The following is a 47,672-nucleotide window of genomic DNA, read 5'->3' as shown; positions in this document are numbered from 1 at the left end:
GAGCAGAAGCCGCTGCCGTTGCTCGGAATCCGCTACCGGCCGACGGTCGACAGCCACAACGTGGCCGAGCGCAAGCCGGTCACCGTGCTGCCGCTCGTGGTCGAGGCGCAGCCCGGGCAGTCGCTGCCGAAGATCCGGAAGCTGACGGTCCAGGTCTCCGGTGACGACGGCAAGACCTGGCACGACGCCGCGGTCGCGCCGACCGGGCACGGCGGCTACAAGGCGATCTTCGTGACTCCGAAGGGCGCCAAGGGGATCTCACTGAAGTCCCACCTGGTCGACGGCGCCGGGAACATTACGGAACTGACCGTTATCGGCGCTTATCCGTTGGGCTGAGCACGCAACCCCGGAGATCGGTTGTCACGTTTAGAGAGTCGCGCAGACAACCGATTTCTGGGGAGGCCCTGTGAAGTTCACGCACGGAGGAACGCCCGCGATCGCCGTACTGGCGGTCGCGGGCCTGGTCGCCGGACTGGGAGGAACTGCTCACGCGGTTCAGTCCGGTCCGGCGGCCACCGCCCGTTCCACGGCGGGTAAGGACGTCAGCGTCACGCTGATCACCGGCGACCGCGTCGTCCTGCCCGGCGGCGACCTGACCAAGGCGACGATCGAACCGGGCGCCGGCCGGCAGCACGTCGGCTTCACGACGTACCGGGTGCGGGATCACTCGTACGTGATCCCGGCCGACGTCACCAAGGCGGTCGGCGACGGGAAGATCGACCGCCGGCTCTTCGACGTCGCCGAGCTGGTCAAGGACAAGTACGACGACGCGTCGACGAGCACGATCCCGGTGCTGACGACGTACGCCGGTACTGCGAAGCGCGCCGTGCCGGCCGGGACGAGGGTCACCCGCCAGTTGCCGTCGATCGGCGGCGCGGCGATGAAGGTCAACAAGTCGGACGCGAAGACGTTCATGAGCTCCGGCGGATTCAGCAAGCTGTGGCTGGACGGCAAGCGGAAGGTGCTGCTGGACCAGTCGGTGCCGCAGATCGGCGGACCGGTCGCGTGGCAGGCCGGGTATACCGGCAAGGGCGTTTCGGTCGCGGTGCTCGACACCGGCATCGACGCGACCCATCCCGACCTCGCGACCCAGGTCGTGGGGGAGAAGAACTTCACCACCGAGTCCGCCGACGACCTCGTCGGTCACGGCACGCATGTCGCGTCGACGATCGCCGGCACCGGCGCTGCGTCGGACGGCCGCTACAAGGGCGTCGCTCCGGACGCACGCCTCTACGACGGAAAGATCTGTGAGGTCTACGGCTGCGACGAGTCCGCGATCCTGGCCGGGATGGAGTGGGCCGCGACCGACGTCAAGGCGAAGATCGTCAACCTGAGCATCGGCGGCCAGGACACCCCGGAGCTCGATCCGGTCGAGGAGGCCGTGAACCGGCTGACCGCGGAGACCGGCACACTGTTTGTGGTTGCTGCAGGCAACAGTGGCCCGGGTGACGGGACGATCGAGTCGCCCGGCAGTGCGGACGCGGCGCTGACCGTCGGCAACGTGACCAAGCAGGACCAGCTCAACCCGACGTCGAGCCGCGGCCCGCGGACCGGCGACAGCGCACTCAAGCCGGACGTCACCGCGCCCGGCACGGACATCGTGGCGGCCAAGTCGAAGGACTCGACGATCGGCGAGCCGGTCGGCGACAAGTACCTGCGGCTCTCCGGTACGTCGATGGCCACGCCGCACACCGCCGGCGCGGCCGCGATCCTGCTGCAGGAGCACCCGTCCTGGACGCCGGCCGAGTTGAAGGCCGCGCTGATGGGTTCGGCGAAGGTCGCGGCGGACCAGACCTCGTTCCAGCAGGGAGCGGGTCGGATCGACCTGACGACGGCGATCATGCAGAGCGTGGTTTCCGAGCCCGGCAGCGTGTCCTTCGGCAAGGCCTCCTTCCCGCACACCGACGACCAGCCGGTCACGCGCGAGGTCACCTATCGGAACCTCGGCGATGCGGCCGTCACGCTGTCGCTGACCTCGGTGCTGAACGGCCCCGACGGTACGGCGGCTCCGGCCGGTGCGCTGAAGCTGAGCGCCGACTCGGTGACCGTTCCGGCAGGTGGTACGGCGTCCGTCCAGGTGACGTCGGACACCAGCCTCGGCGGCGCGGACGGTCTGTACAGCGGCCGCATCACCGCCACCGGCGGCGGCCAGACGGTCGTCGTACCGCTGGGTGTGGACAAGGAAGTCCCGACGTACACGCTGACCGTCAAGCTGATCAAGCCGAACGGTGCACCGGACCCGGACTACCCGGTGTCGGTCACGGGCGTCGACAACGACGAGAACGACATGATCTCCCCGGACGAGAACGGCACGGTGACGCTCAGGCTGAGGCAGGGCGAGTACGTGCTGAACCAGTTCCAGGAGTTCGAGCGCGGGACCGAGGACTGGATCTTCTTCACGCTGCTCGCACCGAGCGTCAAGCTCACCGGCGACCAGACGGTCGTCCTCGACGCGCGGAAGGCCAAGCCGGTGACCACCTCGGTGCCGAACGCCGGCGCGGTGCAGGCCAACTCCGACATCGGGTTCGACCGGACGATCAAGGGCGGCGTGTACACCTACTCCGCGGGCGGGTTCTTGTCCGGGACCATGTTCACCTACAACGCCGGGCCGAAGCTGCCCGCATCCGAGCTGACCGGGCACGTCATGTCGCAATGGGGTGTGCCGGGCGCGGACGGATTGTTCACGAACACGCCGTACCTGTACGGGATCGCGAACTTCCAGCCGGGCGACTTCCCGACCGGGTTCGATCGCAAGGTGAAGCAGTCCGACCTCGCGACCGTGGACGCCACGGTCAACGCGACTGCCGAGGCGCGGGTCTTCAAGACGCTGTCCGCGGTCGGGCCGACCGGTGACGGCGGATGGGCGAGGGTCATCCGGCTCGACGTACCTCGGACCATCCGCTACTACGTGGACCAGACGCCGTACGGCTGGTCCGGCACCACCGACGAGGACACCGACGGCTCGGAGTTTCCGTTCGGGAAGTGGCACCTGGACGGCAAGCCGGTGATCTACAAGGCCGGGCGGCACTACCAGGAGCGTTGGAATGCTGCGGCGTTCGGTCCGTCGGTGTTCGGCTACACCGCCCGGTCCGCGGACCGGATGGACATCTACCTGAACACCCTCACCGACGCGGACGGCCACAGCGGCTACATCGACACAAAGTCCGCGAGTACGACGCTCTACCGCGACGGGACCGAGATCGGGTCCACGGACGGGTTCGGCATCAGCGCCACCGGCCTGCCGGTGGGCAACGCGTCGTACAAGCTGGTCGCGACCGCGACGCAGGACGTCTGGCCGGTGTCGACGCGGATGGATCTGGAGGCGACGTTCACGTCGTCGGCTGACCAGTCGAACATCGCCATCCACACGGTCGGCTTCCAGCCGGATGTGGACGGCAACAACACGATGGTCCGCAAGCCGGTCACGGTCCTGCCGTTCACCGCCGACGGAGTGAAGACGGTGAAGGTCCAGTACTCCGACAACGGCGGGGCCACCTGGAAGCAGGCACCTGTCGCCGGTAACAAGGCGATCTTCCCGACGCCGGCCGGCAACACCATCTCGCTGCGCTCGATCGCAAAGGATGCGGCCGGGAACAGCACCACGCAAACGGTGATCGCCGCCTACACGATGCGGTGAGAACAGCAGAACGCCCCCGCCGGCCGGCGGGGGCGTTCTGTTTGTTGGATCAGCCGATCAGGCCGAGTGCCTTCACCGCGTCGCGCTCCTCGCCGAGCTCGGCGACCGAGGCGTCGATCTTGCCGCGGGAGAAGTCGTTGATCTCCAGGCCCTGGACGATCTCCCAGTTGCCGTCCTTGACGGTCACCGGGAACGACGAGATCAGGCCCTCGGCAACGCCGTACGAGCCGTCCGAGACGACCGCCATCGACAGCCAGTCGCCGTCGGCCGAGCCGGCCAGCCAGTCGCGGGTGTGGTCGATGGTGGCGGCCGCGGCGGAGGCGGCCGAGGACGCACCGCGCGCCTCGATGATCGCGGCGCCGCGCTTCTGCACGGTCGGGAGGAAGTCGTTCTCCAGCCAGGCCTGGTCGTTCACGACCTCGGCCGCGTTCTTGCCGGCCACCTCGGCGTGGAAGATGTCCGGGTACTGCGTCGCGGAGTGGTTGCCCCAGATCGTCAGCTTCTTCAGATCGGTGACGTGTACGCCGGTCTTCTTGGCCAGCTGCGCCAGCGCCCGGTTGTGGTCGAGCCTGGTCAGCGCGGAGAACCGCTCGGCCGGGATGTCCGGCGCGTTGCTCTTCGCGATCAGCGCGTTCGTGTTCGCCGGGTTGCCGGTGACGGTGATCCGGACGTCGTCGGCGGCGTGGTCGTTCAGCGCCTTGCCCTGGACGGTGAAGATCGCGCCGTTGGCCTCGAGCAGGTCACCGCGCTCCATCCCCTTGGTCCGCGGCCGCGCACCCACCAGCAGCGCGACGTTGACACCGTCGAAGACGACGTTCGGGTCGTCGCCGATCTCGATCCCGGCCAGCGCCGGGAAGGCGGAGTCCTCGAGCTCCATCACGACGCCCTCGAGTGCCTTCAGCGCCGGGGTGATCTCCAGCAGCCGCAGCTCCACCGGGGTGTCCGGCCCGAGCAGGGCCCCGCTCGCGATCCGGAACAGCAGGCTGTAACCGATATTCCCCGCGGCCCCGGTAACGGCCACCTTCACCGGTGTAGTGCTCACGACACGCTCCTAGCTCATCTGATTGTGTGCTTCGGACGCTAGCAAGCCGGGTGTCGCAGCCCAACGCTGGGGGACCACCGATTAGCTCACATCCCGATGGATCGTTCACCGATCGGTCATGCGGCGTACGTCGCGGGGCCGACGGTGTGTCCGAGGGTGACCTCAGTCCCCTGACTTGTTAGGAGAAGTCCATGAAGCTGCCCAGCCGGCTGCTGCCGGTTGCTGCCTCGGCCCTCGCGGTCGCCGCGGCCGTCGCCGTCCCGCAGGCCGTCCCGTCCTTGTCGTCCGCGCCGTCCACGTCGGCGGCCGGCCCGGTCGCCGTCCAGGCCGCCAAGTACCGCGACGACTTCGTCATCGTCGGCCACCGGGGCGCCTCCGGCTACCGGCCCGAGCACACGCTGGCGTCGTACGAGCTGGCCGCCCGGATGGGCGCCGACTACATCGAGCCCGACCTGGTCACCACCAAGGATCACGTGCTGGTCACCCGGCACGAGCCCGAGATCGGCGGTACGACGGACGTCGCGAGCCACCCGGAGTTCGCCGGCCGCAAGACCACGAAGATGCTCGACGGCGTCGCCACCACCGGCTGGTTCACCGAGGACTTCACACTGGCCGAGCTGAAGACGCTGCGCGCCAAGGAGCGGATCCCGGCGACCCGCCAGCACAACACGGTCTTCGACGGGCACTACCAGATCCCGACCTTCCAGGAAGTGATCGACCTCAGCAAGCGCCTGTCCAAGGAGCTCGGCCGCCCGATCGGCGTCTACCCCGAGACCAAGCACCCGACGTACTTCCGGGCGCAGGGCCTGCCGCTCGAGCCCGAGCTGGTCAAGACCCTGAACCGCAACGGCCTGAACCGGCCGGACGCCAAGGTCTTCGTGCAGTCGTTCGAGGTCGGCAACCTGAAGGCGCTGGACAAGCAGCTTCGGGTCCCGCTGGTCCAGCTGACCAGCTCGGTCGGCGCGCCGTACGACTTCGTGGCTTCCGGCGACAAGCGCACGTACGCCGACATCGTCAGCGCGAAGGGGCTCCGCGAGGTCGCGACGTACGCCGACGGTGTCGGGCCGAGCAAGGACCAGATCATCCCGCTCGACGCGGCCGGCAAGCTGGGCAAGCCGACCAGCCTCGTCGCCGACGCACACAAGGCCGGGCTGGTCGTGCACCCGTACACGTTCCGGGTCGAGAACACCTTCCTGCCGGCCGATTTCGACAGCTCGACGAACCCGAACGACTCGGGCAACCTGTTCGGCGAGATCGCGGCGTACCGGAAGGTCGGGATCGACGGGTTGTTCACCGACAACACCGACATCGCGGTGGCCGAGGAGAAGGAAGCTCGCTGACTGGAATGATGGCGGGGTGGAACGGCGGACGGCCTCCGGGCTGGCGAGTGTAGAGGCACAGCCCGACGGGACGTTCGTGCTGCGGATCGACGGGTCGCCGCAGTCGCAGGTCGATCTGGCCGATCCCACCCACCTGCCGTTCGAGTACATGCGCCGGATCGGCGACGTCGTGGACGCGATCGCGCCACGACGTCAGCCGGTCGCGATCCTGCATGTCGGCGGGGCCGCGCTGAGCATCCCGCGGTACGTCGCGGTCACGCGGCCGCGGTCCCGGCAGATCGTGCTCGAACCGGATGAGGATCTGACCGAGTTCGTCCGCGAGGCGCTGCCGCTGCCGAAGCGGACCGGGATCAAGGTGCGGCCGGTCACGGGTCGGGCCGGGATCGGCGAGGTGTACGACGACTCGATGGACGTGGTGATCCTCGATGCGTTCGAGCATGAGGCGGTGCCGGCGAATCTGGTGACGGCGGAGTTCTTCGCCGAGTGTGCCCGGGTACTGCGGCCTACGGGGGTGCTGGTGGCGAACCTGATCGACGGGAAGGCGGGCCTGCCGTTCATCCGGCGTACGGCGGCGACGGTGCGCGCGGGGATCGGCGGCGGGGTGGTGCTCGCGGAGCGGAAGATCCTGCGTGGCAAGGGATTCGGCAACGTCATCATGGTCGCGTCCCCGCAGCCGGTACCTGACCTGACGGATGCCGGACGCCGAGCCCAACCGCCGTACGACATGATGCCCCTCGACGAACTCGCAGGAAAAGCCGCACCCCTCACCGACGCCGAAGGCTACGTCACCCCGCAGGCACCACCCTCAGTCTTCCGCAGCTGAGCCGGCGACCTGCTCCTCGGCGCCGGGCTCTCAACCGGTGGCGAGCCGCTCCACCGCGGTCCGCTCGACGGCCTGCCGCTCCCGGGTGGCGCTCAGCCGCTCTGCGGCGCGTGCTGCGGCCGCTCGCTCTGCGGGTGTCGCGCCGACCGAGAGGACCAGGTGGTCGAGTCGGTCTCGCCCGGCCAGCCGGGCTCCCCGGAGCCACGCTTGGATCGTCGCCCGTGGGATGCCTGTCTGTTGCTCCAGTGCCCGCAGCGAGCGTGGTCGCGCGAGTGCTGCGACAGCAGCACCCAACTCTTCCAGCGTTGTCGCGTTGTCCAGCAGGCTGACGATGTCGCGGGGGTCGCGGCTTGCTTGTTCCCAGCGGCGGCGCCAGATCGGCATGAGGTCGGCGGGGACGCCGCAACCGGCCAGGAACGCCTCGGCGACTTCCCACGTCGGCAGATGTTTGCCGTTCGTCGCGCGGACGAGGTGTGGGTGCGAGTAGTGCGCGCGCTCCGCCAGTTGCCGGTAGCTCAGCCCGGCATGTCGCCGTACCCGCTGCAACGCTTCCGCGAAATCCTCCACGTGTTCAAACATAACTCAACACGTTTCAACAGATCAAGTGGCAGTTACGCTTGACCCTGTGTCTGTCGCGAAGGTTTCCGCCCTGGCCTACTACCCGGTGAAAGGTCTCGCCGGGATCCCCGTCGACTCGGCTGAGGTCGGCCCGACCGGCCTGCTCAACGATCGCCTGTTCATGCTCGTCGAGCCGGACGGCACGTTCCTCAGCCAGCGCAAGCTCCCCGCGATGGCCACGCTGCATGCCGAACTGGACGGCGACCGCCTCCATCTGTCCGCCGCAAACGCTCCCGATCTCGAGCTCGCGATCCAGTACGACGGCAAGCGGCGCGACGTCAGCCTGTTCGGGAAATGGTTCGGCCAAGGCATCGTTCAGGACCCGGCCGCGGACGAATGGTTCACGGCCCGCCTAGGTACGCCGGCCGCGCTGGTCCGCGTCACGCCCGAGCACGAACGGCCCGGCTGGGGCGCGCATCGCGGCCTCACCGGGTACGGCGACGCGCACGCGCTGATGATCACGTCGCTGTCGTCACTCGACGGCCTCAACGCGCGCATCGTCGAGCGCGGCGGCGAGGCGATCCCGATGAATCGGTTCCGGCCGAACATCGTCGTGTCCGGCTGGTCGGAGCCGCACACCGAGGACAAGGTCCTACGGATGACGGCCGGCACGGTCGAGATCGGTTACTCGGCGCGCGGTATCCGGTGTGCGGTTCCGACGGTGGAGCAGTCGACCGGGGCGAAGTCCGGTCCCGAGCCGACCAGGACGCTGGCGACGTACCGGCGCGAACCGGCGTACGGCGGCGGCGTCAGCTTCGGTATCAAGGCCGCAGTACTTGCCGGAGGCACCATTCACGTCGGCGACGAGATCGCCGTCCAGGAATGGATCCCGGACGGCACCGATCCCGCCCAGGACTAACAGCCCACCCGCGACCGCCCGGTGACGGCCTTGTAGGTGCAGGTGTCGAAGGTCTTGCCGGCCGGGGTCTGGAAGCGGGCCGTGTCGCCGGTGTTGTTCCAGACGTACCAGCTCTGGTTCCAGTAGAGCGTCAACGCCCGGTTGCGGTTCTTGCCGGTGCGGACGATGACCGTCGACCGGCCCGGCAGCACGTACCCGCGCGGGAACACGAACACGTGGTTGGCCACGTCCGCGACCCGGAAGCCGGACAGGTTGATCGGCCGGCTGCTGATGTTGCGGACGGTGAAGAACTCGTTGTTGATCTGGGCGTTGGTGCGGGTGTCGGTGCCCGGCGGGTCGTACTGGATCCCGCTGAGTACGGCGGTGATCGCCGCGTCGGCCGTCAGTGGTGCGAAGGCCGCCGTACCGGCCAGCACCACCGCGGCCGTCGCGGCGGAAAAGAGCGTGCGGAAGCGTCGTGCGAACACAGAATTCCCCTTCGGCAGTGGGCCGATCTCCCCCCGGCCCGATGAACTTCGGCTGCCGGTTCCCCCCGGCGGTCGCACACGCTAGTCGTTACGCTCCGTGCTCGTCAAGGGCTCAATCAACGGTTGTCGCTACACCGTGTTCAAGGACCTTCACCCGCTTGTCGAGCCCTGCTTCCCCGAACGCCGCGACGAGCTGGTCCGGACCCTCGGTGAAGTGCGCCCAGCCCTCGGTGTGCACCGGGACGATCGTCGCCGAGCCGAGCAGACGCGCTGCCTCGACCGCGTCCGCGGACGTCAGCGTGAGGTTGGCGCCATCGAGAAGCCCGGTACGCGCGGCGCCGGCGAACAGGACCGCGACATCGATCGGTGCGAACCGGTCGGCGATCTCCTTCACCAGACCGAGTGACGCGTTGTCGCCGGTGACGTACACAGTCGGCAGACCTTCGCCCTGCAGGACGAACCCGGTCACCACGCCGAGCACCTTCTCCGCACCTTCCGGTCCGTGCAGCGCTGGTACGCCGGTCACCGTGATCACGCCACCGTCCGGCCGCGGCAGGTCGATCGACTCCCAGTTCTCCAGGCCGCGGACGCCGTCGATGCGAGTGGCCGCGCCCGGGGTCGACAGCACGGTCGGGATGGTCGCCAGCAGCGCGCGGCCGGCATCGTCGAGGTTGTCCTTGTGCTCGTCGTGCGAGACGAGTACGACGTCGATCGGACCGAGCTTGTCGGCCGGGATCGCCGGACCGATCAGCTTCGTCATCACCCGGCCGGGCAGCTGGTAGTCGCGCGGCTCGTCGAAGGCCGGGTCGATCAGGAACGTCAGGCCACCAAGGTTCAGTACGGCGGTCGGGCCGCCGATGTGCGTGATCTCCATGTCCACGATCCTCCGCCGAGCCGGGCGGTCCGGCCATTGGCCCGGGAGCCATAGTTACCGAAGATCGGGCCATACTGTTCTCATGCGTACTGTCGCGGTCCTCGCGTACGACGGGATGAGCCCGTTCCACCTGTCGGTGCCCTGCCTGGTGCTGGGTGAGCGGCGCGGCCGGGCGACGGCGTACGACGTGCTGGTCTGCGCGGAGCAGCCGGGGTCGATGCGGACGAACGCCGGATTCGGGATCAGCGTGGATCACGGGCTCGAGGTGATGGAGCGGGCGGATGTCGTCGTACTGCCGAGCTGGGAGCCGGGTTTGCAGGCGTCCGACGTACTGCTGGACGCGATCCAGCGGGCGCATGCACGAGGCGCGACGGTGGTGGGGTTGTGCATCGGGGCGTTCCTGGTGGCGGAGAGCGGGATCGCGGCGGGGCGTGAGGTGGTGACGCACTGGCGGTGGGCGGACGAGTTGCGCGCTCAGCATCCGGAGCTGGACGTGCGCGCGGACGTGCTGTGGTCGGACCTGGGCGACGTGATCACCTCGGCCGGTACGGCGGCGTCGCTCGACTGCTGCTTGCACCTGGTTCGGACGCATCACGGGGTGGAGATGGCGGAGAAGGTTGCCCGCGACATCGTGGTCGCGCCGCATCGGAGCGGGTCGCAGGCGCAGTACATCCCGGTGCCGGTGCCGCCGGATCCGAGCGACGACGTGATCGAGAAGGCGATGGTGTGGGCACGGGCCCGGCTCGACCAGCCCGTGTCGCTGGACGAGTGGGCCGGGGCGGTGGCGCTGTCGCGGCGTACGTTCACGCGGCAGTTCCGGGCGCGGACCGGGAGTTCGGGGCAGGCGTGGTTGCTGCGGCAGCGGCTGGACCGGGCGCGGCTGTTGCTGGAGACAACCGATCTGCCGGTCGAGCGGGTGGCGGCGTCGAGCGGGTTCGGGAGCAGTGATGCGTTGCGGCACCACTTCCACTCGCTGCTGGGGACGACGCCGCAGCGGCATCGGCAGGAGTTCTACAGCAGCACGAGCAGGATGTAGATCACCGGCGCGGCGAACGTGACGAGCAGGATCCAGGCCATCATCCGGTGCCCGGTCTTACCGCGGTCGAGCGACGAGGCGAAGTACAGCACGGCACCTTCCTCCGTGTGCCGGCTCAGCCCCATCCGCTTGGCCTCCTCCGGCCGCGGATCAGGCCGCTCCTCGGCGAACGCATCCGGATGAATCCCGTAGTGCGCCGGCCCGGCCGAATCCACGTCGTCACGCTCGGAGAACATCCAGCCTCCCGCAGGTTGGTGGACCAGGTCGTCAAACCATGATCACACCAACCACCAGGAATCGTGCCGCACTTCCTACGAGAAGTCCGCCACCCAGGCGTACCGCGTCGGCTTCGAGCCGATGCAGAGACCGAGCAGGTCGATCGCCGTGCAGTGCGCGTAGCTCCTGCGGCCGACGCCCAGGGTGGTCAGGCCGCAGTTCAGGATCGTGCTCCGGCTCTGCGCCATCATCTGGTCGTACGCCTGCTGCGCGCTCCAGTTGTCACCGCCGGCGGTGGACTTCGAGGAGCCGCTGCTGTTCGTCGCACCCGACTTGGCGCGGCTGCCGGCGTCCGAGCGGGCGCTGCCGGTCAGGTCCGGATCCTGCTCCAGCGGCTGGCAGCCGGCGTTCTTCCGCGCGCTGTCGATCATGTCGAACAGCTGCGACTCGTCGGCGTCCATGCCGCCGTCCCGCGCCGGAGGTGGCGGGGGCGGCGGGGTCGTCGTCGGGGTCTGGGTCGGGCGGCCGGTGGACGTCGTACGGCCCGGTGTTGTCGGCGCGCTCGTTGCCTTCTCCGAAGTGGGGGAGTCGGTCGGTTCGAGGGTGCTCGGGGTGTTCGACGGGACCGTCGTCGGGGACGCGGAGTCCGTCGGGGTGCCGGTCGGGGTCCCTGTCGGCGTCGTCGTCGGGGTGACCGTCGGCGTACCAGTCGGCGTCGCCGTCGGCGCCACCGTGGGGCGCCTCGTCGGGGTTGCTACGGCGGCCTTTGTGGTTGGGGTGATGTAGGTGTCGTCGGTTCGCGTGACGATCGGCACCGAGGCGTCGGCGTCGTCGTTCTGCGGCTGGTGCAGGAGGATCCAGGAGATCGGCGTGATCACCAGCACGACAGAAGCCATAGCAATAATCGACCGCCGCCCCCGAGACCCCCTCTCTCCGGCCGCAGCCCGCCGCCCACCCCGCCCAGGCCCAGAACCCCCAGGCCCACTACCAGGCCCAGAACTCCCACGCCCACCAGCCCGCGCGGCCCCAAGCTCTCGCTCACCACCCGCGCCAAGCCCAGCAGCCCCCGCACGCCCAGCAGCTCCACCAGCGCCAGCACCCAGGCCAGCCCCAGCACCATCAGCCAGCCCAGCACCACCAACCCGCTCGGCGCCACGAACACTTGCGCCAGCCGCCTCCGCGGTGCCGAAGGCACCTGCAGCCGCACCTGCGCTGTCTGCACTGGCCGACCTGAAGTCACCAGCGGAGCCGAAGCTCGTGGTGCCTGCGGCGGCTGAGCCGAAGTCGGTGGATCTGCTGGGGCTTGTCGTGTCGGTGGTTGGTGTTGGGGTGGTGCGTGGTGTTCCGGTGGTGCGGCCGGTGGCGGCTAGGAGGTCGGCGGCTGAGGCGGCGGGGGTGGGGCGCGGAGGGGTGTCCGGCGTGCTCGTGCCCAGGGATGCCCAGTCGTCGGTTGCTCGGCGGATGGACCAGGTGCCGGCGGTTTCGCCCAGGCCCGGGCGTTCGGTCGGTTCCGGGGTTTCCGGGCGACGGGCCGCACGGCGAGCGCGGGTAGGCGACTCAGGTTCGGCGCCGGCGATCGACTGCTCGACCCACGACGGCGTACCAGCAGGACGCCGCCCAGCAGCCGCGCCATACGAGTCCGCAGACTCGGCAGGCGTGCGCGTAGGCAGTCCGGACGTGGCGTCCTCGGGGGCCGTGTAGCTGGGCAGGGCTCCACGCGGCGCGTACTGCGGGGTTGCCGGGCGCGACTGGTTGCCGTTGGCCCAGAACGGGTTTTCGTTGGACGCACCAGCGGATTGCGCCGTGGCCCAGAAGGGCGACTCGTCGCTGGAGCGCGGTGCGTACCGCGGTGGTTCTGGTGGTGCGGGCGGGGTGTTCTCCGCGGGCGGGGTGGACCGGTTGCCGGAGCGCGACGAGCGTGATGCAGCTCGGGTCGCCTTCCTGCGTGGCTTGTACCGGCCGTTTCCGGACTCGGACATTATTCCGTTGTTCCTCTCAAAGTCGCGCCCCCAAGACGTGCCTCATCAGCCGTCTCACCGGAGCCCCCCAGGAACGTCCGGCGACATGACAAGGTCGGATCTACCCGCGGCGACCGGCCGTGAACCGGCCGGACATTGTGGGCCTGAGACAACGTCTCGCCCGCACTCGGTGACCTCCACACAATGACAACCACAACGGCCCTCAGCTCCGGCCGAAGTCCTGGACCCAACTGCCCGGTCCGTAGTTGGACTTGACCTGCCCCGGGTCGTATCCGATGCCGATCGTGGTGAACCGGCAGTTGAGGATGTTCTTGCGGTGGCCGTCGCTCTGCATCCACGCTGCGACCACCTTCTGGGCGGTGTCGTAGCCGGCCGCGATGTTCTCGCCCCAGCTCGACCCGCGATACCCTGCAGCCGCCATCCGGTCGCCGGGGTCCTGACCGTCGGGGTTGGTGTGGTCCATGTAGTGCCGCCGGACCATGTCCGACGCGTGCTTCCCGGCCGCCTCGACCAGTGCGCTGTCCAGCCGGAGCGGACCGCAGCCCTGCTGCTGACGGATCTGGTTCGTGTAGTCGAGCACCTGCCGCTCCTGCGTGCTCGTACCGCCACCGCTGGGCGGCGGCGGAGGAGTGTCGGTCGGCTCGGTGGTCCGCGTCTTCGTAGGCGTAGTACTCGCGGTCTTCGTCGGATAGCTCGGCTTCGGCCGACCACCACCGCTGGTCGTCCGCGTACTACCCGGCGAGCTCGGCGGCACAGTCACGGTCGTCACGCCGACCGTCGGAGCAGTAGGAGTCGTGAGTACGTCGGTTGGCGTATCGCTCGGCGTACCAGGACTCGTCGGTGTCGCCGAGGTGGACGATGACGTCGCGCCCGGACCGAGCGCCGGCGTACCGACGACGGAGGTGGTCGTACGACCGTTCGGCAAGGTCTTGGTGACGGTGATGAGCGGCGTACCGGCCTTCGTACTGTCGCCCGATCCGCCGTCGACGCGGGTGTCCTCGGAGACGTTCAGAACCTTGGCGGCATCGTCGGTCCGCGAGTTGTCGTGGGACATCAGCCAGACGACCGGGCCGATCGCGAGCAGTACCGACAACGCGCTGACGACAGGGCCGACCAGGCCACGGCTCCGCCGGGGAGCTCGTCTACTGCCGCGGTGCCGCCGGGGGGTAGGCGAATCCGTCATGGGATGGGCGAATCCTCTTCGTTTTTCGTCGTACCGAGTGTCGCGTCGTTCCCCGTTGGTCCAGCCAGGTCCCCCCTGGTTACCGAACAGGAACCTTAACGGACACGCGAGGTCATCGTTACAGGTCTGCGACGCCTCTTAACGATTCCCGAAGGTTCTCGGGCAACGATTAACGAACAGGGCCTGAACCGCCGGTCATCCGCCGAAGTCCTGCACCCAACTTCCGTTGCCCCAGTCCGGCTTCACCTGGCCGCTGTCGTACCCGATGCCGATCATCGTGTAGCTGCAGTTGAGGATGTTCGCGCGGTGGCCGGCGCTGTTCATCCAGCCGGTCACGACCGCGGACGGGCTCGAGTAGCCGACGGCAATGTTCTCGGCCATCGCACCGCCGGTGAACCCGGCCGCCTTCATCCGGTCGAACGGGCTGCGGCCGTCCAGGCTGTCGTGCGCGAAGTAGTGCTTGTCGACCATGTCGGAGGCATGCGCCTGGGCGGCTCTGGTGAGTGCGCTGTTCGTGCGCAGCGGTCCGCAGCCGGCCTTGGCCCGCTCCTGGTTGGTCAGGGCAAGCACTTGTGCCGCGGATCCGCCGCTGGGCTTGGTAGTTGCCGTCGGCTTCGGTGTCGCGGTGTGGCTCGGCTTCGGCGTCGGCTTGGACGTCGTCCGGGTGGGCTTCGGTGTCGCCGTACGGGTGCTGTCGCGGCTCGGTGCCGTGGTCGACCGGGTCGGCTTCGGCGTCGGGGTCTTCGTGGTGGAGCGCGTGGGCGTAGGTGTCGGCGTCGTACGGCGGGGTGTGTACGACGGACTCGTCGGACGGCTCGGCGTCGCCTTGGGAGCGTCGTCGCTGGCAGGCGCGACGGACGTGATCGGGTTCTCCTGGCTCGTGGGCTTGCTGCCGGTCTGACGTACGACGAACCACCCGACGCCGACCAGCAGGACCAGAGCAGACAGCGACGCGATGAGAGGACCGGCCACGCCACTACCGAGTGACCGTTTGTGGTTCGTCATGGTGAGCACCCTTGCCCAGGCCGGCACGCGCCGACCCAATCAAGGACCGCCCTTGACAAACCTTTGACTATCGCAGTCGTTTCAAACGGTTGAGCGGGCGATGACGATGTCGGCGATGACCTTCCAGCCCAGGCTTCGGTACAGGCGCAGGCCGTCGATGGACGCGATCAGGATGCCGCGTTTGGCGCCCCTCGCCGCGGCCGCTTCGACCAGCGATGCCATCACCGCACTGCCGAGTCCGCGTCGTCGATGGGCCGGGTCGGTCTCGATCCGGTCCGCGACCGCGTCCTCACCGACGACCGCCATCCGCCCGCTCGACACCACGCCGCCGTGCAGGGTGGCGCGGGTGATGATCAGGTCGTCCTCGAGTTCGGTGTGCAGCGCATATCGCTCGTGCAGCTTCAACGCCGGCTGCTCCGAGAGCTGGATCGTCATCAGCCAGTCCTGGTCCTGCTGGACCTCGAGGCCGAGGTCCTCCAGCTGCTCGATCCGGGCTTCCTTGTCATCGGTGGCCAGGGTGATCCAGCCCGCGCCGCGCCCGCCGCCGTCGGCCGAGGCCAGCTGGGCGGCACGCTCCACACGTTCCGGTTTGTCGTCGGCATCCAGTACGACGTACTCCGTCGGCCTGCTCTCCTCACCCGCACGGACGATCAAGATGCCGTCGTTGTCGTCCTCCACTGTGGTCCAGCCCCGCGAGACGGACCACCCGGCCTGCCAGCGGCGGACGAGCTCCTCACGATCTCTCACCAGTCGATTCAAGCAGCCCGCAACCGTCACGGCGAGGGGAACTGGTGTCGCTTGACACCAACTGGCCGTAAATTTCCGCCTGCAGGCTGTCACCACTACCGCTCAGCCGCCCGCCGCGCAACCCCTCACAGCCTGTCAACGAGTGGCGTACTCGTCCGCGAGCAGGTCGAAGATCAGGTCGTCGTCGTAGTTGCCGTCCCGGCGCGGAATCGCCGCGCGCTCGGTGCCGACGTGGGTGAATCCGTTGGCCTCGGCAACGTGCGCCGACGCGCTGTTGCCGAGGGCAGCCTTCACCATCAGCCGGCGGCGACCTAGACCCCCTTCCGCGACAGGCTTGAACGCGTGCGGGATCAGCAGCTCGACCGCGGACGTCATCACCTTGCGGCCGCGCGCGTCCGGGTGCATCCAGTACCCGATCTCGCCGACGGTCGCGTCCATCCGGTTGTTCAGATTGAAGACGCTGACGTTCCCGAGCAGCTCGTCGGTCGCCGGGTCGGCGATCGCCCAGGCGACACCTTCGCCGCCGGCCATCATGTGCAGCCGGGTCTTGATGAACCCCTCGGCGTCCTCCAGCCGGTACGGCGACGGCATGCCGGACAGCCAGTGCTGTGTCCGCTCGTCGCTGCACGCCTCCTGGACCCGTTGCGCGTCCGACTCCCGCAGCCCGCGCAAACGAATGCTGCCGCCCTCGAGCACCGGCACCGTCCACCAGTTGCCCTGCGGCTCGAGGTCGTCGTCGCGCCCCACCGATGCGACCCACTCGTCCTTACGTACGCCGCGTGCACGTCCGCCGCCAGGGATCATCACCAACCCCCGGAACCCCGCCTTCCACGCGACCCGTCGGCTCGCATAGTTCCCGACGAACGCGCGCCAGATCACCCGGTCCCAGCCGAGCCCGTCGAACGCGTATCGTACGGCGAGCTTCAGCGCCCGCGTCATCACCCCGTTGCCGCGGACCTCCGGCGACACCGCGAACCCGACCTCCCCGACGCCGCCCTCGCCGTCACCGAGGTCGATCGTGCCGGCGTACCGGCCGTCGTACTCGATCGCCCAGCCCCACATCGTGTTCGTGCGCCAGCCGTTCGGGATCATCTCGGTGAGGAAGTTGACCGCGTGCTCGTGCAGGTAGGGGACCGGGATCGTGGTCCACTGCTGCATCACCGGGTCCTGGCACATCCGGTAGGCGGGCTCGACATCGTCGACGGTGTGGGCACGCAGGGTCACTACACCGTCGGTCAGAACCGGGACGTCCTCGGGGAATCGCATACCTCAGGGTGACGCGCTGCCACCGGCCGGGCAACGCATTTGCCTGACACGGAGAGCAATCGAGATTAGGCTGTGAGCCGTGAACGCAGCCGGAGCAGAGCCGCCACGCGGCCGGGGTGGGCAGCTGGCCGCTCAGCGACAGGCCACGATCGTTGCCGAAGTCAACAGTCGCGGCGCGATCACGGTGGCCGAGCTGGTCGATCGGTTCGGTGTCTCGGACATGACGATCCGTCGCGACCTCGACGCTCTGGACTCCAGCGGCCTGCTGCACAAGGTGCACGGCGGCGCGACGTCGGTCGGTCTGCGCAGCGCGCACGAGCCGGGCTTCGACGCCAAGCTGACGCAGGAGTCCGCGGCCAAGCAGGCGATCGCGGCCGAGGCGGCGACGAGGGTCCAGCCGGACAGCGCGATCGGCATCGGCGCCGGTACGACGACGTACGCGCTGGCTCGTCAGTTGCTCCGGGTCGAGAACCTCACCGTCGTGACGAACTCGGCGCGGATCGCCGACGTGTTCCACGGCAACGCGCGGTCGGATCGCACCGTCGTACTGATCGGCGGCATCCGTACGCCGTCGGACGCGTTGGTCGGGCCGATCGCGACCGCGGCGCTGGCGTCGTTGCATCTCGACCTGCTGTTCCTCGGCGCGCACGGTGTCGACGCCGAGCACGGGCTGAGCACGCCGAACCTGATGGAGGCCGAGACCAACCGGTCGTTCATCGCCGCCAGTCGGGAGATCGTCGTGGTTGCCGATCACACCAAATGGGGGACGATCGGCCTGAGCACGTTCGCGACCTGGTCGGACCTCGACGTCATCGTCACCGACAACGGACTGTCGACCGCAGCCCGCAAGGCTATGCGCGATACGGGATGCGACCTCGTCATCGCCTCCTAGCTGAGGCGGGACGCGCCGGCTGACGGGGCCGCGGCGAGTGCGCTGGGTGTGCTGAAACCGTGCTCTGCAAAGGCTTTCTCGATCGCGGCCAGCACCGACTCGGACGCGTCCGCCTCGACCAGCGCGATGATGCAACCACCGAAGCCGCCGCCGGTCATCCGTGCGCCGAGCGCACCTGCTTCAAGCGCGGTGTCGACGGCGACGTCGAGCTCCGGCACGGTGATCTCGAAGTCATCGCGCAATGAAACGTGCGAGGCGGTGAACAGCGGGCCGACCTCGCGGAGCTTGCCGGCATGCATCAGCGCGACCGCGTCCTCGACCCGGCGGATCTCGGTCACCACGTGCCGCACCCGACGCCGTACGACGTCGTCCGACAACCGCGCGAGTGCGTCGTCGAGGTCCTCGAAGGCGATCGAGCGCAGAGCCGGTACGCCGAGCTCGGCCGCCGCCTGCTCGCAGCTCTTCCGGCGGGCGGCGTACTCGCCGTCGACGTGGCGGTGCGGTGCCTTCACATCGACCACCAGCAAGGCGAGGTTGTCGGCCGCCGGGTTGAACGGGATCTGCTCGGTCGACATCGCGCGGATGTCGAAGTACAGCGCGTGGCCCTCGGTGCAGCACATCGAGGCCATCTGGTCCATCAGCCCGACCGGCGCACCGACGTATTTGTTCTCCGCCTTCTGCGCGAGCCGCGCGACCTCGGCGGGGTCGACCTCGATATCGCGCAGACCGAGCAGGGCAACCAATGTCGCGCACAGCAGTGCCGCGGACGAGGACAGGCCGGCACCGGACGGGATGTCGGACTCGAAGCGCAGGTTCGCGCCGCCGATCGGGTAGCCGGACTCGCGCAGGATCCAGGCCGCGCCGGCCGGGTACGCCGCCCAGTCGCCGACCGATCCCGGTGCCAGGTCCTCGATCGCGAACTCGGTGACGCCCTTGTGTCCGGCGGAAGCGACCGCGATCCGGCCGTCGTCGCGCTTCGAGGCGGTCACGACGATCCGGTTCGGCAGGGCGATCGGGAGGACGAGCCCGTCGTTGTAGTCGGTGTGCTCGCCGATCAGGTTGACCCGGCCCGGCGCGCGCCAGCTGCCGTCAGGCGTCGTACCGAAGACGTTCTCGAAGGAGCTCACGAACCGACCTTCCGCAGTGTCTCGGCCACGTCCTCGGGCCGGGTGTCGCTGATGAACGAGCCCATGCCGGACTCCGAGCCGGCCAGGTACTTGATCTTGTCCTTCGCCCGGCGGATCGACAACACCTCCAGGTGCAGGTAGCCGAGCTCGCGGTCGATCCGCACCGGGGCCTGATGCCACGCGGCGATGTAGGGCAGCGGTTCGCCGTACAGACCGTCGAGTCGCTGCAGTACGTCGAGGTACAGCTCGACGAAGTCGTCGCGCTCGCCGACCGACAGCTCGTCGATACCGAACACCTGGCGGTGCGGGTACAGGTGCACCTCGACCGGCCAGCGGGCCGCCTCGGGGACGAACGCGGTCCAGTTGCCGTTCTCGCCGACGACCCGCGTACCTTCCTTGCGCTCGGCCGCCAGCACATCGGCGAACAAGTTGCTGCCAGCAACTTCCTGGTGCTCGCGGGCGCGCGCCATCAGCGTCCGCATCCGCGGCGGAACGAACGGGTACGCGTAGATCTGGCCGTGCGGGTGGCTGAGCGTGACGCCGATCTCACGGCCGCGGTTCTCGAACGGGAAGACCAGTTCGACGTCGTCGCGGGCGCCGAGCTCGGCGGTCCGGTCGGCCCAGGCGTCGACGACCAGGCGGGCCTGGCCCTGGGACAGGTCGGTGAACGACTTGTTGTGGTCGCTGGTGAAGCAGACCACCTCGGTCCGGCCCGGGCCGGCGAACGACGGGAACCGGTTCTCGAACACGGCGACGTTGTAGTCGTGGTCCGGGATCTCGGTCGGCTTGCCCGGCCGGCTCGCGTCCAGCGGGCACTCGTCGGCCGGCGGCAGGTAGGTCCGGGTGTTGCGGTGGGTGGCGTAGGTGATCACGTCGCCGGTCAGCGGGTCGGTGCGCAGGTCGACCTGCGGCTGCGGGGCGGGCAGACCGCGGGTGTCCTCGAGCGGTACCCGCACCGGCGTGTCGGCGGGGTCGTAGTAGATCAGCTCGCGTCCGTCCGACAGTTTGGTGTCGGTACGGCGTACGCCGCGCGGTGTTTTCATCGTATGACCCTCCCGGCCGTACGACGCGTCCGGCCAGGAATCATCGTAAACCAACAAACTCGAACAAGCACGGTAGCCCGGGCGGCCGCTAGTCTTGGTAGATGGACGACTACGCCCAACGCCCGCCCTCTCGTGGTCTGACGAGAGGGCGCTAGGAACTCCGACCCATGAACGCCACCCTGCTCAACATCGTTCTGATCCTGGTTTTCGTGCTCATCGGCGGGGTCTTCGCCGCCGCCGAGATGGCCCTGGTCTCGCTCCGGGAGAGCCAGCTCAAGTCGCTGTCGCACCGCGGCCGGCGCGGCGAGATCGTCGCCAAGGTCGCCGCCAACCCGAACCGGTTCCTGTCCGCCGTCCAGATCGGCGTGACCCTGATGGGCTTCCTGTCCGCCGCCTTCGGTGGCGCGACGCTGGCCGACAGCCTGTCCCCGCACCTGCAGAAGCTCGGCCTGCCCGAGTCGGTCGCAAACACCGTCGCGCTGGTGCTGATCACGATCGCGATCTCGTACGTCTCGATCGTGATCGGTGAGCTCGCCGCCAAACGGCTCGCGCTGCAGCGGGCCGAGACGTTCGCGCTCGGCCTGGCGCCGCTGGTCGACAAGATCGCCTCCGGCGCCCGGCCGGTGATCTGGCTGCTGTCGAAGTCGACCGACCTGGTGGTCCGCGCGCTCGGCGGCGACCCGAACGCGAACCGCGAGGTGATGACCGACGAGGAGCTCCGCGACCTGGTCTCGGCGCACGAGTCGCTCGGCGAGGAGGAGCGCAAGATCGTCGACGACGTCTTCGAGGCCGGCAGCCGGCAGCTGCGCGAGGTGATGCTGCCGCGGACCGAGGTCGATTTCGTCGACGGCGAGATGCCGGCGTACAAGGCGGTCAAGTTCGCTGCCGAGCGGCCGCACTCGCGGTACCCGGTGATGAACGGCTCGGCCGACGACATCGTCGGGTTCGTCCACGTCCGTGACCTGTTCGACCCCGCGGTGGCGACCCGCTCGGTGCGGGTCGGCGACCTGGCCCGCGAAGTACTCATGCTGCCGGACACCGCGAAGCTGCTGCCGACGCTGACCGAGATGCGCCGCCGCAGCACGCATATCGCGATCGTCCTCGACGAGTACGGCGGTACGGCGGGCATCGTCACGCTGGAGGACCTGGTCGAGGAGCTGATCGGCGACATCAAGGACGAGTACGACGAGGAGGCGGCCGAAACCACCCGCCTGGGTGGCGGCGACATCGTCGTCGACGGCCTGCTCAATCTCGACGACTTCGCCGACGCCACCACGATCGAGCTACCCGACGGCCCGTACGAGACCGTCGGCGGTTTCCTCGCCGCCCAGCTCGGGAAGGTCCCGTCAACGGGCGACGAGGTCCGGATCGACTCCCACACGCTGACCGTCACCGAGATGGACGGCCGCCGGGTCGCGCGGGTCCGTCTGCACCGGATCAAACCGGAAGCGGAACAGACCGAGTCTCCAGCACCCGCTGCCGAGCAAGGATGACCAGCCCGCCGACGACGTACCCGAGGCCTTGGAAGACGAGGACCGGGATGATGCCGACGGCGTCGCCGAGGAAGCCGGCCGCGGCGATGCCGATCAGCACCGCGACGCTCTCGGCGGCGCCGACCGCGCCGTAGATGCGGCCGCGGGTGCCGTCGACGGTGAGGTTCTGGAAGACGGTCATCATGCCCGCGATGGTGAGTGCACCGGGCAGCCCGACGACGATCATGCAGACGAACGCCGGGATCACGCTGTCCGACGCCAGCGGGTAGAGGAACAGTGTGGTGTCGATCAGCCCGAAGGCGAGTGCGCCGATACCCCACAACCTCGCCGCCGGCCAGCGCGAGCCGATCGCGGCGGCGACCAGACCGCCGACGATCCCGCCGATCGCTTGGGACGAGACGATCAGGCCGTACACCTGTCCGTCCCCGCCGATCTGGGAGCTGACGAACGGCGCGAACAGCGTGCTCATGATGCCTTCGCCGACGCCGGTGACCATGCAGAACACGAAGAACAGCCGGATCGCCGGGCCGGCGACACACAACCGCAGCCCTTCGGTCCACTCCTCTTTCAGTCGCTTGATCGCGCCGCCCGCGGTCTGCTCCGGGTTCTCGGGTCGCACCTGCCGGTGCCGCATCCGTGCGATCAGCACGACAGCGATCAGGAACGTCGCGGCGTCGCCGAGCGCGAGAAGGGTCAGTCCGCCGGCGGCCGCGAGGACACCGCCGAGTGCTGCGCCGATGAGCCGGGCGAGGTCGCGGATCTGACTGTTCAGCGCGTTCGCCGTGACGAGTTGTTCCTCGTGCACCAGCACCGGGACCAGCGATTGCTCGGCCGGCTGGAAGAACTGCTGCAGACAGCTCTGCGCCAGTACGACGCCGTACACGATCCAGATCGTGCTCGCGTCGTGTACGGCGATCAGCGGCAACAGCACCACCGCGTTGAGGATGTTCGTCACGATCATCGTGGTCCGCCGGTTCCAGCGGTCGACGAAGACGCCGGCCAGCGAACCGAGGACGACGGCCGGCAGGAACGACGCCAGCAGCAGACCGCCAGATGCCAGCGTCGATCCGGTCAGCACGTACACCTGGAACGCGAGCCCGGTCCGCAGCAGCCAGTCGCCGATCAACGAGATCAGGCCGGCGCTCAACATCAGGCGGTAGTCGCGCTGGCGGGCAAGGACGCCCCACAAGTCCTTCATCTGCCTTCTCCGCTCTGGTCTTCGGGGGAGATCGTGACGATCTGGGTGAACGAGACATGCCGGCTGCCCGGCGGACGGGTGGACTTGTCGTCGATCGGCCGCTCGTCCACCCAGCGCTGCAGCAGCGCGTCGACCTGGCCGACGAGCTCGGTCAGCTCCTCGGCGGTCAGGTAGAACCCGCTCTGCCCGATGCCCGAGCTGTCCCGCCAGACCGCGTCCTCGGTCTGCCGTTGCTGCTGCCACTGGCTCAGCCGCTCGAGCGCGCGCTCGGCCAGCAACTGCTCGAGTACGTCGGCCGCCGCGGCGCCTTCCGGAGTCGCGGCCGCATCGCGCCACGACTGCGACGTCGACACCAAACGCCACGGCCGCTCCCGGTTGTCCTTCCCCGGAGCCGGCTCGACGAAGTCGTACTTCGCCAGCTGCCGCAGGTGGTGCGACGCCAGCGCCTGACTGATCCCGAGGTGGCGGGCCGCGTCGGCCGCGGTCATCGGACCCTCCCGCCCCAGCAACGACTGCAGGTCCAGCCGGACCGGATGCGCCATCGCCCGGATCGCCAACGGATCGTTCAGCAACCGGGAACGGCGCGGGTCCTTCTCCAAAGACATGCTTGGAATATGCATCCGGCTGAATCGGATGTCAAGCTGTTGCTTGGAATGTGCTGGTGATCTGCCGCCGTACGATGCGGCATGACCGTTGCAGCATCTGCGCCGTCGTCTGCCTGGGCCCCGCTGCGGCGGCCGGTGTTCCGTGCGCTGTGGCTGGCACAGCTCGGCTCGAACGTCGGCAGTTGGATGCAGTCCGTCGGCGCGCAGTGGACCGTCGTACATCAGCCCAACGCGGCAGCGCTGGCATCGATCGTGCAGGCCGCGAGCCTGCTCCCGGTGCTGTTCGTGTCGCTGCCCGCGGGCGTGCTGGCCGACGTACTCGATCGCCGCCGCCTCATCGCCCTGGCGACGCTGGCGATGGCCGTCGTTGCCGGCGGGCTGGCGATCCTGAGCGCCGAGGGCTTGCTGACCCCGACCGCGCTGATCGCGATCACCTTCGTCCTCGGTGCCTGCCAGGCGCTGACCAGTCCGGCCTGGCAGGCGATCCAACCGGAGTTGGTACCGCGCGAGGAGCTGCCGGAGGCCGCGGCGCTCAACAGCCTCAACGTGAACATCGCCCGAGCGATCGGCCCCGCGCTGGCCGGATTCCTCCTCGGCCTGAGCAGCCCGGCCGTGGTGTTCGCGGTCAACGCCGTGTCGTACCTCGCGATCCTGATCGCGCTCCTGCGCTGGCACCGGACGACCGCGGTCGCCGCGGCCGGCGAGCCGATGCTGCCTGCTCTGCGCGCCGGTCTGCGGTACGTCGCCTATGCGCCCGGCGTACGACGGATCCTGCTGCGCGCGATGCTGTTCGTCCTCCCGGCCTCCGCGTTGTGGGGCCTCCTGCCCGTCGCCGCGGTCCATCGCCTCGGTCTCGGTTCCACCGGGTACGGCGTACTGCTCGCAGCGCTCGGTCTAGGAGCCGTCGGGGGCGCCGTGCTGCTCAAACCGATCCGGACGAAGATCGGCCGCAATACCCTGCTCGGCGGCGCGACCGTTGCCTACGCCATCGGCGTACTCGCCGTCGCTTTGTTGCACAACGCAACAGTCGTCGCGCTGATCCTGATCGTCGCCGGAGCTGGTTGGCTCGGTGCGTTGTCGACGCTCAACACCACGTTGCAGTTGGCGTTGCCGGCCTGGGTTCGTGCGCGGGCGCTGGCTGTTTATCTGATGGTGTTCCTCGGCGGCCAGGGCGTTGGCGCGTTGATCTGGGGTCTGCTGGCCGCCGCCCTCGGAGCCGCGACGACGCTGCTGGTCGCGGGTGTGCTGCTGCTGATCGGTGCCGCCTCGCTCGCGGTCTTCCCGTTGCACGAACGGACGGGGCACCTGGATCGGACCGTGGTCCAGCCGTGGCCGGACCCGGAGGTCGGCATCCTGACCGACGAGGAGCCGGAGATCGATCCGCGGTCAGGTCCGGTGCTGATCGAGGTCTCGTACCACGTGCCGTCGGAGAACGCCGAGCAGTTCAAGACCGTGCTGGCTCGGGTCGGCCTCTCGCGGCAGCGCACCGGCGCGCGGCGCTGGGCGGCGTACCGCGATGTGAGTACGCCGGACCTGTACGTCGAGGTGTTCGAGGTGGCGAGCTGGTCCGAGCACCTTCGCCAGCACAACGAGCGGATCACCGGGCAGGACGCGGACTTGTATCGGCAGGCCGCCGAGCTCGCGCTCGAACCGCCCCGCGCGCGGCACCTGCTGTCGGCCGGTTGATCAGCCGGTCTGCTCGCGGATCCATTCGAGGGCGGGCTCGGCGTGGGTGAGGACGGATACGTGGCCGAGGCCGTCGTGCAGCTCGAGTTCGGCGTTCGGCAGGTTGGCGGCCAGCCACTTCCCGTGCGAGCACGGGATGATGCCGTCGGCGGTGCCGTGGACGAGCAGGGTCGGGGCGGTGATCGTGGTCGGGTCGCAGCCCCAGTCCAGGACATAAGAACAGTCGTCATCGATCACGCCGTCAGGCCCGTTGGGCGTGGCGTTGCTGCCGGCGATGGACCCGAGCCAGCTCCACGGGCCGTCGAACATCGCGATATCGCTCGCGGTGAATTCCGGGTCGTACTCGACGCCTGACGTCTCGTGCCGCACCTTCGCCTCCCGCCCGTCAGCCGCTGCGTGGAGCGAGGCGAGCCCGGACGTGACCATGCCGTCGTACCAGTCGAGGTCCTTGGCGTCGTACGGCGCGATGGCGGCGAGCGTCGTGACGGCCTCGACGCGTTCGCGGAGGATCGCGGCCGAGGCGAGGGCGAACGAGCCGCCGCCGGAGTACCCCATCAGCGCGAACGTGCCGATCCCGAGCGCGTCCAGGACCGTGGTCAGGTCGGCCGCCACCGACGACATCGTCCGGCCCGGGGCCGCGGTCGACCCGCCGTACCCGGGCCGGTCGAACGAGATCCACCGGATACCGAGCCACTCGCCCGCCTCGATCAGCGGCTCCGGCGGGACGCCCAGGTTCGGCGTGCCGTGGTGCCAGACGACGGCGAGGCGCGCGTCGTCACCCGGGGCGCTGTCGTACGCGTGCAGGATCCGCCCGTCGGCCAGGCGCAGGTCGATCTCGTCCATGCCGTTCACGATAAATGTGCGAAATGTCGAGTGCTCCCGATCGTGTCCGACCTCTGCTGCGAAGATCCCCTTCAGATCCCGAAAGGATGCCCGATCATGAAGTACCTGCTGCTGATTCACAGCAACCCGATCACCTGGGGCCACCCGTCGTTCCTCAACACCGAGGAAGGCAAGAAGCTCCCGAAGAAGGCCCGTGACGCCCTCGCCGACCAACTCAACAACCTGCTGACCGAGATCCACGAGTCCGGCGAACTCATCAACGCGGTCCCGCTGGACCCACCGGCCAAGACGCGGGTAGTGCGGGTCCGCGAAGGCGTCCGAGCCACGACGGACGGCCCGTACTCCGAGGCAAAGGAACAACTGGCCGGCGTCTTCCTCATCGACGTCAAAACCCCGGAGAGGGCCGAGGAGATCGCCGCAACAATCCCCGAAGCCGAATTCGTAGCGGTAGAGGTCCGCCCAGTCTCCGTCTTCGACTAGTCACGTACTGCGGCCAGCCCATCGCGGGGCTACGCGCGGCTCCTTCGTCGCCGTGCTCCGCGCCGCACCCGCCCACCCCCGGGCTTATCGCCCGGAGTGACCTTTCCGGCTGTCGCCGGGACCTTCCGGCTATCGCCGGGGGTGGCGGGCTGCCGCCCGCGGTCCGCTCGCTGCCGCTCGCGGGTGACAACTAGGTGCTGCCCGCTCGATAGCTGACTGCGGTGGGGCGGGCGGGTGGGTCAGCCCATCGCGGTGCTACGCGCGGCTCCTTCGTCGCCGTGCTCCGCGCCGCCCCACCCACCCCCGGGCTTATCGCCCGGAATATCCTTTCCGGCTGCCGCCGGGGGTGGCGGGCTGCCGCCCGCGGTCCGCTCGCTGGCGCTCGCGGGTGACTACAAGGCGGGTGCCGCTCAATCGCCGACTGTCGGCGGGCGGACCGTGGGCGGCGGACCGCGGTGGGGCGGACCGGGCTGGTCCGGTCCGGCTGGTCCGGCTGGTCCGAGCTGGGCTGGTCCGACCTGGGTCAGGACTGGTCCGGGTGGTCCGAGCTGGGCTGGGGTGGAGCGGGGTGGACCGTGTGGGTGGAACTGGTGGGCGGACCGGGTGAGGCGGACTCCGGGCTTGAGGCCCGGGGGCCGTGGTCCGGTCGACTGCGATGGGGTGGAATGCGGCCGCCGCACCCGGCAGCACATCCGCGCAGATGATCCGCAGCACGACCCACCACGCTGCGGTCGACCGCGAGATAGAGCGCACGGTCCGGCGATAGCCGGAAGGGATGCTCCGGGCGATGAGCCCGGGGGTGGGTGGGGCGGCGCGTAGCACGGCGACGAAGGAGCCGCGCGTAGCCCGCGATGGGCTGTCCTCCGCGCGCGTCACCGCGATGGGCTGTCCCCCGCGCACATCACCGCGAGGGCTGCCCCCCGCGGGTTAGCTGCTGACCAGCCGTTGGTGGTTTTCGTGGGTGGCGAGGGTGGGGTCGAGGGCGCCGAGAGCCAGCCAGGTCGCTCCGCCTACGCCGTCGCGGGCGGTCAGGACCTCGCCGGCGAAGTGTTGGCGGATGAGTTGGCCGACCGGAGATGATTCGCCGGCGACGCTGCCCGCGAGGACCATCGGGCCGCCGTCTGAGGTCGTCTTCAACCGGGCGACCGTCTCTGTGAGCAACTCGGCTGCGCGTTTCACCAGGGAGCGCGCGGTTTCGTCGTCCTGGGCGTACGCCGCGATGACGGCCGGTGCCAACTCGGCGAGCATGACTGGTGGCCGGCTGTTGACCGTCCTGACCAGGTCGTCACGTAGTGCGTCGTATCCTTCACGTTGTGCAGCCGACTCTCGGTCCCAATCAGGCAGGACTGTCTGCACAACTGTCTGCTCGAGCAGCCCAAGAGGCTCGCGAAGATCGAGAGCTTGCAGCACGCTGCGCACAGCCTCGCGGCCGAGCCAGAACCCCGACCCCTCGTCACCCAGCAGCCAGCCGTGCCCGCCGACGGTCCGGACGAGCTGGTGGTCGCGGACCAGTCCGACGTTGCTGCCGGTACCTGCGATCAGCACGATTCCGCCCGGCTGCGGCGTACCTGATGCGAAAGCGACCTCGAGATCGCCGATGTAGTCAGGTGCCACGGTGAGCCCCGCGCCGGTCCAGGCCTCGTCGAACCGGGCTGCCACGTCGGGCCGCCCGAGCGCGGAGCCGCCGGCCATGCCGACCACGGCGGCTTTGACGTCGGACGGATCCAGACCGGCGAGGGCGGTGTGAAGTGCCTGACCGAAGTTGGCCGCCGCGCTTGCCGGATGACTCGTCGGGTTTCCGCCCGCGGCGGCGCCGCGACCGACTACCTTGCCTTGGGAGTCGGCGATCACGATCCGGGTGGAGGTACCGCCCAGATCGCCGCCCAGGACCAGCGGCCCGGCCGGCATCCAGGCCGCTGGATCGGCAGATCGGTCGGCAAGTCGGTCGGCAGGTGGGGCGGACGGGTCCGGCAGGGGACGTTCGACCGACATACGCAATGCTCCAAACTGCTCAAAGAGCCTATTTACAAGCACAAGGGAACAAGGTCACGCAACGGTCCCGATCTGGGGAGATCACACGGAAATGATGGGCCTTGACTTTAACTGCCAGTTGAGAAAAGTTCTGTCCAGCAAACCGCAAACTTGCGCACTTGTCGGCACCAGGAGTGTCGCTGCGAGCAGATTAGTCGAGGGGTGGGCCGCTCATGGCCAGCAGTAAGCACGGGGGATCCGGCGAGACGAGCGGCGTCAGCGCGCAGTCTTATGTCAACACTCTGACTCCGATCCTGGCCGCCGTGACCGAGCAGATCGACGGCCCGATCCAGCAGGCCGCCGACCTGATGACCGAGTCGCTGCGCGCCGACGGGGTGATCCAGGCGTTCGGCTCCGGGCACTCCGAGGCGCTCGCGATGGAGATCGCCGGTCGCGCCGGCGGCCTGATCGCGACCAACCGGATCGCGCTCCGCGACCTGGTCCTGCTCGGCGGCGAACCGCCGGAGCTGTTGCGCAGCGCGGAGCTCGAGCGCGACCCGAAGTACTCCCGCAAGCTCTACGAGCTGTCGGCGGCGCGGCCGGGCGACGTGTTCGTGATCGCTTCGAACTCCGGTGTCAACGGCTCGATCGTCGAGCTCGCGACCGTCGCGAAGGAGCACGGCCACCCGCTGATCGCGATCACCTCGCTGCAGCACACCAACGGGATGGACTCCCGGCACCCGTCCGGCAAGAAGCTGATCGACTTCGCGGACGTGGTGCTCGACAACAACGCGCCGTACGGCGACTCCGTGCTCGACCTGCCCGATGGTGGCGGCAAGGTCTGCGCGGTCTCGTCGATCACGGCCGCGCTGATCGCGCAGATGATGGTTGCCGAGGTGCTCCGCCGGATGACCGACGCCGGCGAGACCCCGCCGGTCTACCTGTCGGCGAACATCCCCGGCGGCGACGAGCACAACCACGCGCTCGAAGCGAAGTACGCGGGCCGCATCCGGCGTACCGCCTGAGAGCCACCCCGAGGTAATAGCCTGCCGAGGTGCTGAAACGGCGGACACTGCTCCAGGGGGCACTGGCCGGCGCGGTCCTGAGCGGATGCTCATCGGCCCCGCCGGCCAAGACCGTCTCCCCGCAGAACCCGTTCGACGTCGACGCGAACGCTCCGCTCGACGTCGTGACCAGCGAGGAGTACGGCGGGTTCGCCGCGGCCGCGTACCGGAAGAAGTATGCGAGCGCCGCCGTTACGCCGAAGGTGACGCCGCAGCTGTCGGATGCCCTGCTGCCGCGGTTCGCCGCAGGCAACCCGCCTGACGTGGTGCTCAGCACCGGCGACCAGGAGCTCGAGCTCGGCCGGCTGGTGAAGGACGGCCAGGTCGCCGACCTGCAGCAGTTGCTGGACGCGCCGTCCTGGGACAACCAGGCCGCGAAGGTCAAGGACCAGCTGCTGTCGGAGCTGCTCGACATCGGCCGGTACGACGGGACCCAGCGCGCTCTCAACTACGTCGCAACCGTCTACGGGCTGTGGTATTCGGCCAACCTCTTCCAGGCCAACGACTGGGAGGTCCCGCACACCTGGCCGGATTTACTTGCCCTCGGCACCGATATGAAGGCGGCCGGTCTCGGCCCGTTCATTTACGCGGGCGCGCATCCGTACTACGTCCTCGAGCTGGTACTCACGCTGGCCGCCAAGACCGGCGGAGCGGATGTGCTGAAGCGGATCGACAACCTCGACGACGGGGCCTGGAAGGACGAGAGCGTCACCCGGGCGATCGCTGCGGTCGGCGAGCTGACCAAGCGCGGCCTGATCGCCGCCGGGAGTGCGCAGTACGACCACATCGGGTCGCAGAAGCGCTTCCTCGCCTCGAAGGCCGGGATGCTGCCGTGCGGGAACTGGCTCGAGAACGAGATGAAAGGCCTGATCCCGCAGCGGTTCGGGCTGACGATGTTCGCCGTACCGCCGCTGGACGCGTCGCCCGCGCTGGCGAGCGGGCTGCATGTCGCGGCGACCGCGCCGTTCCTGGTGCCGGAGAAGGCGAAGAACAAGGCCGGCGGGCTCGAGTACCTGCGGGCGTTGCTGTCCCAGGACGTTGCGGCGCAGGTGAGCTCGGAGTCCAACCAGCTCACGATCGTCCGCGGCGCGGCCGACGGCCTGGAGATGGGTACGGCGCTCCGCTCGGCCCGCGACCTGCTGACCGCGGCCGGTGACCAGGTCATCACCTGGTACTTCGACAGCTGGTACCCGGACTTCGCGAACGTTGCCGCCGCGGCCACCGGTCAGTTCCTGGCCGGCGGACTGCAGCAGTCCGAGTGGACCGCCCGGATCCAGGCCGCCGCGGACAAGGTCAAGCAGGACAACGCGGTCACGAAGTACCACCGGGACTGATATTCCTATCGCCGTCGGGCGCTGCTCGCCGTACTCTCTTGCTGAGGAGTGGCGACATGGCATGGCTCGGAGCAGCGGTTCTGTTCTTGATGCTCTGCGGCCTGCTCAGCCTCCTGCTCCCGAGCCCGCCGCCGACCCGTTGGCGGCGTCGGGTCCAGGGTCTGACGGCGTGGGCGCACGGCCGTTTCCGCCGTCGTCCGGTCCCGCTGCCGGACCCGTTCGACACGCTCCGGCTGCAGACCAGGCTCGGGACGTTGTCGACCAAGATCCGCCGGGTGGAGGCCACGCCCCACGTGTACGCGAAGGCCCATCGCCTGATGGCGCTCGAGGCGGCGTACGACGACCTCCTGGACGAAGCCTGCCGCCTGGCCGGCGTCCCCGACCCCGACGCCAAACAACCCGAAGAGAAACGCTGGCAGGAAGAGCAGGAACTGGCTTCCCGTGGCTGGTCCTGGTAGCCGAGTACTCATAGTGCTGGTCGTATGACCGGGACAGACCCGCCCGGGTGATGACCTGACCAGGGACGCTGGCAGAATCGGGCGTATGTCCCAAGCTGCGTCTGACCCCTCCGCAGCCGGTTCCCAGCGGCGCCCTCGGGTGCTTTCCGGGATCCAGCCGACGGCGGACTCCTTCCACTTCGGCAACTACCTCGGCGCGGTGCGGCAGTGGGTGGCCCTGCAGGACGACCACGAGGCGTTCTACTGCGTCGTCGACCTGCACGCGATCACCGTGGAGTACGAGCCGAAGGCGCTCCGCGACCGCACCCGCCGGTCCGCCGCGCAGCTGCTCGCGGCCGGGATCGACCCGGAGCGGTCCACGCTGTTCGTCCAGTCGCACGTGCCGGAGCACGCCCAGCTGGCCTGGGTGCTGGGTTGTCTGACCGGGTTCGGCGAGGCCAGCCGGATGACGCAGTTCAAGGACAAGTCCGCCAAGGGCGGGGCCGACCGCGCCACCGTCGGCCTGTTCACGTACCCGATCCTGCAGGCCGCGGACATCCTGATCTACCAGGCCGACCGCGTCCCGGTCGGTGAGGACCAGCGCCAGCACCTCGAGCTGACCCGCGATCTCGCCCAGCGGTTCAACCACCGCTTCGGCAAGACCTTCCGGCTGCCCGAGCCGTACATCGTCAAGGAGACCGCGAAGATCTCCGACCTGCAGGACCCGTCCGCCAAGATGAGCAAGTCCAGTTCGTCCCCGGCCGGCATCATCGACCTGCTCGACGACCCGAAGGTCAGCGCGAAGAAGATCCGCTCCGCGGTCACCGACTCCGGCCGCGACGTCATCTTCGACCAGGAGAACAAGCCCGGCGTCGCGAACCTGCTGACGATCTACTCGGCGCTCACCGGCCGCAAGATCAGCGAGCTCGAGGACGAGTACGCCGGTCGCGGGTACGGCGACTTCAAGAAGGACCTGGCCGAGGTCGTCGTGGAGTTCGTCACGCCGTTCCGGGAGAAGACGCTCGGGTACCTCGACGACAAGGCCCAGCTGGACGCGATCCTGGCCGCCGGCGCCGAGCGGGCCCGCGCGGTCACCGAGCCGACCCTGGCCCGGGTCTACGACCGCCTCGGTTTCGTCCCCGGCCCTGCGCAGGGCCGGTAGGGCCGCCCGTGACGACGACGATCGGTGTCGCGATTCCGATTGCGGAGCCGTACGGGTCGGAGCTGCAGAAGTTCCGGGCCGAGTTCGGTGATCCGATGGCCGCGTCGATCCCGACCCACGTCACGCTGCTGCCGCCGACCGAGATCGAGGCGACCGACCTGGACGTGATCGACGAGCACCTGCTCGCGGTCGCGGCCCGGTTCCCCCGGTTCCGGATCCGGCTGCGCGGTACGGCGACGTTCCGGCCGATCTCGCCGGTGGTGTTCGTGCCGCTGGCCGAGGGCATCTCGTCCTGCGAAGTACTGCAGTCGCAGGTGCGGTCCGGTCCGCTGCAGGTCGACCTGCGGTTCCCGTACCACCCGCACGTCACGGTCGCGCACGACCTCGACAAGGACGCCCTCGACCGCGCGTACGACGCCCTCTCGGAGTACGACTGCGCCTTCGACGTCGAGTACTTCAGCCGTTACGAACACGGCGCCGACGGCGTGTGGCGGCCGCAGCGGTCCTTCCCCCTGGCAGGCTGAGCCCGGCACTCTCGGGTACAGGAGTCTCATGGGGACGATCAAGCGCGTCTGGGCACGATTCAGCAGGACACAGCTGTGGCGAGCCTGGAAGCGGTACGGCGACCAGCGGGGTAACCGGCTGGCCGGTGCGACCAGCTTCTTCGGGTTCCTGTCGCTGTTCCCGCTGATCGTGCTGGCGGCGGCGATCATCGGCCCGCTGCTCGGCGACGACGCGATCGAGACGCTGAAGAAGTCCCTGGAGCAGAACCTGCCGGGGATCGGCAACAACATCGATATCGACGCTCTGATCACCCACGCCGGCACGATCGGGCTGATCTCCGGTATCGGTCTGCTGCTCACGGGCCTGGGCTGGATCGATGCCATGCGGGCGTCGATCCGGCTGATGCACGAGCTCGACGACCAGCCGGGGAACGCGGTCCAGCAGAAGCTCACCGACCTCGGCGCGCTGGTCGGTCTCGGGCTGATGGGTCTGATCGCGACCGGCGCCTCGTCCGTCCTGACCGGTTTGTCCCGGCGGATCGTCGACGCGAGCAACCTGGACGGGACCTGGCTGGCGACGTGGGGTCTGCAGCTGATCAGCATCGTCGTCGGCATCGGCGCCGGAGCGCTGCTGTTCGGGTACCTGATGACGGCCCTGCCGCGGATCGCGATGCCGCCGAAGGTGCTGCTGATCGCGGCGCTCGCCGGCGGCATCGTGTTCTACCTGGCGCAGCGGCTCGGCAACCTCTACGTCAGCCACGTGATCGGCGCGAACGCGGCGTACGGCGCTCTGGCGTTGCCGCTGGCGCTCTTGGTGTGGATCTACCTGATGACGCGGGTGATCATGCTGGTCGCGGCGTGGACGAAGGAGGCGACCGTCAAGCCGGAGGTCGTCGCTGAGCCCTCGGAGCCGGTCGAAGAAGCTGAGCCGTTGCTGCTCGGCCCGCCCGGTAAGCGGTACAAGGTCGTCCCGATCCCCGAGCGCAGGGCGGACACGGTCGCGGTCGCCGCCGGCGCAGTGTTGGGCGCGACGCTCACCACGTTGGCCGTCCAAGCTGTGCGGGCGGTCCGGTCAGTCCGTCGTTAGTGGCGGCGTCGGCGGAGCGTGCGCGGGCGGCGCAGGAACAGGCCGAGGAGCAGTACGGGCGGTCCGGCGTACGCCCAGACGGGGACGCGGAACGCGAGGGACTGCATAGCCTGGCCCGGGCTCAGGACGGTGCGGCTGCGGGCGGGGCGCGGCGAACCGGCGGTCGGCTTGTCGGCGGGTTTGCCCTGCGTCGTGGTCTTCGGCGGCGCCTCCGCCTTCACCAGCGTGCCGACCGGCCTGAGCTTGCTGTAATTGCTGAACGTCCAGGTCAGTAGGTTGCTGGCGTCCTCGGTGATGCCGTGCGGCGCGTTCATCATCGTCACGACCAGCGTGTGGCCGTTCCGGCGAGCCGCGCCGACGAACGTGTTGCGGGCCAGCGTGGTGTAGCCGGTTTTGATGCCGAGCGCGCCGTCGTAGTTGAACAGCAGCTTGTTCTGGTTCGCGACCTGGTACGTGCCCTTGTTGCCCGCGTTCGGGAAGTTCGTGAACTTGGTCGAGGCGTACTTCGCGAAGTCCTGGCGCTGGAGCCCCGCCTGCGCGAACAGGGCCAGGTCGTACGCGCTGGAGTACTGCCCGTCGGCGTCGAGACCGGTCGGGTCGGTCACGTGGGTGTCGAGCGCGCCGATCTCCTTGGCCTTCGTGTTCATCCGCTGGATGGTCGCGGGGATGCCGCCCTGGTCGTGGGCGCAGAGGGCATGGACGGCGTCGTTCCCGGAGGCCAGGAACATTCCCTGGAAGAGCAGGTCGACGGTGTAGTGCAGGCCGGGGTACACACCGACCTTGCTGCCGATGATCCCGGCGTCGGCGTCCGAACCGATCACCGGGTCGGTCTTCTTCAGCCGCGGCAGCAGGACGAGCGCGGTCAGCGTCTTGAGCGTGCTGGCCGGGCGGAGCTTCGCGTGCGGAGCCTTCGCCGCCAGGACCTGACCAGTGTCCAGGTCGGCCACGACGTACGCCGATGCCTGCACCGCCGGCGGTGCCGCCCCGTCGGCGACGACCGTCGGCTTCGCGGTCAGCAGGTCGCCGCCGACCGGGCCTTGTGGGCCCTGGCCGGCGGCGGTCGCTGTCAGCGGGCCGGCGGCCACCAGTGCGGTGGTCGCGCAGGCCGTCAGAAGCAAACGCATCGCGGGCACTCTAGTTGCCCGACGGTGCAGATGTCACAGTCGGGTCTCATGCCCGATAAGCAGTCCACATGTTGCTCATCCGGGTTGACTGGCCCGGCGTGAACTGGTTGTAGCAGGAGTCGTACGAGTAATCCATGTAGTTGTGGATCGGGTCCACACCGGGCAGCGAGCAGGAATCCCGGCCGGTCGGGCAGCCGCTCGAGGCGCTGCTCTGGGCGGGCGTGTCGGACACCGAGTCGTTCGTGCTCGTGCAGCCGCCCTGGAACGTGTGGTACAGCCCGAACCAGTGGCCGGCCTCGTGGGACGCGGTCTTGCCGAGGTTGAAGTTGGTCGCCGAGCCGCCGGGCAGCGAGCTGTACTGGACCCGGATGCCGTCGATCGACGGGTTGCCGGCGTAGTCCCACGGGAACGTTGCGATCCCGAGGTACGAGAAGTCGACCAGCCAGATGTTCAGGGCGTTCTTACCACCCTTGCGCGTTTGTGAGCGGTAGGTCGTGCTCTGGCCGTCGCGGTGCCAGGTGTTGTTCTTGAAGCGGTCGGTGCCGGCCAGGTAGAACGTGAAGCCGGTGTTCGCCGCCTGCGACGACTCCTGACCCGCGTAGTCCTGGTTCAGTTCGGCAATCTGCTGGTTGATCTGGGTCGCGGTGACATCACCGGCGCCGGAGGTGCTCAGCATCACGTGCACGTACACCGGAACGCTGGCCGCAGCCAGTTTGCCGGCCTTCGGCGCGAGTCCCCGCGCCTGCTTGGCCTTCAGGATCGCCGCCGTCCTGGCGTCGATGGCCTTCTGCTCCGCCGCCGAGAGTTCCCGGTGGTCAGCACCGAAGCCACCACGCGCGGCGGCCCCGTCTTCCGGCGTGAAACACGCCGGGTTCCCGGTCTGGTCGACAGGCAACTGAGCAGTCGCCTGACCCCCGAGCGGGCTGAAAGCAAGCGCCGTACCGGCCAACAGAACGGCCAAGGCGCGCGGACGAGTAACGAAAGATCGCATAGCGGTCCTCCAGAATCGGGCCGCTTGGGCGGTGCGGCCGAATCCGGCGATTTTCCCCACCATCCCGCCAAGTGCCAACCCATTCACTGTCCGCCCAGTGCCACGGCACCGCATTGACAGTTCCGGCTAGGCTTGAGTCAATGGACTGGAGATAGACCAATAGACTCCGGGAGTGGCCGTGTTGGGTGTGGAGGAGTTGCGGGGGCTGGTGGAGGCCGGCGAGGTTGACACGGTGTTGGTGGGGATCACCGATATGCAGGGGCGGTTGCAGGGGAAGCGGTGTGGGGCTCGGTACTTCCTGGAGGAAGTGCTGAAGCACGGGACCGAGGGGTGCAACTACCTGCTGGCTGTCGACGTGGACATGAACACCGTCGACGGTTACGCGATGTCGTCGTGGGAGCGGGGGTACGGCGACATGGTGATGGCGCCCGATCTCGACACGCTCCGGTTGGTCCCGTGGCTCGAAGGTACGGCGATGGTGTTGTGCGACGTGCAGTGGCTGGACGGACAGCCCGTGGTCGCCTCGCCGCGGCAGGTGCTTCGCAAGCAGCTCGATCGGCTGGCGGAGAAGAACCTCACGGCGTACGTCGGGACCGAGCTCGAGTTCATCGTGTTCGACGACACCTACGAGACCGCCTGGGACAAGCATTACCGCGGCCTCATCCCGGCCAACCAGTACAACGTCGACTACTCGCTCGTCGGCACCTCCCGGATCGAGCCGCTGCTGCGCGACATCCGCAACGGTATGACCGGCGCCGGGCTGTACGTCGAGTCCGCGAAGGGCGAGTGCAACCTCGGCCAGCACGAGATCGCCTTCCGGTACGACGAAGCGCTCGCCACCTGCGACAACCACTCGATCTACAAGACCGGCGCGAAAGAGATCGCCTCGAAGCATGGCAAGAGCCTCACGTTCATGGCGAAGTACGACGAACGCGAAGGTAACTCGTGCCACATCCACCTGAGCTTCCGCTCGACCGACGGCGACCCCGTCCTCGCCGGCGACCGTGACTACGGGTTCTCGCAGTTGATGGAGCAGTTCATCGCCGGACAGCTCGCCTGCCTGTCCGAGTTCACCTACCTGCTCGCGCCGAACATCAACTCCTACAAGCGATTCGCCAAGGGCAGCTTCGCCCCGACCGCGGTCGCGTGGGGTCTCGACAACCGCACCTGCTCGCTGCGCGTTGTCGGCCACGGCGACTCGCTCCGGGTCGAGAACCGCCTCCCCGGCGGCGACGTGAACCCGTACCTCGCCGTCGCCGCGATCATCGCCTCCGGCCTGCACGGCATCGAGAACGAACTCGAGCTCGAGCCGCTGCTCGAAGGCAACGCGTACGAGTCCGACAAGGAGCACGTCCCGTCCACCCTGCGCGAGGCCGCCGCGCTCTTCACCGGTTCGAAGCTGGCGCGCGAGGCGTTCGGCGACGAGATGGTCGACCACTACACGAACGCCGCGCGGGTCGAGCTCGATGCGTACGACGCCGCCGTCACCGACTGGGAGCGAGTCCGTGGTTTCGAACGACTCTAGGCCGCGCATCGGCATCACGACGTACCTGGAACCGGCCACCTGGGGGATCTGGCAGCGGGAGGCTGCCATCCTCCCGCGCGTCTACCTCGACGCCGTCGCGATGGCCGGAGGTACGCCGATCCTCCTCCCGCCGGTGGGAACCGACCCGTCGGTCATCGGCATCCTCGACGGTCTCGTCATCGCCGGCGGATGCGACGTCGATCCAGGTTCGTACGACGCGACGCCGCATCCCGAGACCGTCGACACGAGACCGGGCCGCGACGACCACGAAGCGGTCCTGATCCGCGCCGCCCTCGACTCCGATCTCCCGTTGCTCGCGATCTGCCGCGGCCTGCAGATGCTCAACGTCGCGCTGGGCGGAACCCTGCACCAGCACCTGCCCGAGGTGATCGCGACCGACGACCACCGCCCGTCGGAGGCCGTGTTCGCGCGCACCGACGTGAAGATCGAGCCCGGCACGCTCACCGCGCAGATCCTCGGCGAAGGTGCGACCGGCAGCTGCTACCACCACCAAGCCCTCGACGTCGTCGCGCCGACCCTCAAGATCACCGCCCGGGCCGGCGACGGGACCGTCGAGGCGGCCGAGGTCGAGGGCAAGGACTTCGCACTGGGCGTGCAGTGGCACCCGGAAGAGACGCCCGAGGACCTGCGGTTGTTCACCGCATTGATCAGGAGCACGCAATGACGCACGACGTACTCAATCCGGCCACCGAGAAGGTGATCCGGACCATCGAGCTCGCCGACGAGACCGAGGCCGATGCCGCGATCGCCCGCGCCGCCAAGGCCTTCGAAACCTGGCGGGACGTGAACCCGGCCGACCGCGGCAGGCTGCTCAGACGATTCGCGGACGCAGTCGACGCGGACCTGGAGAACCTGGCCGCGCTGGAGGTCGAGAACGCCGGCCACACGATCGGCAATGCCCGCTGGGAAGCCGGCAACGTCCGCGACGTCCTGACGTACTACGCGGCCGCGCCGGAACGCCTGTTCGGCAAGCAGATTCCTGTTGCTGGGGGCATCAATATCACCTTCCAGGAGCCGCTCGGCGTGGTCGGCGTGATCGTCCCGTGGAACTTCCCGATGCCCATTGCCGGCTGGGGTTTCGCACCAGCCCTTGCCGCCGGCAACACCGTCGTCCTCAAGCCGGCCGAGCTCACCCCGCTCACCGCGATCCGGCTCGGTGAGCTCGCCCTCGAAGCAGGTCTGCCGCCGGGCGTGTTCGAAGTCATCCCCGGTCCGGGGAGGACGGTCGGTCAGCGTTTCGTCACCCACCCGGCCGTCCGCAAGATCGTCTTCACCGGCTCCACGACGGTCGGCAAGCAGATCATGGCCGGCTGCGCGGACCAGGTGAAGCGGGTGACGCTCGAACTCGGCGGCAAGTCCGCGAACGTCGTGTTCGCCGACGCGGATCTCGAGAAGGCGGCAGCGCAGGCGCCGTACGGCGTGTTCGACAACGCGGGGCAGGATTGTTGCGCGCGGTCGCGGATCCTCGTCGAGCGCACGGCGTACGACCGATTCATGGAGTTGCTCGAACCAGCTGTGAAGAACTTCAAGGTCGGCGATCCGAGTGATCCCGCGACGGAGATGGGGCCGCTGATCTCGAAGGCTCAACTCGAGCAAGTCGCGTCGTACGTCCAGGAACCTGCCTTCCAGGGGACGGCACCCGCCGGGCCCGGGTTCTGGTTCCCGCCGACCGTGCTCGCGCCGCCGACCGAGCGAGCCTTGAAGGAAGAGATCTTCGGACCGGTCGTCGCGGTGATCCCGTTCGAGGACGAGGCGGACGCGGTGCGGATCGCGAACGACAGTGAGTACGGGCTGTCCGGCTCGATCTGGACCCGGGACGTCGGGCGCGCGATGCGGGTCGGTCGCGGCGTGGAGGCCGGCAACCTCTCGATCAACTCGAACTCGTCGGTCAGGTACTCGACGCCGTTCGGCGGTTACAAGCAGTCCGGCCTCGGCCGGGAGCTCGGTCCGGACGCGCTGGTCGCGTTCACCGAGACCAAGAACATCTTCATCAGCACGGAGGACTGAATGGACGTCAAGGCGCATCGGCTCGAAGGTCGCGTCGCGGTGGTCACCGGGGGTGCCAGCGGGATCGGCCTGGCCACGGTACGGCGGCTCGCCGCGGAGGGCGCACACGTCGTGATCGGCGACCTCGACCCGGACGCGGGCAAGACCGCAGCGGACGAGGTCGGCGGGCTGTTCATCGCCACCGACGTCACCGATGCCGCCGCGGTGGAGAACCTGTTCAAGCAGGCCTTCGACACCTACGGCAGCGTGGACATCGCGTTCAACAACGCGGGCATCTCGCCGCCTGACGACGCGTCGATCCTGGACACCGGTCTCGAGGCGTGGCGCAAGGTCCAGGAGGTCAACCTGACCTCGGTGTACCTCTGCTGCAAGGCCGCGATCCCGTACATGCAGCGGCAGAACAAGGGCTCGATCATCAACACCGCATCGTTCGTCGCCGTGATGGGTGCGGCCACTTCCCAGATCTCGTACTCCGCCTCCAAGGGCGGCGTACTGGCGATGAGCCGCGAGCTCGGGGTCGAGTTCGCCCGGCAGGGGATCCGGGTCAATGCGCTCTGCCCGGGCCCGGTGAACACGCCACTGCTGACCGAACTGTTCGCGAAGGACCCAGAGCGGGCCCAGCGCCGGCTCGTCCACGTCCCGATGGGCCGCTTCGGCGAACCCGACGAGATCGCCGCCGCGGTCGCCTTCCTGGCCAGCGACGACTCGTCCTTCATCACCGCCAACACGTTCCTCGTCGACGGCGGGATCTCCGGCGCCTATGTGACACCCATCTAGTCTGGGCACATGGTCGTTCAGGCAGACGAGGCGGTGTTCCGGCCGGTCCGGGCCGGGAACCCGTTCGAGGAGACGGTCGAGCGGTTGCTGCAGGCAATCAAGCTCGGCGTCGTCGTGCCCGGCGACCGGTTGCCGCCGGAGCGCGAGCTGGCGGCCCGGCTGAACGTCAGCCGGGTCACGCTCCGCGAGGCGATCCACGCGCTCACCGAGGCCGGGTACGTCGAATCCCGCCGCGGCCGGTACGGCGGTACGTTCGTCAACGAGCAGCTGCCGAAACCCCGTCGTACGACGGCCAAACGGCTCGCCCGCGACCTGGCCGACGGCCTGGACGACGCCCTCACGCTGCGATCAGTACTGGAAACCGGCGCCGCCGAAGCCGCCGCGACCCGCGAACTGAGCGACGTCGAGCGCGAGCACCTCGAACGTTGCCTCGCCGACACATCCGCCGCCCGTCTCGCCGACTACCGCCGCCTCGACTCCCGCCTGCACCTCGCGATCGCCGAGGTGACCGGCTCGCCGTCGCTGACGTCCGCGATGGCCGACGTCCGCATGCGCCTGAACGAACTCCTCGACGCGATCCCCCTGCTCGAGCGCAACATCCAGCACTCGAACGAACAGCACGCGGCGATCGTGACCGCGATCCTCGCCGGCCATCCGGAGGCCGCCCGGCAGGCGATGCAGGAACACCTCTCGGGTACGGCGGTCCTGCTGCACGGCTTTCTCGCCTGACTCCTTGACACTCGCGGGAGCGGGTGCCTCAATTGCGTAAAGGTCTGGGGGAAGACCATTGAGGCGCTGTGCTGTCTGGGTCTAGGAGGCTCAATGACTGACGACGAGGATCGCCTGCACCAACTGGGTTACGCACAGGAGCTGAACCGGACGATGTCCGGGTTCTCGAACTTCGCGGTGTCGTTCACGATCATCTCGATCCTGTCCGGCTGCTTGACGTTGTACGGGTTCGGGATGAACACCGGCGGCCCGGTGATGATCGTCTGGGGCTGGCCGATCGTCGGGCTGATGACGCTGCTCGTCGGCCTCGCCATGGCCGAGGTGTGCTCGAGCTACCCGACCGCCGGCGGCCTGTACTACTGGTCCGCGAAGCTGGCGCCGTCGAACGGCCCGGCCTGGTCCTGGTTCACCGGGTGGTTCAACTTCCTCGGCCAGGTCGCGGTGACGGCCGGGATCGACTTCGGGGCGGCGTTCTTCTTGAACGCGTTCCTCGACCTGCAGTTCGGGTTCAGTGCGACGCCGGGTCACACGATCCTGCTGTTCGGGCTGATCCTGCTGCTGCACGGCCTGCTGAACTCGTTCGGCGTGAAGCTGGTCGCGCGGCTGAACGACATCAGCGTCTGGTGGCACATCCTCGGCGTGCTGTTCATCGTCGGTGCGCTGGTGTTCGTGCCGGACAAGCACCAGTCGGCGTCGTTCGTGTTCGGCCATTTCGTCAACAACACCGGCTGGGGTTCGACGTTCTACGTCGCACTGCTCGGCCTGCTGCTGGCGCAGTACACCTTCACCGGGTACGACGCTTCGGCGCACATGACCGAGGAGACGCACGACGCCGCGCGCTCCGGTCCCCGTGGAATCGTGATGTCGATCCTGGTCTCCTTGGCAGCTGGATGGGTGCTGCTGATCGGTCTGACGTTCGCGATCCAGAGCTACGACGGTGCGCTGGACAGCTCCACCGGCGTACCTCCCGCGCAGATCTTCATCGACGCTGTCGGAGCGGTGACCGGCAAGATCCTGTTGCTGGTCGTGATCGGGGCGCAGTTGTTCTGCGGGATGTCTTCGGTGACGGCGAACTCGCGGATGATCTACGCGTTCTCCCGGGACGGCGCACTGCCGGGCTCGAAGTTCTGGCACAAGATCAACCACCGCACCCGGACGCCAACGAACGCGATCTGGCTGGCCGCGGCCGGTGCCTTCGTCCTCGGCCTGCCGTACCTGTGGAACGCGACGGCGTACGCCGCGGTCACGTCGATCGCCGTCATCGGTCTCTACATCGCCTACGTCCTGCCGACGCTGCTCCGACTCATGCAGGGTGACCGCTTCCAGCCCGGCCCGTGGAACCTGGGCCGGTGGAGCCGCCCGATCGGCATCGTGGCGATCGTCTGGGTCGCGTTCATCACGATCCTGTTCATGCTGCCCCAGGTCAGCCCGGTCACCGGCAGCACCTTCAACTACACCCCGGTCGCGGTTCTGGTCGTGCTCGGCTTCGCGGCGGCGTACTGGTTCCTGTCCGCCCGGCACTGGTTCACCGGGCCCAAGGTCCAGGGCAGCGAGGCGGAACTCGCCGCTATCGAACGCGATCTCGAGTCCATCTGATCCAACTCTCAACCGCCTGCCGTGCAAGAGATCGGCAGGCGGTTGAAGTTTGTTTACAACCATGCAGACCATCCGGTGCCGGGGCACGATCGTGCCGTCGCGACTGCTCGGATCTGGGCAAGAGTCGGTGACAGGATGGTGACCATCAAATTTCCGCATGTGACACTTGCCGTGTCGAACGGTCGTTTCCTGTGATAATCAGCGAAGGGAATCCTTCGGGGAGCTAGATGACTGACGACGAACTGGTCGGACGTGCAGGACTGGTCGAGCGAGCTACCAAGCAGCTCGAGACCAGCGGCAGCGTGCTGCTGTACGGACCGACCGGTATCGGCAAATCGGCCCTCGGCCGTGCCCTCGTCGCTGATCGCGGCCGGAAAGGCTGCCGGATCCTGAGCGCGGCCCCGTCCAACTCCGAGGCCGGCCTGCCGTACGTCACGCTCCTCGATCTCCTCTCCAACCAGCTCGAGTTCGCCTGGGGAGTGCTGCCGGATCACCTCCGCCAGCCGCTCGAGGTAGCGCTGCTGAAGGCGTCAGCCCCCGACACGGTGCGGGACGAGCTTGCCGTGCGCCTCGCAGTACTGCATGTACTTCGACGTCTGGCCGCCACCGGGCCGGTGCTCCTGGTCGTCGACGACATCCAGTGGGTGGACCCGTCGAGCCTCGAGGTGCTCACGTTCTGCGCCCGCCGCCTGTCCGAGGGCGTGCATCTGCTCGCGACCGAGCAGGTGGCCGACGGCGATCTGCCGATGATGGTCGACGCGTGCCCGGAGCCCGTGCTGCAGCTCGAGGTTCCGCCGTTGACCGAGCCGGATGTCCTCGCCCTGCTCCGCCAGCGCCTCTCGAGCCCGCTCCCGGTCCGCACTGCCCGCCGCATCTTCACCGCGAGCGCCGGCAACCCGTTCATGGCCCTCGAGCTCGGTCGCGCCGTACTGCGGCACCCGAAGAGCGTCTCGCCCAACGACCCGCTCCCGGTGTCCAGCCGTCTCAAGACCCTGCTCGGCGACCGCCTGTCCACGCTCGAGCCGGCCGCGCACGAGTTGCTCCTGCATGCCGCGTCGTCGCCGCGCCCGACCACGACCCAGCTCGCCCGGTCCCTCGACCGGCCGATCGAGGCCGACCTGGCCGAGGCGGAGTCCCTCGGCCTGATCGACATCTCCGCCGAGCGCCTGCGCTTCACCCACCCGCTGCTCCGCGAGTTCGTGTACGCCGAAGCAACGTCGGCCGCCCGCCGCCAGGCCCACGCCCAGCTCGCCGCCGTCGTCGACGAACCGGTCGAGAACGCGACCCACCGGGCCCTCGCCACGCAAGAGGCCGACCCGGAGCTGGCCGCCGCGATCGAAGAGGCCGCCACCGTCGCAGCCGGCCGAGGCGCGCCCGGTGCCGCCGCGACCCTGTGGCGACTGAGCGCGGAGCGTACGCCGATCACGCGGCCGGACGACCGCGCCCGCCGGCTGACCCGGGCTTCCGACGACGCCGCAGCCGCAGGTCATCTCGCGGAGTCGGCCGACATGGCGCAGTTCGCCGTACAGGCCGCGACGAAGCCCGAGACCAAGGTGCCTGCGCTGCTGCTGTGCGCGGATGCGGTCTGGCCGGAGCGCGATCGCCGGGTCGAGCTGCTCGCGGAGGCGTTCGCCGCGGCCAAGGGCGACAAGCGGCTCGAGGCGCGGGTGCGGATCGAGCGCAGCCACAGCCACTACTTCGATCGCAGCCTGGACGACGCGCAGGAGGACGCCCGCGTCGCCGAGGCGTTGGCACGCGAGGCGGGCGACACCGAGGCGATCGTCGATGCTCTGAGCGCGGCGAGCTCGGTGTTGATGGCGCGGGACGCCGAGGAGTCCGCGGACGCCGTACTCGAGCAGGCTGCCGAGATGGCGAAGGGGCTGCCGCTCACCAAGACGGTTGTGAATGCCCGGCAGATGGCTGCGATGCGCGAGCTGTTCCGGGGGCGGACGGACGAGGCGATCAACCGGATCACGGGGCTGGTCGACGACGTCCGCGACCACGGCGCGATGCGCTGGCTCGCGTCCGCGCTGATCTCGGCGACCGCGATCTACGAGCGCAGCGGGCGCGGCGCCGACGCGCTGGCCGCCGGTCACGAGTGCTACCAGCTGATGCAGGACATCGGTGACGAGGCCGAGGTCGGCATGATCATCGCCAGCCGGGCCGAGTGGGTCGGCGGTTCGGCGGCCATGGGCCGGCAGCTCGCCGAGGCCGCGCTCGAAGGGGTCCGCCTGGTCGGGAACGACGAGTGGACCGGCCCCGCGCTCGCGAGCATCGGGCTGATGGCGGTGCTGACCGGCGACCCGCAGCGAGCGGTCGAATCGTTCGACGCGATCGCGGAGTCTGGCGAGGCGGCAATGCCGTACGACCCGGCCGTGATCCCGTGGCACGCGGACTACGCCGAGGCGCTGGTCGCGGCCGGCCGGTTGGAGGACGCGGCCGCGCTGATCGCCGAGATCCGGGCCCGCGCCGACAACCTGGACCGTGAAGTGATCATGATCGGCCTGGCCCGGTCCGAGGCGCTCTTGATCGCCAAGCAGGGCGACCCGGCCGCGGCCCTCGACCTCCTCGAGAAGACGATCAGTACGGCGGGGGACCGCGTCTACCCGCTCGACCTGGCCCGCTGCGAGCTCACCCGCGGCCGGGTCGCCCGGCAGGCGCGTCGCCGTTCGGTCGCGCGGACCGCGTTCCTGGACGCGATCGAGCAGTTCGAGGCGTACGGCGCTCCCGCCTGGCGCGAGGTGGCCGAGACCGAGCTCGCGCGCCTCGACGTACCGAGCCGGAGCCGGCAGCCTTCGGAGCTGACCGACAACGAGCAGCAGATCGTCTCGATGGTCCGCGACGGCTCCACCAACCGCGAGATCGCCGCCGCGCTGTACCTGTCGGTGAAGGCGGTCGAGTCCCAGCTGACCCGCCTGTACCGGCGCTTCGGGGTGGCCAACCGGACCCAGCTGCTCCGGACGGTCGACCGGCCCGGTAACAATGGTTAGGTGAAGTTAGAACGGAAACACGCCCTCGTCCTGCTCGCCATCGCGGCCTGGAACGTCGTCACCTACCTGCGCTTCATCAAGGCGCTGATGGACACCGAGGGGCGCCCGACCGGGTACTACGTGGCGCACACGATCCTGGTGATCGTGAACCTGCTGATCGCGGTACTGCTCGGCACGTGGGGTGTGCGCGCGTACAAGGCGGCTAAGGCTTCACAAAGCTCGCCGGTGTGACACCGAGCAGTTTCCGGAAGTGCCGGTTCAGGTGTGACTGGTCGTAGAACCCGGCCAGCGTCGCCACCTCGGCGGCCGGATGCCCGTCGAGCAGATAGCGCCGGGCCAGATCGACCCGGCGGCCGGTCAGATACCGGTGCGGCGGCATCCCGTACTCCCGGCTGAACGCCCGGACAAGATGCGCCGGATGGGCATGCACCACCTTCGCCGCATCCTCCAGGGTGATCCCGTCGGTCACCTTGGCGTCGAGGAGCTCGCGCAGTTGCACGGCCACGCCGGCGTCCCGCCGGTCCGGTGGATCGACCACCTGCCGACGGAGATGCTGGCCGAGGCGCTCCTCGATCAGCGTCAGACGGCTCTGGGCTTCCAGATCCTCCTGCCCGTTCTTCAGTACGCCGTGCAGCTGATGGATCCGGTGCCGCAGCAGCGGGTCGACGTACTCCGGGTGGTCGACAGCCGCGCCGATCAAGCCGTCGCCCAGCCGATCAGGCGCCAGATAGAGCACCCGCTTCCGGAAGCCCTGCGGCAGGACCGATCGCCCGTCGTGCGGCACGTGCGGTGGCAGCAGCGAGACCTGCGCCTGGGCGAGACCGTGCTCGCGGTGATCCAGGTCGTACCGGACCGCGCCCTCGTCGACGATCAGCACGGTCCACGCATCGTGCGTGTGCGTCGGGTACGCGTGCGACGGGAAATGGGCGTGCAGCACCTCGACGACCCCAGCCAGCCCGGGCCGCCACGCCCGGACCACGGCGCCGCTGCTCATACTCAGAACATACGCTTCTGGGCGTGAAGGTATACGTGAGTGCAGATATGGAAGGCATCACCGGACTGGTCGACGCGGAGGACGTCCAGCCGCCGGGGCGGGACTACGAGCGCAGCCGGGTGATGATGACCGAGGATGTGAACGCCGCCATCCGCGGGGCGTACGCCGCCGGCGCGACGGCCGTCCTGGTCAACGACGCGCACGGCCCGATGCGGAACCTTCTCCCCGATCTGCTCGATCCGCGTGCTCGCCTGATCAAGGGCCGGCCGAAGCCGATGGGCATGATCGAGGGCCTGTCTTCGGAGTACGACGCGGTGCTGTGCGTCGGCTTCCACTCGCGCGCCGGCGTTCTCGGCGTACTGAGTCACAGCTTCATGGGCCACGAGATCGAGGACATCTGGCTCGACGATCGCCCCACCGGCGAGATCGGGCTGCTCCACGCGGCGGCTGCGGCGTACGGCGTACCTGTGGCGCTTCTGACCGGCGACGACACCGCCTGCGACGAGACGAAGTCGTGGGATCCCAGCGTGGCCACTGTCCCGGTCAAGTTCGCCAAGGACCGCTTCGCCGCGCAATTGGTCCCGGTCGCCGAGGCACGCGAGGCCATCGAGACCGCCACAACCCAGGCCCTGGCCAACCTCGCCGCAGCGTCTGACCACGGCCTCCACCGGCTCACGGTTCGGTGGCAGTCCGCCTCGGTCGCCCTGCACCTCGGTGCGATCCCCGGCGTCGAGCGTCAGGACGACCGCACGGTGACTGTGGAAGGCGAGATGCTCCAGCTCTACCGCCTGTTCAACCTGTTCTTGCGGGTCTGCACGGCCGTCACCTCGAACCAGCCGTACTGCTGAGGACCTTCAGGAGCAGGTCAGGGCTCTCCAGTTGGGGGAGGTGCCCGGTGTGC

General features: G+C 68.8%; 46 protein-coding genes (1 of these 46 cut by a window edge). 25 read left to right on the top strand and 21 right to left on the bottom strand.

Going from position 1 to position 47,672, the window contains the following annotated elements; translation table 11 throughout:
- Together ACFWUU_RS09775 and ACFWUU_RS09770 are read left to right on the top strand one after the other, a co-directional pair.
- Positions 1 to 336: hypothetical protein (locus ACFWUU_RS09775; protein WP_380174239.1), on the top strand; the 336-nt coding region annotated here is incomplete at its 5' end.
- Between the two features lie 70 nt (positions 337 to 406).
- The gene (locus ACFWUU_RS09770) at positions 407 to 3,637 is read left to right on the top strand and encodes a S8 family serine peptidase (protein WP_380174237.1); all 3,231 of its coding nucleotides are present in this window, start codon (positions 407 to 409) and stop codon (positions 3,635 to 3,637) included.
- A 49-nt stretch (positions 3,638 to 3,686) separates the two neighbouring features.
- Here the strand turns inward: ACFWUU_RS09770 and ACFWUU_RS09765 are convergent, their stop codons facing one another.
- Positions 3,687 to 4,679: a malate dehydrogenase gene (locus ACFWUU_RS09765; RefSeq protein ID WP_134105369.1), complete on the bottom strand. Its 993-nt coding sequence runs from the start codon at positions 4,677 to 4,679 to the stop codon at positions 3,687 to 3,689.
- A gap of 191 nt (positions 4,680 to 4,870) precedes the next feature.
- Between ACFWUU_RS09765 and ACFWUU_RS09760 the strand changes: the two genes are divergently transcribed.
- Positions 4,871 to 6,019 carry a glycerophosphodiester phosphodiesterase gene (locus tag ACFWUU_RS09760; RefSeq protein WP_380174235.1) on the top strand — a complete coding sequence of 383 codons (1,149 nt, stop codon included), beginning with the start codon at positions 4,871 to 4,873 and terminating at the stop codon, positions 6,017 to 6,019.
- Between the two features lie 16 nt (positions 6,020 to 6,035).
- On the top strand, positions 6,036 to 6,842 hold the full coding sequence (locus tag ACFWUU_RS09755; protein ID WP_380174233.1) for a spermidine synthase: 807 nt from the start codon (positions 6,036 to 6,038) through the stop codon (positions 6,840 to 6,842).
- 30 nt (positions 6,843 to 6,872) lie between these two features.
- Here ACFWUU_RS09755 and ACFWUU_RS09750 read toward each other — a convergent pair whose 3' ends face one another.
- Positions 6,873 to 7,409 carry a helix-turn-helix domain-containing protein gene (locus ACFWUU_RS09750; RefSeq protein ID WP_380174231.1) on the bottom strand — a complete coding sequence of 179 codons (537 nt, stop codon included), beginning with the start codon at positions 7,407 to 7,409 and terminating at the stop codon, positions 6,873 to 6,875.
- A 58-nt stretch (positions 7,410 to 7,467) separates the two neighbouring features.
- Here ACFWUU_RS09750 and ACFWUU_RS09745 point away from each other — a divergent pair, with 58 nt between their 5' ends.
- The gene (locus tag ACFWUU_RS09745; protein WP_380174229.1) at positions 7,468 to 8,319 is read left to right on the top strand and encodes an MOSC domain-containing protein; all 852 of its coding nucleotides are present in this window, start codon (positions 7,468 to 7,470) and stop codon (positions 8,317 to 8,319) included.
- Here the strand turns inward: ACFWUU_RS09745 and ACFWUU_RS09740 are convergent.
- On the bottom strand, positions 8,316 to 8,786 hold the full coding sequence (locus ACFWUU_RS09740; RefSeq protein ID WP_170989576.1) for a lamin tail domain-containing protein: 471 nt from the start codon (positions 8,784 to 8,786) through the stop codon (positions 8,316 to 8,318). The genes ACFWUU_RS09745 and ACFWUU_RS09740 overlap by 4 nt on opposite strands.
- Before the next feature lie 112 nt (positions 8,787 to 8,898).
- Positions 8,899 to 9,660: an MBL fold metallo-hydrolase gene (locus ACFWUU_RS09735; RefSeq protein WP_380174227.1), complete on the bottom strand. Its 762-nt coding sequence runs from the start codon at positions 9,658 to 9,660 to the stop codon at positions 8,899 to 8,901.
- 82 nt (positions 9,661 to 9,742) lie between these two features.
- On the opposite strand from ACFWUU_RS09735, the gene ACFWUU_RS09730 reads away from it, so the two are divergent.
- Complete coding sequence (locus tag ACFWUU_RS09730) at positions 9,743 to 10,696, top strand: GlxA family transcriptional regulator (RefSeq protein WP_380174225.1); 954 nt, start codon at positions 9,743 to 9,745, stop codon at positions 10,694 to 10,696.
- Here ACFWUU_RS09730 and ACFWUU_RS09725 read toward each other — a convergent pair.
- The 7 genes from ACFWUU_RS09725 to ACFWUU_RS09695 form a co-directional block, all read right to left on the bottom strand.
- Complete coding sequence (locus ACFWUU_RS09725; RefSeq protein WP_130444050.1) at positions 10,672 to 10,932, bottom strand: hypothetical protein; 261 nt, start codon at positions 10,930 to 10,932, stop codon at positions 10,672 to 10,674. The genes ACFWUU_RS09730 and ACFWUU_RS09725 overlap by 25 nt on opposite strands.
- Positions 10,933 to 11,007: 75 nt before the next feature.
- Complete coding sequence (locus ACFWUU_RS09720) at positions 11,008 to 11,808, bottom strand: CAP domain-containing protein (RefSeq protein WP_380174223.1); 801 nt, start codon at positions 11,806 to 11,808, stop codon at positions 11,008 to 11,010.
- Entirely contained in the window at positions 11,787 to 12,134 is a 348-nt protein-coding gene (locus tag ACFWUU_RS09715; protein WP_380174221.1) for a hypothetical protein, read from the bottom strand. The genes ACFWUU_RS09720 and ACFWUU_RS09715 overlap by 22 nt, the downstream gene beginning before the upstream one ends.
- Before the next feature lie 959 nt (positions 12,135 to 13,093).
- Complete coding sequence (locus tag ACFWUU_RS09710) at positions 13,094 to 14,074, bottom strand: CAP domain-containing protein (RefSeq protein ID WP_380174219.1); 981 nt, start codon at positions 14,072 to 14,074, stop codon at positions 13,094 to 13,096.
- 195 nt (positions 14,075 to 14,269) lie between these two features.
- A complete protein-coding gene (locus ACFWUU_RS09705) occupies positions 14,270 to 15,079 on the bottom strand; it encodes a CAP domain-containing protein (protein WP_380174218.1) in 810 nt (269 codons plus the stop codon).
- Between the two features lie 81 nt (positions 15,080 to 15,160).
- Positions 15,161 to 15,826 carry a GNAT family N-acetyltransferase gene (locus ACFWUU_RS09700; protein ID WP_137252759.1) on the bottom strand — a complete coding sequence of 222 codons (666 nt, stop codon included), beginning with the start codon at positions 15,824 to 15,826 and terminating at the stop codon, positions 15,161 to 15,163.
- Positions 15,827 to 15,961: 135 nt separating this feature from the next.
- Entirely contained in the window at positions 15,962 to 17,092 is a 1,131-nt protein-coding gene (locus ACFWUU_RS09695) for a GNAT family N-acetyltransferase (RefSeq protein WP_380174216.1), read from the bottom strand.
- 79 nt (positions 17,093 to 17,171) lie between these two features.
- On the opposite strand from ACFWUU_RS09695, the gene ACFWUU_RS09690 reads away from it, so the two are divergent.
- A complete protein-coding gene (locus ACFWUU_RS09690; RefSeq protein ID WP_137252761.1) occupies positions 17,172 to 17,984 on the top strand; it encodes a DeoR/GlpR family DNA-binding transcription regulator in 813 nt (270 codons plus the stop codon).
- On the opposite strand, the gene galK is transcribed toward ACFWUU_RS09690, so the two are convergent.
- Together galK and galT are read right to left on the bottom strand one after the other, a co-directional pair.
- A complete protein-coding gene (galK, locus tag ACFWUU_RS09685; RefSeq protein ID WP_380174214.1) occupies positions 17,981 to 19,111 on the bottom strand; it encodes a galactokinase in 1,131 nt (376 codons plus the stop codon). The two genes, ACFWUU_RS09690 and galK, sit on opposite strands and share 4 nt — an antisense overlap.
- A complete protein-coding gene (galT, locus tag ACFWUU_RS09680; RefSeq protein ID WP_137252763.1) occupies positions 19,108 to 20,154 on the bottom strand; it encodes a galactose-1-phosphate uridylyltransferase in 1,047 nt (348 codons plus the stop codon). Before galT ends, galK begins: the two co-directional genes overlap by 4 nt.
- A 167-nt stretch (positions 20,155 to 20,321) precedes the next feature.
- Here galT and ACFWUU_RS09675 point away from each other — a divergent pair, with 167 nt between their 5' ends.
- Positions 20,322 to 21,647 (top strand): hemolysin family protein, encoded by a 1,326-nt coding sequence (locus ACFWUU_RS09675; protein ID WP_380174212.1) that lies wholly within the window; start codon positions 20,322 to 20,324, stop codon positions 21,645 to 21,647.
- On the opposite strand, the gene ACFWUU_RS09670 is transcribed toward ACFWUU_RS09675, so the two are convergent.
- On the bottom strand, positions 21,592 to 22,845 hold the full coding sequence (locus ACFWUU_RS09670) for an MFS transporter (protein ID WP_380174210.1): 1,254 nt from the start codon (positions 22,843 to 22,845) through the stop codon (positions 21,592 to 21,594). The two genes, ACFWUU_RS09675 and ACFWUU_RS09670, sit on opposite strands and share 56 nt — an antisense overlap.
- On the bottom strand, positions 22,842 to 23,450 hold the full coding sequence (locus tag ACFWUU_RS09665; protein WP_380174208.1) for an ArsR/SmtB family transcription factor: 609 nt from the start codon (positions 23,448 to 23,450) through the stop codon (positions 22,842 to 22,844). The genes ACFWUU_RS09670 and ACFWUU_RS09665 overlap by 4 nt, the downstream gene beginning before the upstream one ends.
- Positions 23,451 to 23,531: 81 nt before the next feature.
- Between ACFWUU_RS09665 and ACFWUU_RS09660 the strand changes: the two genes are divergently transcribed.
- The gene (locus ACFWUU_RS09660) at positions 23,532 to 25,136 is read left to right on the top strand and encodes an MFS transporter (protein ID WP_380174206.1); all 1,605 of its coding nucleotides are present in this window, start codon (positions 23,532 to 23,534) and stop codon (positions 25,134 to 25,136) included.
- Here ACFWUU_RS09660 and ACFWUU_RS09655 read toward each other — a convergent pair whose 3' ends face one another.
- On the bottom strand, positions 25,137 to 25,979 hold the full coding sequence (locus ACFWUU_RS09655; protein ID WP_380174204.1) for an alpha/beta fold hydrolase: 843 nt from the start codon (positions 25,977 to 25,979) through the stop codon (positions 25,137 to 25,139).
- 96 nt (positions 25,980 to 26,075) lie between these two features.
- Between ACFWUU_RS09655 and ACFWUU_RS09650 the strand changes: the two genes are divergently transcribed.
- Positions 26,076 to 26,459 (top strand): YciI family protein, encoded by a 384-nt coding sequence (locus ACFWUU_RS09650; protein WP_137252769.1) that lies wholly within the window; start codon positions 26,076 to 26,078, stop codon positions 26,457 to 26,459.
- Between the two features lie 927 nt (positions 26,460 to 27,386).
- Here the strand turns inward: ACFWUU_RS09650 and ACFWUU_RS09645 are convergent.
- The gene (locus ACFWUU_RS09645) at positions 27,387 to 28,451 is read right to left on the bottom strand and encodes an N-acetylglucosamine kinase (RefSeq protein WP_380174202.1); all 1,065 of its coding nucleotides are present in this window, start codon (positions 28,449 to 28,451) and stop codon (positions 27,387 to 27,389) included.
- Positions 28,452 to 28,663: 212 nt separating this feature from the next.
- On the opposite strand from ACFWUU_RS09645, the gene ACFWUU_RS09640 reads away from it, so the two are divergent.
- The 6 genes from ACFWUU_RS09640 to ACFWUU_RS09615 all read left to right on the top strand — a co-directional run bounded on the left by ACFWUU_RS09640 (position 28,664) and on the right by ACFWUU_RS09615 (position 34,017).
- Positions 28,664 to 29,455: a sugar isomerase domain-containing protein gene (locus tag ACFWUU_RS09640; protein ID WP_137252770.1), complete on the top strand. Its 792-nt coding sequence runs from the start codon at positions 28,664 to 28,666 to the stop codon at positions 29,453 to 29,455.
- A gap of 29 nt (positions 29,456 to 29,484) precedes the next feature.
- Positions 29,485 to 30,828: an N-acetylglucosamine/diacetylchitobiose ABC transporter substrate-binding protein gene (gene ngcE, locus ACFWUU_RS09635; protein WP_380174200.1), complete on the top strand. Its 1,344-nt coding sequence runs from the start codon at positions 29,485 to 29,487 to the stop codon at positions 30,826 to 30,828.
- 56 nt (positions 30,829 to 30,884) lie between these two features.
- On the top strand, positions 30,885 to 31,286 hold the full coding sequence (locus tag ACFWUU_RS09630) for a hypothetical protein (RefSeq protein ID WP_380174199.1): 402 nt from the start codon (positions 30,885 to 30,887) through the stop codon (positions 31,284 to 31,286).
- Between the two features lie 85 nt (positions 31,287 to 31,371).
- Complete coding sequence (gene trpS / locus ACFWUU_RS09625) at positions 31,372 to 32,427, top strand: tryptophan--tRNA ligase (RefSeq protein WP_137252772.1); 1,056 nt, start codon at positions 31,372 to 31,374, stop codon at positions 32,425 to 32,427.
- 8 nt (positions 32,428 to 32,435) lie between these two features.
- Positions 32,436 to 32,951, top strand: coding sequence for a 2'-5' RNA ligase family protein (locus tag ACFWUU_RS09620; protein ID WP_380174197.1), 516 nt, complete (start codon positions 32,436 to 32,438; stop codon positions 32,949 to 32,951).
- 28 nt (positions 32,952 to 32,979) lie between these two features.
- Positions 32,980 to 34,017 (top strand): YihY/virulence factor BrkB family protein, encoded by a 1,038-nt coding sequence (locus tag ACFWUU_RS09615; protein ID WP_137252774.1) that lies wholly within the window; start codon positions 32,980 to 32,982, stop codon positions 34,015 to 34,017.
- Here the strand turns inward: ACFWUU_RS09615 and ACFWUU_RS09610 are convergent.
- Complete coding sequence (locus ACFWUU_RS09610) at positions 34,014 to 35,141, bottom strand: D-alanyl-D-alanine carboxypeptidase family protein (RefSeq protein WP_380174195.1); 1,128 nt, start codon at positions 35,139 to 35,141, stop codon at positions 34,014 to 34,016. The two genes, ACFWUU_RS09615 and ACFWUU_RS09610, sit on opposite strands and share 4 nt — an antisense overlap.
- Before the next feature lie 46 nt (positions 35,142 to 35,187).
- Complete coding sequence (locus ACFWUU_RS09605) at positions 35,188 to 36,132, bottom strand: zinc metalloprotease (protein ID WP_380174193.1); 945 nt, start codon at positions 36,130 to 36,132, stop codon at positions 35,188 to 35,190.
- Positions 36,133 to 36,304: 172 nt separating this feature from the next.
- On the opposite strand from ACFWUU_RS09605, the gene ACFWUU_RS09600 reads away from it, so the two are divergent.
- The 8 genes from ACFWUU_RS09600 to ACFWUU_RS09565 all read left to right on the top strand — a co-directional run bounded on the left by ACFWUU_RS09600 (position 36,305) and on the right by ACFWUU_RS09565 (position 46,008).
- Positions 36,305 to 37,657 carry a glutamine synthetase family protein gene (locus tag ACFWUU_RS09600; protein ID WP_380174191.1) on the top strand — a complete coding sequence of 451 codons (1,353 nt, stop codon included), beginning with the start codon at positions 36,305 to 36,307 and terminating at the stop codon, positions 37,655 to 37,657.
- Positions 37,638 to 38,342 (top strand): gamma-glutamyl-gamma-aminobutyrate hydrolase family protein, encoded by a 705-nt coding sequence (locus ACFWUU_RS09595; protein ID WP_380174189.1) that lies wholly within the window; start codon positions 37,638 to 37,640, stop codon positions 38,340 to 38,342. Before ACFWUU_RS09600 ends, ACFWUU_RS09595 begins: the two co-directional genes overlap by 20 nt.
- A complete protein-coding gene (locus ACFWUU_RS09590) occupies positions 38,339 to 39,685 on the top strand; it encodes an aldehyde dehydrogenase family protein (protein WP_380174187.1) in 1,347 nt (448 codons plus the stop codon). The genes ACFWUU_RS09595 and ACFWUU_RS09590 overlap by 4 nt, the downstream gene beginning before the upstream one ends.
- Positions 39,686 to 40,462 carry a 3-oxoacyl-ACP reductase gene (locus ACFWUU_RS09585; RefSeq protein WP_380174185.1) on the top strand — a complete coding sequence of 259 codons (777 nt, stop codon included), beginning with the start codon at positions 39,686 to 39,688 and terminating at the stop codon, positions 40,460 to 40,462. It abuts the gene before it with no gap.
- A gap of 9 nt (positions 40,463 to 40,471) precedes the next feature.
- On the top strand, positions 40,472 to 41,191 hold the full coding sequence (locus ACFWUU_RS09580; RefSeq protein WP_380174183.1) for a FadR/GntR family transcriptional regulator: 720 nt from the start codon (positions 40,472 to 40,474) through the stop codon (positions 41,189 to 41,191).
- Positions 41,192 to 41,284: 93 nt separating this feature from the next.
- Positions 41,285 to 42,787, top strand: a complete 1,503-nt coding sequence (locus ACFWUU_RS09575; RefSeq protein WP_380174181.1) for an amino acid permease — start codon at positions 41,285 to 41,287, stop codon at positions 42,785 to 42,787.
- A 227-nt stretch (positions 42,788 to 43,014) separates the two neighbouring features.
- Positions 43,015 to 45,777 carry an AAA family ATPase gene (locus ACFWUU_RS09570; protein WP_380174178.1) on the top strand — a complete coding sequence of 921 codons (2,763 nt, stop codon included), beginning with the start codon at positions 43,015 to 43,017 and terminating at the stop codon, positions 45,775 to 45,777.
- Entirely contained in the window at positions 45,778 to 46,008 is a 231-nt protein-coding gene (locus ACFWUU_RS09565) for an SCO4848 family membrane protein (protein ID WP_137252783.1), read from the top strand.
- Here ACFWUU_RS09565 and ACFWUU_RS09560 read toward each other — a convergent pair.
- Positions 45,980 to 46,771, bottom strand: coding sequence for an AraC family transcriptional regulator (locus ACFWUU_RS09560; RefSeq protein ID WP_137252784.1), 792 nt, complete (start codon positions 46,769 to 46,771; stop codon positions 45,980 to 45,982). The genes ACFWUU_RS09565 and ACFWUU_RS09560 overlap by 29 nt on opposite strands.
- A gap of 23 nt (positions 46,772 to 46,794) precedes the next feature.
- Between ACFWUU_RS09560 and ACFWUU_RS09555 the strand changes: the two genes are divergently transcribed.
- Positions 46,795 to 47,619, top strand: a complete 825-nt coding sequence (locus ACFWUU_RS09555; RefSeq protein WP_380174175.1) for a M55 family metallopeptidase — start codon at positions 46,795 to 46,797, stop codon at positions 47,617 to 47,619.
- Here the strand turns inward: ACFWUU_RS09555 and ACFWUU_RS09550 are convergent.
- Positions 47,594 to 47,672 carry the final stretch of an alpha/beta fold hydrolase gene (locus ACFWUU_RS09550; RefSeq protein ID WP_380174173.1) on the bottom strand. The gene runs 656 nt beyond the window's last position, so 79 of the gene's 735 nt are visible here — the last part of the coding sequence; the start codon falls outside the window, past its right edge — the gene reads right to left on this strand; the stop codon is at positions 47,594 to 47,596. The genes ACFWUU_RS09555 and ACFWUU_RS09550 overlap by 26 nt on opposite strands.

This window comes from Kribbella sp. NPDC058693, assembly GCF_042715335.1.
Taxonomy (GTDB): domain Bacteria; phylum Actinomycetota; class Actinomycetes; order Propionibacteriales; family Kribbellaceae; genus Kribbella; species Kribbella jiaozuonensis.
Note: the sequence above shows the minus strand (reverse complement) of the source record. Positions and strands in the feature narration are given on the sequence as shown.

What these genes read in the sequence shown, in the direction of transcription:
- ACFWUU_RS09720 (WP_380174223.1), bottom strand. Translation starts at nt 11,808, where the DNA reads ATGGCTTCTGTCGTGCTGGTGATCACGCCGATCTCCTGGATCCTCCTG.
- ACFWUU_RS09675 (WP_380174212.1), top strand. Translation starts at nt 20,322, where the DNA reads ATGAACGCCACCCTGCTCAACATCGTTCTGATCCTGGTTTTCGTGCTC.
- ACFWUU_RS09725 (WP_130444050.1), bottom strand. Translation starts at nt 10,932, where the DNA reads ATGTTCTCCGAGCGTGACGACGTGGATTCGGCCGGGCCGGCGCACTAC.
- ACFWUU_RS09665 (WP_380174208.1), bottom strand. Translation starts at nt 23,450, where the DNA reads ATGTCTTTGGAGAAGGACCCGCGCCGTTCCCGGTTGCTGAACGATCCG.
- ACFWUU_RS09585 (WP_380174185.1), top strand. Translation starts at nt 39,686, where the DNA reads ATGGACGTCAAGGCGCATCGGCTCGAAGGTCGCGTCGCGGTGGTCACC.
- ACFWUU_RS09570 (WP_380174178.1), top strand. Translation starts at nt 43,015, where the DNA reads ATGACTGACGACGAACTGGTCGGACGTGCAGGACTGGTCGAGCGAGCT.
- ACFWUU_RS09590 (WP_380174187.1), top strand. Translation starts at nt 38,339, where the DNA reads ATGACGCACGACGTACTCAATCCGGCCACCGAGAAGGTGATCCGGACC.
- ACFWUU_RS09640 (WP_137252770.1), top strand. Translation starts at nt 28,664, where the DNA reads ATGGCCAGCAGTAAGCACGGGGGATCCGGCGAGACGAGCGGCGTCAGC.
- ACFWUU_RS09660 (WP_380174206.1), top strand. Translation starts at nt 23,532, where the DNA reads ATGACCGTTGCAGCATCTGCGCCGTCGTCTGCCTGGGCCCCGCTGCGG.
- ACFWUU_RS09560 (WP_137252784.1), bottom strand. Translation starts at nt 46,771, where the DNA reads ATGAGCAGCGGCGCCGTGGTCCGGGCGTGGCGGCCCGGGCTGGCTGGG.
- ACFWUU_RS09645 (WP_380174202.1), bottom strand. Translation starts at nt 28,451, where the DNA reads ATGTCGGTCGAACGTCCCCTGCCGGACCCGTCCGCCCCACCTGCCGAC.
- ACFWUU_RS09670 (WP_380174210.1), bottom strand. Translation starts at nt 22,845, where the DNA reads ATGAAGGACTTGTGGGGCGTCCTTGCCCGCCAGCGCGACTACCGCCTG.
- ACFWUU_RS09730 (WP_380174225.1), top strand. Translation starts at nt 9,743, where the DNA reads ATGCGTACTGTCGCGGTCCTCGCGTACGACGGGATGAGCCCGTTCCAC.
- trpS (WP_137252772.1), top strand. Translation starts at nt 31,372, where the DNA reads ATGTCCCAAGCTGCGTCTGACCCCTCCGCAGCCGGTTCCCAGCGGCGC.
- galT (WP_137252763.1), bottom strand. Translation starts at nt 20,154, where the DNA reads ATGAAAACACCGCGCGGCGTACGCCGTACCGACACCAAACTGTCGGAC.
- ACFWUU_RS09605 (WP_380174193.1), bottom strand. Translation starts at nt 36,132, where the DNA reads ATGCGATCTTTCGTTACTCGTCCGCGCGCCTTGGCCGTTCTGTTGGCC.
- ACFWUU_RS09610 (WP_380174195.1), bottom strand. Translation starts at nt 35,141, where the DNA reads ATGCGTTTGCTTCTGACGGCCTGCGCGACCACCGCACTGGTGGCCGCC.
- ACFWUU_RS09655 (WP_380174204.1), bottom strand. Translation starts at nt 25,979, where the DNA reads ATGGACGAGATCGACCTGCGCCTGGCCGACGGGCGGATCCTGCACGCG.
- ACFWUU_RS09650 (WP_137252769.1), top strand. Translation starts at nt 26,076, where the DNA reads ATGAAGTACCTGCTGCTGATTCACAGCAACCCGATCACCTGGGGCCAC.
- ACFWUU_RS09575 (WP_380174181.1), top strand. Translation starts at nt 41,285, where the DNA reads ATGACTGACGACGAGGATCGCCTGCACCAACTGGGTTACGCACAGGAG.
- ACFWUU_RS09705 (WP_380174218.1), bottom strand. Translation starts at nt 15,079, where the DNA reads ATGACGAACCACAAACGGTCACTCGGTAGTGGCGTGGCCGGTCCTCTC.
- ACFWUU_RS09630 (WP_380174199.1), top strand. Translation starts at nt 30,885, where the DNA reads ATGGCATGGCTCGGAGCAGCGGTTCTGTTCTTGATGCTCTGCGGCCTG.
- ACFWUU_RS09580 (WP_380174183.1), top strand. Translation starts at nt 40,472, where the DNA reads ATGGTCGTTCAGGCAGACGAGGCGGTGTTCCGGCCGGTCCGGGCCGGG.
- ACFWUU_RS09695 (WP_380174216.1), bottom strand. Translation starts at nt 17,092, where the DNA reads ATGCGATTCCCCGAGGACGTCCCGGTTCTGACCGACGGTGTAGTGACC.
- ACFWUU_RS09615 (WP_137252774.1), top strand. Translation starts at nt 32,980, where the DNA reads ATGGGGACGATCAAGCGCGTCTGGGCACGATTCAGCAGGACACAGCTG.
- ACFWUU_RS09760 (WP_380174235.1), top strand. Translation starts at nt 4,871, where the DNA reads ATGAAGCTGCCCAGCCGGCTGCTGCCGGTTGCTGCCTCGGCCCTCGCG.
- ACFWUU_RS09710 (WP_380174219.1), bottom strand. Translation starts at nt 14,074, where the DNA reads ATGACGGATTCGCCTACCCCCCGGCGGCACCGCGGCAGTAGACGAGCT.
- ACFWUU_RS09735 (WP_380174227.1), bottom strand. Translation starts at nt 9,660, where the DNA reads ATGGAGATCACGCACATCGGCGGCCCGACCGCCGTACTGAACCTTGGT.